The organism is Bacillus sp. SRB_331, assembly GCF_003264175.1.
Taxonomy (GTDB): domain Bacteria; phylum Bacillota; class Bacilli; order Bacillales; family Bacillaceae_G; genus Bacillus_A; species Bacillus_A mycoides.
Genome location: NZ_NADV01000027.1, coordinates 1 through 41,886, shown reverse-complemented (window position 1 = coordinate 41,886; position 41,886 = coordinate 1). Strand labels below are relative to the sequence as shown.

The 41,886-nt window shown below is 33.9% G+C and carries 34 protein-coding genes, 10 tRNA genes and 4 pseudogenes; 37 read left to right on the top strand and 11 right to left on the bottom strand.

The window, feature by feature from the left end; genetic code table 11:
• The first annotated feature begins 25 nt into the window (after positions 1-25).
• The 9 genes from B5P42_RS17895 to B5P42_RS17855 all read left to right on the top strand — a co-directional run bounded on the left by B5P42_RS17895 (position 26) and on the right by B5P42_RS17855 (position 858).
• Positions 26-101 (top strand) — tRNA-Phe (locus tag B5P42_RS17895).
• 14 nt (positions 102-115) lie between these two features.
• Positions 116-191 (top strand) — tRNA-Thr (locus B5P42_RS17890).
• A 10-nt stretch (positions 192-201) separates the two neighbouring features.
• Positions 202-285: transfer RNA gene (locus B5P42_RS17885), tRNA-Tyr, on the top strand.
• Positions 286-293: 8 nt separating this feature from the next.
• Positions 294-367 (top strand) — tRNA-Trp (locus tag B5P42_RS17880).
• A 19-nt stretch (positions 368-386) separates the two neighbouring features.
• A tRNA-His gene (locus tag B5P42_RS17875) sits at positions 387-462 on the top strand.
• Positions 463-527: 65 nt separating this feature from the next.
• Positions 528-602, top strand: a tRNA-Gln gene (locus B5P42_RS17870).
• A 5-nt stretch (positions 603-607) separates the two neighbouring features.
• Positions 608-682, top strand: a tRNA-Gly gene (locus B5P42_RS17865).
• A 14-nt stretch (positions 683-696) separates the two neighbouring features.
• A tRNA-Cys gene (locus tag B5P42_RS17860) sits at positions 697-767 on the top strand.
• Positions 768-776: 9 nt separating this feature from the next.
• A tRNA-Leu gene (locus tag B5P42_RS17855) sits at positions 777-858 on the top strand.
• 239 nt (positions 859-1,097) lie between these two features.
• Here the strand turns inward: B5P42_RS17855 and B5P42_RS17850 are convergent.
• Positions 1,098-1,418, bottom strand: coding sequence for a DUF3884 family protein (locus B5P42_RS17850; RefSeq protein WP_044444398.1), 321 nt, complete (start codon positions 1,416-1,418; stop codon positions 1,098-1,100).
• 660 nt (positions 1,419-2,078) lie between these two features.
• On the opposite strand from B5P42_RS17850, the gene B5P42_RS17845 reads away from it, so the two are divergent.
• From B5P42_RS17845 to yhbH, 11 genes are all read left to right on the top strand, one after another.
• The gene (locus B5P42_RS17845; protein WP_002113875.1) at positions 2,079-2,798 is read left to right on the top strand and encodes a YebC/PmpR family DNA-binding transcriptional regulator; all 720 of its coding nucleotides are present in this window, start codon (positions 2,079-2,081) and stop codon (positions 2,796-2,798) included.
• A 150-nt stretch (positions 2,799-2,948) separates the two neighbouring features.
• On the top strand, positions 2,949-3,410 hold the full coding sequence (locus B5P42_RS17840) for an NUDIX hydrolase (protein ID WP_002010362.1): 462 nt from the start codon (positions 2,949-2,951) through the stop codon (positions 3,408-3,410).
• Positions 3,411-3,939: 529 nt separating this feature from the next.
• Positions 3,940-4,716 (top strand): transglycosylase domain-containing protein, encoded by a 777-nt coding sequence (locus tag B5P42_RS17835; RefSeq protein WP_002113878.1) that lies wholly within the window; start codon positions 3,940-3,942, stop codon positions 4,714-4,716.
• A gap of 186 nt (positions 4,717-4,902) precedes the next feature.
• On the top strand, positions 4,903-5,556 hold the full coding sequence (locus B5P42_RS17830) for a DsbA family protein (protein ID WP_002091101.1): 654 nt from the start codon (positions 4,903-4,905) through the stop codon (positions 5,554-5,556).
• 115 nt (positions 5,557-5,671) lie between these two features.
• Positions 5,672-5,745: transfer RNA gene (locus tag B5P42_RS17825), tRNA-Gly, on the top strand.
• A gap of 200 nt (positions 5,746-5,945) precedes the next feature.
• Positions 5,946-7,088: a tRNA epoxyqueuosine(34) reductase QueG gene (gene queG, locus B5P42_RS17820; RefSeq protein WP_088032443.1), complete on the top strand. Its 1,143-nt coding sequence runs from the start codon at positions 5,946-5,948 to the stop codon at positions 7,086-7,088.
• A 44-nt stretch (positions 7,089-7,132) separates the two neighbouring features.
• Positions 7,133-8,020: an amidase domain-containing protein gene (locus B5P42_RS17815; RefSeq protein WP_002029655.1), complete on the top strand. Its 888-nt coding sequence runs from the start codon at positions 7,133-7,135 to the stop codon at positions 8,018-8,020.
• A gap of 58 nt (positions 8,021-8,078) precedes the next feature.
• Positions 8,079-8,567, top strand: coding sequence for a tRNA (uridine(34)/cytosine(34)/5-carboxymethylaminomethyluridine(34)-2'-O)-methyltransferase TrmL (trmL, locus tag B5P42_RS17810; protein ID WP_000538149.1), 489 nt, complete (start codon positions 8,079-8,081; stop codon positions 8,565-8,567).
• A gap of 124 nt (positions 8,568-8,691) precedes the next feature.
• On the top strand, positions 8,692-10,761 hold the full coding sequence (locus tag B5P42_RS17805) for a sensor domain-containing protein (RefSeq protein ID WP_113734825.1): 2,070 nt from the start codon (positions 8,692-8,694) through the stop codon (positions 10,759-10,761).
• A gap of 403 nt (positions 10,762-11,164) precedes the next feature.
• The gene (locus B5P42_RS17800) at positions 11,165-13,060 is read left to right on the top strand and encodes a PrkA family serine protein kinase (RefSeq protein WP_002125087.1); all 1,896 of its coding nucleotides are present in this window, start codon (positions 11,165-11,167) and stop codon (positions 13,058-13,060) included.
• A 448-nt stretch (positions 13,061-13,508) separates the two neighbouring features.
• On the top strand, positions 13,509-14,666 hold the full coding sequence (yhbH, locus tag B5P42_RS17795; RefSeq protein ID WP_113734824.1) for a sporulation protein YhbH: 1,158 nt from the start codon (positions 13,509-13,511) through the stop codon (positions 14,664-14,666).
• Between the two features lie 181 nt (positions 14,667-14,847).
• Here the strand turns inward: yhbH and B5P42_RS17790 are convergent, their stop codons facing one another.
• The 4 genes and pseudogenes from B5P42_RS17790 to B5P42_RS17775 form a co-directional block, all read right to left on the bottom strand.
• Positions 14,848-15,978: an MFS transporter gene (locus B5P42_RS17790; RefSeq protein ID WP_113734823.1), complete on the bottom strand. Its 1,131-nt coding sequence runs from the start codon at positions 15,976-15,978 to the stop codon at positions 14,848-14,850.
• Between the two features lie 167 nt (positions 15,979-16,145).
• Positions 16,146-16,772 carry an FMN-dependent NADH-azoreductase gene (locus B5P42_RS17785; protein ID WP_113734822.1) on the bottom strand — a complete coding sequence of 209 codons (627 nt, stop codon included), beginning with the start codon at positions 16,770-16,772 and terminating at the stop codon, positions 16,146-16,148.
• A gap of 144 nt (positions 16,773-16,916) precedes the next feature.
• Positions 16,917-17,561 (bottom strand): DsbA family oxidoreductase, encoded by a 645-nt coding sequence (locus B5P42_RS17780; RefSeq protein WP_113734821.1) that lies wholly within the window; start codon positions 17,559-17,561, stop codon positions 16,917-16,919.
• A 241-nt stretch (positions 17,562-17,802) separates the two neighbouring features.
• Positions 17,803-18,072 (bottom strand): annotated as a pseudogene (locus tag B5P42_RS17775) (DUF3238 domain-containing protein); the annotation flags it as partial.
• A gap of 68 nt (positions 18,073-18,140) precedes the next feature.
• Between B5P42_RS17775 and B5P42_RS17770 the strand changes: the two are divergent.
• From B5P42_RS17770 to B5P42_RS32785, 3 genes and pseudogenes are all read left to right on the top strand, one after another.
• Positions 18,141-18,614 (top strand): MarR family winged helix-turn-helix transcriptional regulator, encoded by a 474-nt coding sequence (locus B5P42_RS17770; RefSeq protein WP_113734820.1) that lies wholly within the window; start codon positions 18,141-18,143, stop codon positions 18,612-18,614.
• A 317-nt stretch (positions 18,615-18,931) separates the two neighbouring features.
• On the top strand, positions 18,932-19,675 hold the full coding sequence (locus B5P42_RS17765; protein WP_113734819.1) for an SDR family NAD(P)-dependent oxidoreductase: 744 nt from the start codon (positions 18,932-18,934) through the stop codon (positions 19,673-19,675).
• A 53-nt stretch (positions 19,676-19,728) separates the two neighbouring features.
• Positions 19,729-19,833 (top strand): annotated as a pseudogene (locus tag B5P42_RS32785) (IS6 family transposase); the annotation flags it as partial.
• Positions 19,834-19,911: 78 nt separating this feature from the next.
• Here the strand turns inward: B5P42_RS32785 and B5P42_RS17755 are convergent.
• Positions 19,912-20,511: a DUF3238 domain-containing protein gene (locus tag B5P42_RS17755; RefSeq protein WP_113734818.1), complete on the bottom strand. Its 600-nt coding sequence runs from the start codon at positions 20,509-20,511 to the stop codon at positions 19,912-19,914.
• A 154-nt stretch (positions 20,512-20,665) separates the two neighbouring features.
• Complete coding sequence (locus tag B5P42_RS17750) at positions 20,666-21,250, bottom strand: DUF3238 domain-containing protein (protein ID WP_113734817.1); 585 nt, start codon at positions 21,248-21,250, stop codon at positions 20,666-20,668.
• A 661-nt stretch (positions 21,251-21,911) separates the two neighbouring features.
• Here B5P42_RS17750 and B5P42_RS17745 point away from each other — a divergent pair.
• Both B5P42_RS17745 and B5P42_RS17740 read left to right on the top strand, forming a co-directional pair.
• Positions 21,912-23,630 carry an NAD-dependent malic enzyme gene (locus B5P42_RS17745; RefSeq protein WP_113734816.1) on the top strand — a complete coding sequence of 573 codons (1,719 nt, stop codon included), beginning with the start codon at positions 21,912-21,914 and terminating at the stop codon, positions 23,628-23,630.
• Between the two features lie 124 nt (positions 23,631-23,754).
• Positions 23,755-24,711 (top strand): AEC family transporter, encoded by a 957-nt coding sequence (locus tag B5P42_RS17740; RefSeq protein ID WP_113734815.1) that lies wholly within the window; start codon positions 23,755-23,757, stop codon positions 24,709-24,711.
• Between the two features lie 364 nt (positions 24,712-25,075).
• Here the strand turns inward: B5P42_RS17740 and B5P42_RS17735 are convergent, their stop codons facing one another.
• Positions 25,076-25,711: an FMN-dependent NADH-azoreductase gene (locus tag B5P42_RS17735; RefSeq protein WP_113734814.1), complete on the bottom strand. Its 636-nt coding sequence runs from the start codon at positions 25,709-25,711 to the stop codon at positions 25,076-25,078.
• A gap of 175 nt (positions 25,712-25,886) precedes the next feature.
• Entirely contained in the window at positions 25,887-26,204 is a 318-nt protein-coding gene (locus tag B5P42_RS17730) for a winged helix-turn-helix transcriptional regulator (RefSeq protein WP_113734813.1), read from the bottom strand.
• A gap of 761 nt (positions 26,205-26,965) precedes the next feature.
• Between B5P42_RS17730 and B5P42_RS17725 the strand changes: the two genes are divergently transcribed.
• A complete protein-coding gene (locus tag B5P42_RS17725) occupies positions 26,966-27,439 on the top strand; it encodes a MarR family winged helix-turn-helix transcriptional regulator (protein ID WP_113734812.1) in 474 nt (157 codons plus the stop codon).
• A 355-nt stretch (positions 27,440-27,794) separates the two neighbouring features.
• Here B5P42_RS17725 and B5P42_RS17720 read toward each other — a convergent pair whose 3' ends face one another.
• Positions 27,795-29,342, bottom strand: a complete 1,548-nt coding sequence (locus B5P42_RS17720; RefSeq protein ID WP_113734811.1) for a recombinase family protein — start codon at positions 29,340-29,342, stop codon at positions 27,795-27,797.
• Positions 29,343-29,464: 122 nt separating this feature from the next.
• On the opposite strand from B5P42_RS17720, the gene B5P42_RS32040 reads away from it, so the two are divergent.
• Positions 29,465-29,632: a hypothetical protein gene (locus tag B5P42_RS32040; protein WP_165927694.1), complete on the top strand. Its 168-nt coding sequence runs from the start codon at positions 29,465-29,467 to the stop codon at positions 29,630-29,632.
• Between the two features lie 95 nt (positions 29,633-29,727).
• On the opposite strand, the gene B5P42_RS17715 is transcribed toward B5P42_RS32040, so the two are convergent.
• Entirely contained in the window at positions 29,728-30,105 is a 378-nt protein-coding gene (locus B5P42_RS17715) for a helix-turn-helix domain-containing protein (RefSeq protein ID WP_113734810.1), read from the bottom strand.
• A gap of 40 nt (positions 30,106-30,145) precedes the next feature.
• Between B5P42_RS17715 and B5P42_RS32780 the strand changes: the two genes are divergently transcribed.
• The 10 genes and pseudogenes from B5P42_RS32780 (at position 30,146) to B5P42_RS33545 (ending at position 41,841) form a co-directional block, all read left to right on the top strand.
• Complete coding sequence (locus B5P42_RS32780; protein ID WP_258397507.1) at positions 30,146-30,277, top strand: hypothetical protein; 132 nt, start codon at positions 30,146-30,148, stop codon at positions 30,275-30,277.
• Positions 30,278-30,332: 55 nt separating this feature from the next.
• Entirely contained in the window at positions 30,333-31,787 is a 1,455-nt protein-coding gene (locus tag B5P42_RS17710; protein ID WP_113734809.1) for a recombinase family protein, read from the top strand.
• Positions 31,784-33,352 (top strand): recombinase family protein, encoded by a 1,569-nt coding sequence (locus B5P42_RS17705; protein ID WP_113734808.1) that lies wholly within the window; start codon positions 31,784-31,786, stop codon positions 33,350-33,352. The genes B5P42_RS17710 and B5P42_RS17705 overlap by 4 nt, the downstream gene beginning before the upstream one ends.
• Positions 33,353-34,794: 1,442 nt before the next feature.
• Positions 34,795-34,923 (top strand): annotated as a pseudogene (locus B5P42_RS32775) (recombinase family protein); the annotation flags it as partial.
• Between the two features lie 44 nt (positions 34,924-34,967).
• On the top strand, positions 34,968-35,537 hold the full coding sequence (locus B5P42_RS17690) for a YdeI/OmpD-associated family protein (RefSeq protein WP_113734807.1): 570 nt from the start codon (positions 34,968-34,970) through the stop codon (positions 35,535-35,537).
• A 16-nt stretch (positions 35,538-35,553) separates the two neighbouring features.
• On the top strand, positions 35,554-36,468 hold the full coding sequence (locus B5P42_RS17685; protein WP_113734806.1) for a helix-turn-helix transcriptional regulator: 915 nt from the start codon (positions 35,554-35,556) through the stop codon (positions 36,466-36,468).
• A gap of 78 nt (positions 36,469-36,546) precedes the next feature.
• Positions 36,547-37,047, top strand: a complete 501-nt coding sequence (locus B5P42_RS17680; protein WP_113734805.1) for a DinB family protein — start codon at positions 36,547-36,549, stop codon at positions 37,045-37,047.
• Between the two features lie 469 nt (positions 37,048-37,516).
• Positions 37,517-38,077 (top strand): annotated as a pseudogene (locus B5P42_RS17670) (IS6 family transposase); the annotation flags it as partial.
• A 228-nt stretch (positions 38,078-38,305) separates the two neighbouring features.
• Complete coding sequence (locus B5P42_RS17665) at positions 38,306-39,805, top strand: spore germination protein (RefSeq protein WP_113734803.1); 1,500 nt, start codon at positions 38,306-38,308, stop codon at positions 39,803-39,805.
• 20 nt (positions 39,806-39,825) lie between these two features.
• Positions 39,826-41,841, top strand: coding sequence for a Ger(x)C family spore germination protein (locus B5P42_RS33545; protein ID WP_113734802.1), 2,016 nt, complete (start codon positions 39,826-39,828; stop codon positions 41,839-41,841).
• Positions 41,842-41,886: the final 45 nt, after the last annotated feature.

Here is a 41,886-nt window from a genome sequence, read left to right as displayed (position 1 = left end):
CCGGTCGGGACCGCCATTTTAATAAGGCTCGGTAGCTCAGTCGGTAGAGCAGAGGACTGAAAATCCTCGTGTCGGCGGTTCGATTCCGTCCCGAGCCACCATTTTAATAAAATATGCCGGCTTAGCTCAATTGGTAGAGCAACTGACTTGTAATCAGTAGGTTGGGGGTTCAAGTCCTCTAGCCGGCACCATGTAAGTTTCGGAGGGGTAGCGAAGTGGCTAAACGCGGCGGACTGTAAATCCGCTCCTTCGGGTTCGGCAGTTCGAATCTGCCCCCCTCCACCATTTTACATAGGGGCATAGTTTAAAGGTAGAACTGAGGTCTCCAAAACCTCCAGTGTGGGTTCAATTCCTACTGCCCCTGCCAAATATATAAACACAACATGGCGGTTGTGGCGAAGTGGTTAACGCACCGGATTGTGGCTCCGGCATTCGTGGGTTCAATTCCCATCAGTCGCCCCATTTTTATTTTTTAAAAATTACAAATAAATTAATGGATACTTACATATAATTAAGTAAAACTTCGGTGGGCTATAGCCAAGCGGTAAGGCAACGGACTTTGACTCCGTCATGCGCTGGTTCGAATCCAGCTAGCCCAGCCATTTTTGCGGAAGTAGTTCAGTGGTAGAATACAACCTTGCCAAGGTTGGGGTCGCGGGTTCGAATCCCGTCTTCCGCTCCATTTTAACTTCATATGGCGGCATAGCCAAGTGGTAAGGCAGAGGTCTGCAAAACCTTTACCACCGGTTCAAATCCGGTTGCCGCCTTTCTTTTATGCCGATGTGGCGGAATTGGCAGACGCGCACGACTCAAAATCGTGTTCCTTCGGGAGTGTCGGTTCGACCCCGACCATCGGTATCACGAACGGCGTAACATCAAGGCTCTACACTAATTGTGTAGAGTTTTTTTGTATTTTCTTCACACTACAAAATAAGCACTAATAGTGCGTTGGGGTAGTGTGCGGTGAGTAAGTGACGAACTTTAGATACAGTTGGAAGAAACTATGAAGTATTAAAAGGATAAAACCGAAAGTTCGGTTTTATCCTTTTATAAAATTTCAGTAGTATATTACATATACAAGAATTTTTTCGAGCACTCTAGAGAGAATCTCTCCACCCTGGTGACATGAAGTTAAATCCGATACCACCAGTTGAAATTACCACATTATCAGCTGGTAATTTCGTAATTTCGAAAAACTTCTTTTCAAACTCTTCTCTGTTGTACTTGTACATAGTTGAGTGACACGACCATATTTGCGTTGAAGTACTCAACCAGTCCCCTAATTCCTTTAATTTAGGGAACGACTCAAATTGAATTGGACCATCCAATTTCATGAATCTCACTTGATAGATAGTTGGGTTTAACTTCTCTCCTATTCCTTTAAAACCATGTGATTTTTTCTCATTTGAATGTGTCATAATTCTCTCCCATCTTTTCTTCAAATTTTTCCCTATTTTAATTATACAGCAATAGAAAGTAATTAAGGAAATATTATGGGATTAGTAGAGGAATGAAAAGGAATAACTTTAGTTTGATAATGAATAGTTCATAACATACTACATAACAAATCTTTAAAAGGACATGGCAGCTTTGCCCTGTTTCTTATTGTTTAGCGAGAAATAATAAAATAAATTATCACAGTAATAAATGAAATATGATAAATTTAATCAAGGGAGAGAAATGAAAGTAAAAGGTGTCAGTTATTTAATATGATTCCATTTTGGCTCCGTTTCATTTTAATTTATCATGTTTAAAGAAGCTCAAAATTTTTAAAATGCTTTAAAATAAAGGATTTTAAGGGTAGCACTCTATATAAATGTCACCTAAAAAGACCCTAACAGAAATGTTAGGTTTTTTTTTGTTAAATTATGCTATGTGATTTTAAAATTCGTAATAAACTTAGGAATTCATGTATAATATAACTTGTCGAAAGAACAAAATGATAGTGATTTATATTATGTCTGTAATATGAATCAAAAATGAACTTTTTATATTTCTTTTAAAAATGTGTTGAATACACATTATATTTCATATTAATATTTTTATGTAGATTTAAAATGGGAAAGAGAGTGGAAAGTATGGGCCGTAAATGGAACAATATTAAAGAAAAAAAAGCATCAAAAGATGCAAATACAAGCCGTATATACGCGAAATTTGGACGTGAAATTTATGTGGCAGCAAAACAAGGCGAGCCAGATCCAGAATCAAACCAAACGTTAAGAGTTGTATTAGAACGTGCGAAAACATACAACGTGCCAAGAACAATTATTGACCGTGCGATTGAAAAGGCAAAAGGCGGTTCAGAAGAAAACTATGACGAGCTTCGTTATGAAGGCTTTGGACCAAACGGATCTATGGTAATTGTAGATACACTGACAAATAACGTAAACCGTACTGCAGCAGATGTACGAGCTGCATTTAGCAAAAACAGTGGTAACATGGGTGTAAACGGTTCTGTCGCTTACATGTTTGATGCGACAGCTGTTATCGGTCTTGAAGGTAAAACATCAGATGAAGTTCTTGAAATCTTAATGGAAGCAGATGTAGATGCACGTGACATTCTAGAAGAAGAAGATTCTGTTATCGTTTATGCTGAACCTGATCAGTTCCATTCAGTACAATCTGCACTTAAAGGTGCTGGTGTTGAAGAATTTACAGTTGCAGAATTAACAATGCTTGCACAAAGTGATGTAGAACTTCCTGAAGATGCTCAAGTACAATTTGAAAAAATGGTTGATGCATTAGAAGATTTAGAAGATGTACAGCAAGTTTACCACAACGTAGACTTAGGGGAATAATATAAGACAGAAGACCCTTTCCTTTAACGGATAGGGTCTTTTTTTATGGAGTTAATTAAGGTGGTAAAGTATTAAAGGTATTTTGTAGCTGCTAGGGAATATGGTTATAGGTTTGTATTTTAAATAATCATATTTCTAGGAGGTATTTCTGTGGAGCATAAAACACCAAAGCATATTGTTGCCGTAGCAGGTTATTTAACAAATGAAAAGAATGAGGTGCTTTTAACGAAAGTGCACTGGCGAGCAGATACGTGGGAAATGCCTGGAGGACAGGTAGAAGAAGGGGAAGCGCTCGATCAAGCTGTTTGCAGAGAAATAATGGAGGAAACAGGATTAACTGTGAAGCCTATCGGAGTTACAGGGATTTATTATAATGCTTCTATGCATATTGTAGCTGTTGTTTTTAAAGTAGCATATGTTAGTGGTGAAATAAAAATTCAATCTGAAGAAATACAAGAGGCTAAATTTGTTGCTTTAAACGAAGAGAACATTGATGAGTATATAACGCGTCCTCATATGAAATCAAGGACACTTGATGCGATGAAAGCAATGCATTTTATTCCATACGAAACATGGGAAGTTCAGCCATATAATCTTATAGGAAGGTTGTAAAGAAAAGGTTAGTTATTTGAGGACAGCTCAAATTGCTAACCTTTTCTTTATGTATACTGTTTCAGAAAAAGGTCACAATAATAAAGTGTAGGCTAATAATTGGTGGAGGAAGCAGGACTACCACCTAATTTCCTAGCTTTAGCCAAGTTTTGAGGGAGAATTCTTACTGCACACAAATAGCGAGATAATCCGAAAGCTAGTATTGATTTATAGAACGTTCGTTCTGTATAATGGTGATATATCGTATATAATTAGATTGCTAGATGTTTAAAAGTATAAATGTATAAACTGATATAATAAAAGAATAAAGTGAAATTAAGGAGAGTCCTACTTCCTATAAATAGTGTGATAAATAAATGTATATTCAACATTTCATATGAATAGTAGATAAAAAGGGACTGTGATACAATACATTTTTACACCTTACAATGTTGTAAGGTAGGTGTAAGAGAAATCGATGGGATATTCTTTTATAACAAGGTATTCTTAAATTAAGAGTTATATGCTGTGTGGAAAAGAGGTGTTCGAGATGAAAGAACGAGTATTATCTAGAGTGAATTATCATCAAAAAGTTGCATTAAATCCATTAACTAAATTTCTTTATAAAGCCATTATATTATTATTATTGTTAAGTTTTGCATTATTATTCGTTGGAAATGTAATGATTGAGCGAAGTGATATTAGTAAATTACATGTACCCGCTAAGTTAGAGGTGCCAGAATCATTAACACACGCATTTATTGCGACGGAAGATAAAAGGTTTTATCATCATAACGGTTTAGACTATATAGCGATTATCAGGGCGTCTATTGAAAATATAAAAGCTGGTGGTGTTGTGCAAGGAGGAAGCACGATTACACAGCAGTTATCTAAAAATGCTTTCTTATCTAATGAACGTACATTTTCCCGTAAGTGGAAAGAAATTTTTTATACGAAAAAGATTGAACGTACATTCACAAAGGATGAGATATTAAAATTGTATGTAAGTAATATTTACTACGGAGAAGGCGCATGGGGGATTGAAAAAGCAGCAAACCTTTACTTCGGTAAAAAAGTGGATCAATTAACACTGGCTGAAAGTGCAATGATGGCTGCTGTAGTAAAAGCACCGGCTTATTACTCACCTGCACAAAATTATGATAAAGCAGTTGAGAGACGGAATGTAGTTTTAAGGCTAATGGAGAAAGAAGGGTATATAAATCATGATGAATATGTGCAAGCAGTTAGTGAGAAATTAGTAATTCGCCATGATATAAAAACAGAGCAATCCATGTTAAAAAATGCCCGTGAAAAAGCAGTAAGTTAAAAGAAGTTCCTACATAGGAGCTTCTTTTTTTGATAATTTGTGACAAAAGGTGACACAATATTGTCACAAACGTTGTATTTTTGTAATTTATGTGAGCGTGTTCATTGCGTGACCTATGTAAGTATTGATATTATGTGTATTGTGTACAATGATGTATACAGAATATGAAATTAAAGAGGAATGTATATGAAATCATCAAACAAACTCATGGCTCTTGGTATAGTTTTTTCTATCGCAGTATTGATTGTAATCGGGACGATTGTGTATAGCATCATAAATGACAAGAAAGATAAAGGGAATGAGATGTTTGCTTATTCTACGCAACAATCTTTAGGAAAAGATGATGCTCCAGTTAAGGTAGTTGAATTTGGAGACTTTAAATGTCCAGCTTGTCGTACTTGGGATGTAACAGTATTACCACGATTAAAAGAAGAGTATATTGATAAAGGTAAAGTGCAGTTATATTTTATTAACTTCCCGTTTATCGGAAAAGACTCTGATTTAGGTGCAGCTGCCGGTGAAGCAATTTATAAACAAGATCAAGATTCATTCTGGATTTTCTATGATGAGATTTATCAAAATCAAAAGAAAGATACGGAAGAATGGATTACAGAAGAATTACTTCTTAATATTGTGAAAGAAAAGCTTCCGAAAATTAATGTAGAACAGTTTAAAAAAGATTTACACAGTAAAGAAATGAAAGACAAAGTACGTAAAGATTCAGATCGTGCTCAAAAATTAAAAGTTCAAGGTGCTCCTTCAGTATATATAAATGGGAATCTTGCAAACCCTGATTTCGATAGTATGAAGAAGGCGATTGATAAAGAATTGAAAAAGTGATGAGGTATCTCATCACTTTTTCGACTTTTTTCGATAAATTTCTTGCTTCGATTTTTTTTACATGCTATACTACTTTACATAAGTTATTTCAATATCTTATATTTTTTTCATATTTGCGGGTGTAGTTTAGTGGTAAAACAAGAGCCTTCCAAGCTCTGGTCGAGAGTTCGATTCTCTTCACCCGCTCCAAATTTTATTTAATGTTTTTCTAATAAATTGTGATCAACGCAGTGTTTCGTTTCTAAGATAAACGAAGCATTGCGTTTTTTAATGTTTGAAAATCATAATTGTATGCGAAAATAGAAGTGAGGAATATTATTCCAAAAGTGAATTGATAACCAGTATAGTCGTTACATAAGGGATGGATTCATCGGTGGAGGCGATTGAAAATGGACTTTGAACAATTAAAGCAAGATGTAATTGCGTATAGTAAAACGATTGGTATAGATAAAATAGGTTTTGCCAGTGCTTCACCATTTGAGGAATTAAAGCAGCGCCTAATCCAGCAACAACAATTGGATTATCAGTCTGGATTCGAAGAGCCTGATATAGAGAAGAGAACGAATCCACAGCTATTGTTACCTGGTGCGAAATCAATTATTGCGATTGCTTTAGCATACCCTTCAAAATTAAAAAATGCACCATTAAGTAAACGTGGGGAACGACGTGGGATTTTTTGCCGTGCTTCTTGGGGCCAAGATTATCACTTTGTTCTACGAGATCGTTTGCAAAAGTTAGAGGCGTATTTAATCGAAAAGCTGCCGGATATAGAAGTGAAATCAATGGTTGATACAGGGGAGCTAAGTGATCGAGCTGTTTCAGAGCGTGCCGGTATTGGATGGAGTGGTAAGAACTGCGCTATTATTACGCCGGAATTTGGTTCGTATGTATACTTAGGAGAAATGATTACGAATGTTCCATTCCCTCCTGATCGGCCAATAGAAGATCAATGTGGAAGTTGTACGAAATGTATTGATATTTGTCCTACAGGTGCTTTAGTACAAGGCGGGCAGTTGGACTCGAAGAAATGTATTGCATTTTTAACACAGACAAAAGGGTTTCTGCCTGAAGAATATCGCGATAAAATAGGAAACCGTATATATGGATGTGATACGTGTCAGACTGTTTGTCCGAAAAATAAAGGAATGGATTTTCATAACCATCCTGAAATGGAGCCTGACCCTGAGTTAGTTAAACCGTTATTAACACCACTTTTAACAATTAGTAATCGTGATTTTAAAGAGAAGTATGGAATTATGTCTGGTTCATGGAGAGGTAAAAAACCATTGCAACGAAATGCTATTTTAGCACTTGCGCATTTTAAAGAAACAGCAGCAATTCCTGATTTAATCGGTGTTATGAAAGATGATCCAAGACCAGTCCTTCGTGGAACAGCAGCATGGGCACTTGGGAAAATTGGTGGAGATGGAGTAGGAGAAGCGATTGAAAAAGCGATGGAACGTGAGAAAGATGAAGAGGTTCTTCATGAAATGAATCGTGGACTTGAATTGTTAGCACAGAAAAAAGAGTAGATAATATCTCCCTTTTTCATATTGTAATATGGGAGGGAGACGAAATGGTTGTAAAAGCGAATATTGAAAAGCAAGTGCAACAGTTTTTAGCATATATAACAGAGAAACGAACAGATGTAGATGGTATTGCAGTAGATTTGTTACAAATGGTACAGAGAAAGAAACAATTGTTTCAAAAGCGTAGTGCACATATAGTGAAAGCAACTGCAGATATTTCTTTCGTTAGACAATTAAATAGTAATGAGCATCAAGAAATTGATTATCAAATACACTTGAAATATTTAATTAAGCATAAAGAATTATTTTATATCGAAGAGGAACAATTAAAACGACGAGTTTGTTTAAAAAATAGTTGTATAATAGATGATTATGCTCTTGAAGTGTCAGAAGAAATAGGAATAGGTGAAACGTTAGAACGGGAAGTCACGAAAGAAAAATACGGTTCATATCAATATAATCGTTTAGAGGCAGTGAAATATGCAGAGCGTTGGTGGGATGATCGCAATTCTGCATACCGTAATTTTCCGGATAATTGTACAAATTTTATTTCACAATGTCTGCACACTGGAGAAGTCCCGATGAATGGACATCCTAACATTCGTAAAGGGTGGTGGCAAAGGGGAAACCAGTGGAGTTGGAGCTGGGCTGTAGCACACTCTTTTTATTGGTATTTGTCAGGTGCTACAACAGGGCTTCGAGCAGAAGCAGTAGAAAGGCCAGAAGACCTTATTCTTGGCGATGTAATTGCGTATGATTTTGAGGATGATGGTAGGTGGAATCATACGACAATTGTAGTAGCAAAAGACGCAGATGGTATGCCGCTTGTAAATGCACATTCAGCGAATAGCCGCAGGCGTTATTGGAACTATGAAGATTCTAGTAAATATACACCACAAATGAAATATAAATTTTTTCATATTATTAATGGGTAGAGATTTTTCGTTCAAGTGGTATAATACGTAGTAGATAAAAAATAGAGGTGAATATCGCGTGGGAGTACATGTTGTTTTATATCAACCAGAAATTCCAGCAAATACAGGAAATATTGCACGTACTTGTGCAGCAACTGGAACAGAATTACATTTGATTAGACCGCTTGGATTTTCAACGGATGACAAAATGTTAAAGCGTGCAGGATTAGATTATTGGCAGCACGTAAAAGTTACGTATTATGATTCAATCGAAGAATTTTATGAGAAAAATAAAGATGGTGAATTCTTTTATTTAACAAAGTATGGCGAGAAAGCTCATACAGCATTTGATTATAGCAAACGTGAGAAGGATTACTATTTCGTATTTGGAAGAGAAACAAATGGATTACCAGCTAATGTAATTGAAGAAAACTTCGATCATTGTTTACGTATTCCAATGACGGATAAAGTACGTTCATTAAATTTATCTAATACAGCAGCAATTTTAATTTATGAAGCGTTCCGTCAACAAAATTATCCAGGATTAGATTTAGAAATCGTGTATTAAAAGTCGCCATTTGGCGGCTTTTTTATTTTTTAAAAAAATATGTAATCATACATTTTAAAAAAGGTACATATTCATATAGAATGAGATATATGAATAAAAATAGATAAGACGGGTTGAGATAAATATGAAGGAACAATATAATAATCAAAATACCTTTTTAAGTATGATAGATATGGATTTATTAAGACAGGGATTGTTACATGCTATTCAAGATTTAGTGTTTATTGTGAAAGTTATTGATGATGAAACTTTTAAATATATTTATGTGAATAAAATAGGAATGAATCACGCCAGGCTAGGGAAAGAATGTTATGGGAAAACTTTTGCAGAAGTATTACCAGAAGATACGGCAAGGTTATTGCAAGGACACTATGCAAAAGTAATGAGAGAAGCGAGAGCAATTACATTTTGTGATGTAATTAGTTTGCCAACTGGTGATATACATTATGAATCTTCACTTAATCCAGTATGCGATGTAAATGGAACATGTCAGTTTATTATTTGTATTACTAGAGATATTACAGCACAGGTTAAGAAAAAAGTGGAAATAGAAGAAAAACAAATGTTATTTAAGTCATTACTAGAATATAATAATGATTCCATTATATCTGTAGATTCTATTGGAAGAATTACATATGCAAATCCAGCGACTTATGAAATTTTTGGGTATCGATATGAAGAGTTAAAGGACCAATTTATTTGTCAGTTTATAAATAAAGAATATGAAAAAACTTTTCAAATTATATTTAAAAATGCTTTACAGGGAAGAGCAAAACAAATTGTTGCAAAGAAATATATTCATAAAGAAGGATATGAACTTTATATTTCCGTGAGGACAATCCCTATTATTGTGAATAGTGAAATCGTCGGGGTGTACATTGTTACGAGGGATGTTACGAGGCAAGTATTAAATGAGATGAAAACAGAATATTTAGCTTACTTTGATCAGTTAACGGGGTTAATGAATAGAATATCATGTACAAATAAGCTAAATGAATTTTTAGCTGAGAATAAAGAATTCGCATTGGTTTTTATAGATTTGGATGAATTTCACCTTATTAATGATACATTTGGTCATAAAGAAGGGGATCAAGTCTTAAAAAAAGTTACTGAATGCTTACGAGACCTAAAAATAGAAGATATGCATTTATTTAGAGAACATGATGATCAATTTGTTATGTTAATAGAAAATATAACGAGAGAATACGTAGAGGAAGTTGCACAAACAATATTAAAAAAAATTAGTGGGCATTTTGTAATAGAAGAAGAGGATGTTTATTTGAGTGCATCAATTGGGATTGTAATGGCCCCAGAAGATGGAATGGATGAAAAAATGCTTTTCCAAAGAGTCGACGCAGCTTTGGAAAAAGCAAAGGAAAAAGGAAAAGGGTATTATCATTTTTATTGTAGTGGATTAGATTGTGAACGTGAACAAAGGTTTATAATAGAAAATCAGTTACATCGTGCTATAGAGAAAAATGAATTTTCCCTCTATTATCAACCTCAAATTAATATTGAAACGGAAAAGATAGCCAGTATGGAAGCCTTAATAAGGTGGGAGAATAAGGAGCTAGGTTTTGTCTCGCCCAATCAATTTATCCCACTTGCTGAAAGAACAGGGTTTATTATTAAACTTGATGAATGGGTAGTACATCAAGTTTGTGAACAGATACGTGAATGGTTAAATAAAGGATATGAGGTTGTACCAATCGCAGTTAATATTTCAGCTAGACATTTTCGTTCTATTACATTAATAGAGATGATTACACGTGCTTTAAATAAGTACAACGTTCCCCCTCATTTATTAGCAATAGAAGTTACAGAAGGGGCTCTTATACATAAAGATGTATCAAAAAGAGTGTTACTGCAGTTAAAAGAACAAAATTTAAAGATTCATTTAGATGACTTTGGAACGGGATATTCATCTTTAAGTTATTTAAAAACATATCCGATTGATACGTTAAAAATTGATCGTTCTTTTATGGAAGGTATATATAAAGATGAAAGAGATACGAATATTACGGCTGCAATTATTCATTTAGCACATACTCTAGGGTTAAATGTAATCGCAGAAGGAGTAGAAAAGGCGGAACAAATACAGTTCTTAAAGGAAAAGAATGTGAAAATCGTACAAGGTTATTTTTATAATCGCCCTTTATCGATATACGATGTGGAAAATATTTATTTTAAATAGTGTATAAAAAACAAGAAAAAAAGTGATGTGCTGAAAAGCACATCACTTTTTTTGTGTACCTGGTTTATCGTTATAACCAGATGTAAAAATAGCTGTAAGAAATGTGATTGATACACCTAAAATTAATAATAACTTCATACTAATTTCCCCCTTACTTTTTCGGTTTACGAATCCTATTTGTGAATCGAAATGTATGTAAGGTTCCCAGAAGAAAAGAATTTATTTACAATGAATAGCAGCGTGAAAACTTTAATACCTTTATTATACAGAATTTTCTTTGAATTTTGGAGAGAATTTTATAGCGCTATTATATATTTCGTTTTGATTTAAAGAATGTTTAAGGACATCCTAGCATACCTTTTATAATAATCCGATTGAACAAGGAGATGGGGGAGGAGCTATAATGGATATTCTAAAGAAAATTGAACAATATCGGGAAGCAGAAGAACGTTTACAATGGGAAGGTACGTTTGCGGAGTATTTGGAGCTTGTGAAAGAAAGACCATGGGTGGCTCAAACAGCACACTCTCGCATTTACAATATGATAAAAGATGCTGGAATTGAAGAAGTTGATGGTAGAAGAAAATATAACTTCTTTAGTAATCAGCTATTTGGATTAGAGGATGCTTTAGAACGCCTTGTGGAAGAATATTTTCATCCATCTGCAAAACGATTAGATGTTAGGAAACGTATTTTGTTATTAATGGGTCCTGTTAGTGGGGGGAAATCAACATTAGTTACGATGTTGAAACGAGGATTAGAAACATATTCACGAACAGATCGTGGAGCGATTTTTGCAATAAAAGGATGCCCAATGCATGAAGATCCACTTCATTTAATTCCGCAACATTTACGGAATGATTTCTTTGATGAATATGGAGTAAGGATTGAAGGGAATTTATCACCATTAAATGTTATGCGTCTAGAGCAAGAATATGGGGCAAGAATTGAGGATGTAGTTGTAGAGCGTATTTTCTTCTCTGAAGATCGCCGTACAGGAATTGGTACATTTAGTCCTTCTGATCCAAAATCACAAGATATTGCCGATTTAACAGGTAGTCTAGACTTTTCTACAATTGCAGAATACGGTTCGGAATCAGATCCTCGTGCATATCGATTTGATGGAGAATTAAATAAGGCGAACCGCGGCATGATGGAATTCCAAGAGATGTTAAAATGTGATGAGAAATTTTTATGGCATTTACTATCGCTTACACAAGAAGGGAATTTTAAAGCAGGAAGATTTGCGCTTATTTCAGCAGATGAATTAATTGTAGCGCATACAAATGAAACAGAGTATCGTTCCTTCATAGCAAATAAGAAAAATGAAGCATTGCATTCACGAATTATTGTAATGCCAGTTCCATATAATTTACGGGTTAGTGAAGAAGAACATATTTATGAAAAAATGATTCGTGAAAGTGATGTGTCCAATGTTCATATTGCACCGCATACACTTCGCGTTGCAGCAATGTTCACTATTTTAACTCGTTTAAAAGACCCGAAGCGTCCAGATATTGATTTAATTAAAAAGATGCGTTTATATGATGGAGAAACGGTAGAAGGATATAATACGATTGATGTAGAGGAACTGCAACGCGAATATCAAGATGAAGGTATGAAGGGGATTGACCCTCGTTATGTCATTAACCGAATTTCTTCTACAATTATTCGAAAAGAGGTACCATCTATTAATGCACTAGATGTACTGAGATCGTTAAAAGACGGATTGGATCAGCACCCGTCAATTAGTAGTGAGGACCGAGAGCGCTATATGAATTTCATCTCATTAGCGAGAAAAGAATACGATGAAATTGCTAAGAAAGAAGTACAAAAAGCATTTGTTTATTCATACGAAGAATCAGCTAAGACACTTATGGATAATTACTTAGATAACGTCGAAGCATACTGCAATAAATCAAAATTACGTGATCCGTTAACTGGTGAAGAAATGAGCCCAGATGAAAAACTTATGCGTTCGATTGAAGAGCAAATTGGAATTTCAGAAAATGCTAAAAAGGCATTCCGTGAAGAAATTTTAATTCGCATTTCTGCTTATGCACGTAAAGGAAAACGCTTTGATTATAATTCACACGAACGTCTTCGTGAAGCGATTCAGAAAAAACTATTTGCCGATTTAAAAGATATAGTGAAAATTACAACATCAACGAAAACACCAGACGAAAATCAGCTTAAGAAAATCAATGATGTTGTTGCACGCTTAATTGATGAGCATGGCTATAATTCTTCATCTGCGAATGAATTGTTACGATATGTAGGTAGTTTGTTAAATCGATAGTTTGATAACAAAACGCTGTCTCTTATTCTTGGGGCGGCGTTTTGTTATCTATTGATATTTGTAAAAAATGTCATAGCTTGTCCGAATATAATAAATTAAGATACGATTTTATGAATTTCTTGTCAATTATTTTTACAATATGCATATTATAGAGTAACCAACCATTCATACAAAAAAGCCAACACAATACAATATGTTGCAAAACGAAAATGTGTGCAACAATGCATTGTGTTTCTTTCTTATCAACGGCTGAATGTTTCTTTCTATTATGTGAGTGGCAAAATTTTGTTTAGGATGCTCGGAGTATTGTATGAAAAACGCTATATATGTTTATGGGATGATTTTCGATGAACAGTTATTTTTCAAATATTCTAGTTACGCACACTAGAAAACAAAATTATAGATTGCTGTTCATAGGGGAAGACAATTACAGTAAGGAGGGAAAGGAATGAGCGAAGAAAACCAACCAAATTACACGATTTCACAGGAAAACTGGTCCCTCCATCGCAAAGGATATGACGACCAACAACGCCATCAAGAAAAAGTGCAGGAGGCAATCAAAAATAATTTACCAGACCTTGTAACAGAAGAAAGTATAGTTATGTCTAATGGCAAGGATGTTGTGAAAATACCGATTCGTTCTTTAGATGAATATAAGATTAGATACAATTATGATAAAAACAAACACGTTGGGCAAGGAAACGGTGACAGCAAAGTTGGTGATGTTGTTGCAAGAGATGGATCAGGTGGTCAAAAGCAGAAGGGACCAGGAAAAGGGCAAGGGGCAGGAGATGCAGCTGGAGAAGATTATTATGAAGCAGAAGTCTCAATTTTAGAATTGGAGCAAGCGTTTTTCAAAGAGTTAGAGCTGCCTAATTTAAAGAGAAAAGAAATGGATGAAAACCGGATTGAACATATTGAATTTAATGATATTAGAAAAACAGGATTATGGGGAAATATTGATAAGAAACGGACGATGATATCTGCATATAAACGAAATGCAATGCGTGGTAAAGCATCTTTCCATCCAATTCACCAAGAAGATTTAAAGTTCCGTACTTGGAATGAAGTGTTAAAGCCAGATTCAAAAGCTGTTGTATTAGCGATGATGGATACGAGTGGATCGATGGGAATATGGGAGAAGTATATGGCACGTAGCTTCTTTTTCTGGATGACAAGATTTTTACGCACAAAGTATGAAACCGTAGACATTGAGTTTATTGCTCACCATACGGAAGCGAAGGTCGTCACAGAAGAAGAGTTTTTCTCAAAAGGGGAAAGTGGTGGAACAATCTGTTCTTCTGTATACAAAAAAGCACTTGAGTTAATCGATAATAAATATTCACCAGACCGTTATAATATTTATCCATTCCATTTTTCAGACGGTGATAATTTAACTTCGGATAATGCTAGATGCGTAAAGCTTGTGGAAGAGTTGATGAAGAAGTGTAATATGTTTGGGTATGGGGAAGTGAATCAGTATAATCGCTCATCATCTACCCTTTTTTCTGTTTATAAAAACATTGAAGAGGATAAGTTTAGGTATTATATATTGAAAAATAAGGAGGATGTTTTTAAATGCCTTAAAAAGTTCCTTAAGAAATAAATTTGAAAATATATATATAAGGATTTAATATATCTTAGGGTTAGAAATATATCATTTTGAAGGAGAAATAAAAATTTATCATTTTGGGGAACAAAACAAAATTTCCCTCAAATGAAAAAACAGGCTATTCTTTCTGTATATTTCTACAAAAAGAATAGCGCTTTTTTTGTAAATTAAAAAGTTATTTTAGTGTCTTTTTTACAAACAAAATAAAAATTAACAGACTAATAAACCCAGATACAGCACAAACAATAAATATCATTTGATATCCCATGAGCTGTGAAACAAACCCTAAAAGAATAGCGCCTAAACCAATTCCTAAATCAAAAGCAGTAAAAAATGTAGCGTTTGCCACTCCTCTTTTCTCTGGTGGAGCTAATCGTAAAATTGCCACTTGAAGCGCAGGTTGTGCCGATCCAAATCCAATTCCGTACAAAATAGCTGTAATAACTAGTCCGACAAACCCATTTGTCATTGCTAGGACTAATAGTGCGACTATCAGTATAAAAAGCGCAGGAACAATAATGACTCCTTCTCCATATTTATCGGATATCTTTCCCCCAAGTGGTCTAATTACTATAAGTGTAACAGCATAAACTAAGAAAAAAGTACCAGCATTAACTTGAATGTTTGCCGCAAACAGTGGTAAAAATGTTGTAATACCACCAAAAGTAAAGGATAGGAAAAATGTAACAATAGCGGTTGGTAAAACTGTTTTCTCAAAAAATGATATTGGTTGTTTTGATGTATATTGAACTGCTGGGATTTTTGTACCAAATGCAAGTATGAATGCAATAAGTGCTAATGCTGTGCATAGGAGAAATAGATAATGAAATGAAAATGATCTTACTACCCAAAGACCTAATATTGGTCCTAAAGCCATACCTAAAGTCATTGCAAGTCCATACCAGCCCATTCCTTCTCCGCGACGAGATGGTGGAATCACATCAGTCACAGCTGTGGAGATCGAAGTGGTACCAACTGCCCAGCTGATTCCATGAAGGATACGTAATACCACTAAAAATGCAATTCCTGTTACCCAATCATAAAAATACATTGTAATTGCAAAAAATAGTAGTCCACTTATTATAAATACGCGCCTGCCATATCGATCCATTAATCCTCCAACAATAGGACGGAAAATGACTGCCGATATTGTAAACACTCCAATAATAAATCCAACTTGCGATTCACTTCCACCTAATTGTTTAATAAACATAGGTAGTGTTGGCATTAATAAATAAAAACCACTAAATAGTAATAATGATGTAATTGTCAGCATTATATAGTTTTTTGTCCATAAACGTTCCATTGGAATGTAATCCTTCTTTCTATCGTTTGAATAACTTGAGAATGGAAAGTTCGCATCAATTGGGGTCTTAGCACTCAAAAGTAAAGAGATAAGTGAATAAAAAAAGCAGTACCACCGCTATAAAAGTGTTGGTACTGCTATATAGAAGTAACAAATATTTTTGTTAATTAAAACGTACTTGCTACTTTAATCGCTCTTTCAAGCCCTTCAGCAATAATATCTTCTGCTTTATCGGGGAATTGGTTGTGACCTTCAATTACTATTTTTTCTATATCTTTTGCACCGAAGAAGCTCATCATACTTTCTACATATTTAACAGCCATTTCCATTTCAGCTTTTGGTCCTTTAGAATATACACCGCCACTTGCGTTTAATAATGTAATTTTCTTATTTCCAATAAGACCTACTGGCCCTTCTGGCGTATACTTAAATGTTTTACCTGCACGGTTTAAGTAATCAATATATGTGTGTAGTACAGCTGGGATTGTTAAATTCCATAGCGGGAAACCAAATACAACTTTATCAGCTGCAAGAAATTGATCTAAATATTTATCAGCAACAGCTACTGCCTTTGCTTCTTCTGCTGTTAAATCAAATCCTCTACCAGACTTAAATGTACCGTTAATCATATCTACTCCTACATATGGCAATTCCTCATTGTATAAATCAAGCTCTACCACTGTATCATTTGGATGTGATTCTTTATAACTTGCTAAAAAAGCATAATATAATTTCACACTAACTGCTTGATCTGCTGGACGATTGTTTGCTTTTACAAATAAAACTGTTGTCATATTTTTTTCCTCCTGTTACTCACTCTTACGGTGTTATTATTTACTCAATAAAAAGGGGTATCCCATTTCTTTTATAACAAAAACAGTATAGTCAACACGGCTGACTGTATTTTTTGAAATCTATATTTTACTACTAATCTAGCATTAACACTCTCCATCTATACTACATTGCAATCCATCCAACTCATTCTCTTTATTCTTTTCTACTTCTTGATCAATTATCTTTGCTAATTTTTCTTTACTAGTAAAACCTTGAATAACTTCATCACCAATAAAGAACGTTGGAACAGCCATAATTTGTGCTTCTCTATGGGCATGTTTTATCGCTTCTTGATGCATTTCTCGGTACTTTCGTGATACTAATGCTTCCTTAAATACAGCCTGAGAAAGTCCCACTTCCTCCGCCAATTTTGTTAATACTTCGATATCTTCAATATTTTTTTCCTCTTGGAAATGTGCAATAAACACTTTATGGTGAAACTCATTTCCTTTTCCATGTTCCTTTGCAAATTGATAACCTTCAAACGCAAGGTGCGTATACGAACGAAAACGTGGTAACTTTATTTCTAATCCTATTTTTTTAGCAGTAGGATAAATAAATGAATTCCAAGCTTCCATTAAACGAGGTTGTGTCCGTGGATCAATTTTCGGAGATGGACTAGGACGCAATTCAAATGGCATCCATTCTACTTCTACATCTTTTTCCTTTACAACCTTATCCAAGGGACCTGTTGCTAAAAAACAAAATGCGCATACAAAATCAGAATAAACTTTAATTTTCACGGTCATATATACGTTTCCTCACTTTTCTTTTTATCGCACCACTTGTAACTATATAAGTTATAAGTGGTGTAAAAAAATATACACTTTATACGAAGAATTTATTTTATTTACTAATAATGTAACGAGTTGTTCCATTGCCATATTCTCTAATACTTGATCCATCGCTTCTTGTGTATGGGCTAAAATAATTTGTATATTTGCTCCCGTAGGATAAGTGTAATTCGGTTTTTTATGGAAATAAAACAACTTTTCCCGTTCTTTTATTAACTGAACCATCTAGTGTTGTGACTTTTTCTGTTGTTATATCCGTATTTGCATATGAGAAAATTTCTTTTTTATAAAAATCTACAACTACTTTTTGTTCAACTCTTGAACGCATAGTGTTTACAGTATAAGGGGTAAATTCACTTGAATCACCTTCGAATTGAATTGTATTACCCGTTTGAGTATCCTTTATAGGTTCAGTCCAAGAACTTGCTTTAATTTCAAAAACAGTATAGTCAGTTTGATTGACTATGTTGTTTATAGTACAATAAGATTCTAATAAAGTCAACTTAATTTACTTTATTAGAGGGGGTTTTATACATGAATCAACGAGTATTTAGTGAATTAGATCTTACATCACTTTTGTCATTATCCTTTAGTACAGTGATTGAGGAACTACATGACAGATTGAATGAATTGGGGTTTGGAGATATTAGACCTGCACATGGTTTTATGTTTAAATGTATTACCCCTGATGGAGCAACAGGTATAGAACTAGCCGCATACTTAGGGATTACAAAACAAGCTGTAAGTAAAATGGTGGATTATCTTGAGAAAAGTGGTTATGTAATGCGCCGAACTCATCCCACTGATAAAAGAGGGAAGCTTATCGTTTTGACCGAACGAGGTTGGTTAGTATTGAAAGCAAAAGAAGAAATACTGACTGATATTGAGAGGCGCTGGATTGAAAACATAGGTACTGAGCGCATGCAAATGCTCAAAGAAGATTTAACAAAATTAGTTTATGAAACAAATGAAGGTAAATTGTCATTGAGGTCTAGACCTGTTTGGTAAATATAGAGTGTCTCAAAATATTAGATTGATGGGTAAACGTTAAGGAAACTACTATTGAAGAGATATATCAACCAATATTGAATAACAAAATAGCTCCCGACTCATATATGGAGTGATAACAACGGCGGGGAATTAGCACAACGTGGAACTAAATATCTAATTGAAAAAAGTATTAAAATGGATATGGGTGCTATTAAGACGTATTGATATAACATCTAACATAGGGTGATTATATTGAATTTGTAAATATACGCAATAAGAACAAACTACATAGACAGAGAATAAATACTAGATAAAATAAAAGGAGCGACAAATAGATGAATGGAAAAGTAGCAATCATAACAGGAGCAAGCCGAGGAATTGGTGCGGCTACAGCAAAAATATTAGCACAACGTGGAGCAAAAGTAGTAGTGAATTATGTAAGGAATGCGACTGCAGCAAAAGAGGTGGTTACATCAATTCGAGAAAAGGATGGAGAAGCTGTTGCTATACAAGCAGATGCTAGAAATATGGAGCAAATGAGTAATCTTGCAGAAGAAACTATAAAAACATATGGATCCGTAGATATCCTCGTACATAATGCAGGCGTGAGCTTTGTACAGAAATCATTTGAAGATATCACATGGAATGAATTTATTCAAAAAACGAATGATGAACTTCAAGCGGCTTTTGTGTCTACAAAAAGTGTAATACCTTATATGAAGAAACAAAATTACGGGAAACTTATCTATGTATCTAGTATTTTAGGTAACCAACCAGGACCTAATTTTATTTCACACGGCACTTCAAAAGGAGCTTTAAATAGTATGGTAAGATTTATTTCTCAAGAAATGGGGAGTTACGGTATTACAGCAAATGTCGTCTCCCCAGGATTAGTGGAGACAGAAGCGACAAGCATTATACCAGAAGAATTCAAACAACAGAAGGCGAATTTTCTCCCACTTGGTCGAATCGGACAGCCTGATGATATTGCAAAAGCTATTGCTTTTTATGCCAGCGATGATAGTGCTTATATCACAGGAAGTTACCTTCCTGTCAGTGGTGGAAGCGAAATGAAATAATTCGTTGATGAAATTGGGGCACGTATTAAACATTTTGCCAAAACAGGAATATAGGAATCCAAACCGTTCATGCCCTGTATAAACAAAGGCGAAGTCTTCAAGTAGACTTCGCCCTTTCGGTGTATCATAATTTACAGAAATTACTAATAGTCGCATAATATTTCCTCATATATTCAGGCTCTTGTTTCTCTTTTAAGAAACTTTGCATCTTCACTAAAAGGGAAATTATATTGTCTTTACAATATCTTTTTAAAACTATACTCCATGTCTCCCCCTAGAGCTTCAGCTGTATCACCAGTTTCTCTGAAATCATGTGTATGAATTTGTTCAAACGGACCAAAATCTGTTTGTTTATAAAATTCATAGCAAGGAAATCCATCATGTTTACCTTCAATATCAACAGTACCATCTTTTTTGACATGCACAGTTAAAAGATAGTCAACAGCAGGTGCATTTATATTTAATGGATTGCTAGCACTTGCACTCATTTGAAACTTGACGTCATCAGAAGCCCATTCAATATCAGTGCATACAATACGTTCTGTACTAGCTTTTCCTGATTTCTTATTAACAGAACCATCTGGAGTTGTGACTCTTTCTGTTGTTATACCCGTATTCCCATATGTGAAAATTTCTTTTTTGTGAAAATCTACAACTACTTCTTGTTCAACTCTAGAACGCATAGCGTTTACAGCATAAGGGGTAAATTCACGTGCGTCACCTTCGAATTCGATTAAGTTTCCCGTTTGTTTATCTTCCTTAGGTCCATTCCAACCTATTGCAGTCCAAGACGTTGGAATGAATACACTTGCTCTAATTTTAACGATATTAGTCATGAGAAACACCTCTGTAATTTTATTTTTGGTAATATATAACCTTTAATCATTGAGCAAAACAGGTTGCAATTTTTGTCGCATAATCAATTGCTTTTCTTTTCATATTTGCTCTTTCTTGTCTAAATAGTAATACGCTTCTGATTCATATTTATATCTAAATGGTCTTTTTAAAACTGTATTCCATTTCTCCAGCTAGCGCCGCTGGAGTGTCACCAGTTTCTCTGTAATCATGTGTATAGATTAATTCAAATGGACCAAAATCTGTTTGCTTATAAAATTCATAGCAAGGGAACCCATCATGAGAACCTTCAATATGCAAAGCTCCACTTTTGTTAACACGTATAGTTAATAAATAATCAGCCGCAGGTGCTGCTTTATCTAAAGGGTTGCTGGCACTTGCACTCATTTCAAAAGAAACTCCATCAGCGCCCCACACAACATTCGTACATACAATATTTTCTGTACCTGTTTTCCCTTTTTTATGCTCAATAGAACCATCTGGATTTGTAATTTTTACAGTTGTAAGACAAGCATCTGCAAATGTGAAAATTTCTTTTTTATAAAAATCAATAATCACTTCTTGCTCTAATCTTGAACGCATTGTGTTTACGGCGTATGGTGTAAATTCACGTGCATCACCAGTATATTCTAAGATCCTCCCTGTTGCAGAATCCTTAATAGGTTTTAACCAAGCATACGGAGCAAATACACTTCCTCTAATTTTAACGATATTAGCCATGAGAAACCTCCATAATGTATTAATTTTTGTTTCGGTGAATCCTATTCCTTTTCACTCTAAATATAGTCAATCCAATTGACTATATTGCATATATTACAACGGAATTCAGATTTAGTCAACTGTATTGACTTTATTCAAGAAGGTTTTATGTATGAAGCATCAAATACTGAGTGAATTGGATTGTACATCACTTTTGTCATGATTCATTCTCACCTTTCTGCTTTTAATATGATAGATAATAAACCACACATAGGTGTCAATAAAATAACTAAGTTACAAATAGTAACTTATTTGATTAATTTATTTGTTATTTTTTTTGTTGTATTTATATTTTCCTTTCTAAAAAAACGTCTATATAGGTTCTTATTTTTTTAATTATTTCTATTAATTTTTTGATGTAAGTAAAAAACAAAATCCTTATTCCATGTGGTTTTAATTTGTGTTTATATAGAGGAAACTATTTATTTACTAGAGGACAAAAAATAATCAGAAGTAAAGAAAAGGAAAAAAAAAGAAAAATAAAATCGTTGACTATTTTATTTACCTTGGTTACGATTAGTAACGTTAAGTGACACGAGTTACTATTAGTAACCTTTATTGACGCAATCAAATAAGACACTTTACAAATACATTAAGAGTTTAAGAAAGAAGGAATAATCACATGACTACATTTAATCTTTCCAATGAAAGATCTATTCAAACAAATTTGAAAGGGAAAAATCTTCTTGCTCAACCTTTCTTAAATAAAGGATTAGCATTCACAAAACAAGAACGTAAAGATCTTGGCTTAGAAGGGATATTACCTCCAACAGTTTTAACGTTAGAAGAACAAGTTAAGCGTGCTTATCGACAATTTAAAGAACAACCTAATAACTTACGAAAAAATGTTTGGTTAAATGATTTATCTAATCGCAATACCGTATTATTCTATCGATTACTAACAGATCATCTTAGTGAAATGTTACCTATCATTTACACTCCGACTGTTGGACAAGCCATTCAAGAGTATAGTCATGAATATCATCGTCCAGACGGTGTTTATCTTTCTATTAATGATATGGATGGAATTGAAAAAGCATTTGCAAATAGTGGAGTTAAAGCAGAGGATATTGATTTAATTGTAACTACAGATTCTGAAAGTATTCTGGGTATTGGAGATTGGGGAGCAAATGGAATTAATATTTCTGTTGGTAAATTGGCTGTTTACACGGCAGCTGCTGGTATCGATCCCAGTCGTGTGTTACCTGTTGTATTAGATGTAGGGACAAACAACGAAGAGTTGTTACAAGATCCTCTTTATATTGGAAATCGACATGAACGTGTTCGAGGCGAAAAATACGACGAATTTATTGATGCATATGTTGAAAAAGCATTAGAAATGTTCCCAAATGCTTTATTACATTGGGAAGACTTCGGTAATGTCAATGCGCGCAACATTATTGAAAAATACGGAGATAAGATTTTAACATTTAATGATGACATTGAAGGTACTGGAGCTATTACATTAGCAGCCATCCTTTCTGCTGTTCAAGTTACTGGTGTCCCATTACGAGAGCATCGAGTAGTGGTATTTGGACCAGGAGCCGCAGGGATTGGTAATGCTGATCAAATTCATAATGCGATGGTGTTTGATGGTCTTTCGACAGAAGAAGCATATAGTAGATTTTGGGCTGTTGATTACCGAGGACTTTTAACAGACGATATGGATGTTATTTTAAACTTCCAAAAACCTTACTTACAAAAATCGGAAGAAGTAAAAGATTGGGCGCGTGATGAATCCGGTAAAATAACTCTTCTGGAAGTAATTAAACAAGTAAAACCTACTATTCTGATTGGAACATCAGGTGTAACGGGAGCCTTCTCAGAAGAAATTGTAAAAGAAATGGCCAAACATGTGGAACGCCCAGTCATTATGCCAATGTCAAACCCAACGCCATTAGCAGAGGCAACTCCGCAAGATTTACTTACTTGGACAGATGGAAAAGCACTAATTGCAACAGGAAGTCCATTTGATTCCGTTTCTTATAAAGGGACAGTATACGAAATTGGTCAATCTAACAATGCATTTGTATTCCCTGGTTTAGGACTTGGTTCGATTGTCGTAAAAGCTAAAGTGATTACAAGTGGTATGTTTACTGCTGTTGCAAATGCTGTGACTGATATGACTGATAGTCGTAAAGCTGGTGCTTCATTACTTCCAAGTACAAAGGACTTGCGTTCTGTTTCTATAGCAGTAGCAATTCAAGTTGCAAAAGCAGCTATTCAAGATGGCGTGGCTCAACATGTTCCAGAAGATGTTGAACAAGCTGTAAAAGATGCTATGTGGCACCCAACTTATAAATCAATCAAAGCTAGTGAAAATTCGGAGATAACTATGTAGGTTTAAATGAATGCCTATCACCTTGATAGGCATTGGTATTTACTAGAAACTATTCACTTTGAAGTTAAATCGTAATTTAGGGATATATATACCCAGATCAATGTGAAGTATGGAGGATTTTAAAATGGAAACGAGTCAAATCTTTATTATTCTAACACCTATTTTCTTTACCATCCTATTAGGATATTTAGCTGGATATTTTAAAAAATTTGATGCGACGACATCAAAAGGATTAAATACATTAGTAACGAAATTTGCATTACCAGCCCATCTGTTTGTGGGGATTACAACAACCCCTAAGCAAACATTAATTGAAAAATGGCCATTTTTACTTGCCTTAGTTATTGGTATTGTAGGTTTTTATATTGTTTTCCTATTAATTGCTAAATACGTATTTAAGTTTTCATTAACAGAAGCATCCATGTTTTCTTTAAACTCAGCCCAACCAACTTTTGCATTTATGGGAACTCCGGTTTTAGGAAGTTTGTTTGGAGCAAGTGTGGCTGCGCTTCCAATTGCCATTACAGGAATCGTTGTGAATGCCATACTAGATCCATTAGCTACTATTATTGGTGCAGTAGGTCAAAGTAAAAATAAAGAGACCGACGAGAAAGAAAGTCTTTTGAAAGTAACTATTAAATCAATTTTACATGGTCTTTCAGAGCCGTTGGCCTGTGTTCCTTTAATTGGGGTTATTCTTGTGCTATGCGGGTTCCAGGCACCTCATTTATTAGCGAAAAGTTTAGAGCAAATTGGTGGTATTACATCGGGTGCAGCGTTATTTGCTGTTGGGGTTACAATCGGAATTCGTAAAGTTCAATTTAGCTCAACTGCATTTGGGATTTCGCTTCTTAAAGTAATCGTCCAACCACTTCTCATGATTGGAATTGCGCATGCAATCGGATTATCTTCAGGTGACGTAACAAAGTTAGTTTTATTAGTAGCATTCCCAGGATCTGCAGTAGCTGCTATGATTTCAGTGAAATTTGACAGTCTAGCAGGTGAGACAGCCTCTTCTTTCTTTATTAGTGCGCTTATGTCTCTTGTCACTCTTCCCTTTTTGATTTCTTGGTTGATGTAAATAAGTTACTGTCAATCAATTGAGATTGTAAAGAATTGAACTGTACTCTATAAAATGGACAGTTTAATAAAAAGACCATAAAAAATCGAGCACTTAAAAGATGGTTTCGGTATTCTATCGGAGCCATCTTTTTTAGTGTCTACTGATAACGGTTATAATTATAGCCCTAAAATGATCTGAGTAAACGACTGGAAATTTTTTTGGTGGATTAAGTTGATGTACACAATACTATAGAGCGAGATAATACTGTAGGATGAATTAGATACAAGGTAAGCGAAGAAAATCCTAGGAGAGTTTTTATTAAACACAGTATTGCTACTATAATAAATATAATTAGTAATACTGTGTTTTTAGATTGAAATATTTAAAAATATTTAGCAACTTCTTTAGCTCTAATAATAGCTTTTTCCTTAATTTTTTCAGCCTGTTCTGGAAATTTGTTATGTCCTTCGACAAATATTCCTTCAAAGAAAGAGGTTCCAAAGAATTCCATCATAACCTCTAAATACCGATGTCCCATCTCCTTACGCGCTTCTGGTCCTTCAGAATAAATATCGCCACGTGCTTGAATATGCAATGCTTTTTTACCTGTTAATAATCCTACCGCTCCTTCTTTTGTATACTTAAATGTTTTTCCTGATACAGCCACAGCGTCAAGATATGTTTTTAAAATGGCTGGAATAGAGAAATTCCACATTGGAGCGACGAATACATACTTGTCAGCTAATACAAATTGCCCGCCTAATTCAGCTAGACGTCCTACTTTTGATATTTCAATAGGTGTTAATTCATGTAAAGGAATGCCAGATCTAAGTTTCTTCCACCCATTAAATACATCAGCATCAAGATATGGAATATCCGCTTTGTATAAATCAAGATGAACAACTTCATCATAGGGGTTTAATTCTTTATAGGATTTAATAAATTCTTTTCCAACTGCCATACTGTATGATTCGGTATCATCAAATGGATGCGCTGTAATATAAAGAAGATTTGCCATTTGTTTCTTCCTGCCTTTCTAAAATGAGGTCAGTTATTACTTTAATATGAAACAGTGTAATTTTTTTAATATGAATTGTCTACTTATTGAATTGATTGACTATATTTTTTAGGAAATTGCACTTCGTCTTGTCTTAATATGTGTTTGATTTACATATTTGAAAGGGCCTTTTTATTTACTCTTTTATCCAACTTTCAGCCCATTGACTAATCGGTCCAAGAATTCTTCCTAATTCTGTTCCTTTTTTTGTTAGTAAATACTCTATTCGTACAGGGCGTTCCGCGGTCACATGTCGTACTACCATATCGTTATCCTCAAGTTCTTTCATTCTTTCTGTAAGCATACGTTTACTTAAATCTGGAATCATTGAATGAATTTCACTAAACCGTTTAGGACCACTCATAAGTACATAAATAATTAGTCCTGTCCATCTTTTTCCTATTAATTCAAAGCTTTTTTCTATTTTAGGCCCTATGTCTCGTTGTTCATCCATTTCTCATACCTCCATATAGATGATTTGTAATCTTTTATTCTCCGTACATTTATTGTAATCACATAAATTATATCAAATAAATAAAACAATTCCTTTACTTTAGTAGGAATTTATAATTAATTGGATATTTAAAGTAACCTGTATATTTTTATGATGAGTAATTTTTTTGAAAAATCGATATTTTCATCATGTTATTTCTTATTAATATGTAATTTTATTGAGCTTTTATGTGAGTAAATATTTCTTGACGTACAATTACCTTAAGGGTATCGCGGTTACATAAAGCGAGCCAACTTACTAAAGGTTACCTTGTGTAATACTGTTGTTAAGTTTTTGAATATTTGAGTTCTATTACTGTTTATAAAAGAAATTTTATGATATAAGACATAAAGAAAGTTCTTTTAGTTTCTATAGTAGGTTAATTTCATGAATGTTATATTCATTTAAGTTGAAACGTATGTTCATTTCTATGAGTATACGTTTTTTTAGATTGATGAGAGGTTTTTTGTTTGTATATATGTGTACTTATTATGTTAAAAGTTTAGAATTGCAGAATGGAGAAAAGGCTAAAAGATATGGAAGTAAAGGAAACTTTATTGAGAGTTTTATTATTTCCAGTTTAAAAATAATGCGTTGCTTTAAGTGAGTCATATTTCTTTTATAACAAAAACAACATAGTTAATTTGATTCATTATGTTGTTTGTAGTACAATGGAATCAAAAAAGTCAACTTAATTGACTTTTTTTGAGGAGGTTTTATGTATGAATCATCAAGTATTTAGTGAATTAGATCTTACATCACTTTTGTCATTATCCTTTAGTACATCGATTAATGAACTACATGACAGATTGAGTGAATTGGGATTCGGAGATATTAGACCTATACATGGTTTTATGTTTAAATACATCACTCCTAATGGAGCAACAGGTATAGAACTAGCTGAATATTTAGGAATTACAAAGCAAGCTGTGAGTAAAATGGTGGATTATCTTGAAAAAAGTGGTTATGTAATGCGTAAAACTCATCCCACTGATAAGAGAGGGAAAATTATTGTTTTGACTGAACGAGGTTGGTTAGTAGTGCAAGCAAAAGAGAAGATACTAACTGAGATTGAGGGGCGCTGGATTGAAAACATAGGTGCTGAACGAATGCAAATGCTCAAGGAAGATTTAACAAAATTAGTTTATGAAGCAAATGAAGGTAATTTACCATTGAAGTTGAGACCTGTCTGGTAAATTTAGAGTGCCTCAAAATCTTAACTCGATGCATGCCCATCAAGTTAAGATCTTATAATACCCCTATAACAAAAAATTTGTGCATTTTTCTTGTTTTTATTGTTTTGGGGTAACTCGTTCTTTTTAGCCTAATGGCAATGGGGCAGGATTCCAAAATAAAAATTTGATTTCTCCACAGTTTTCTATGAAAATTCAATTCATTTTTTGCTTGGAGGAACAATGATGAATAGGTAATAAAAACGAAATCAATATAAATAGAGAAAAGAAGATACCTGTACGTAGTAGGTAGTTATCTTCTTTCTTCATTAATGGGTATTTTTTAGCGGATGCTGTTATATAGAGATGAGTTTTATACTTATATTTTAGTATGTAATTCCACGACAAATTCATCTTTTCTTTGCCACCTTTTTTTTCTTAAATATGTGACCTTTTCAAGCACTGACTTAAGTAGGCGATTTTTCTTTTCTATATCTTCGGTCGCATAGTATGCTTCTAATACATTTTTAATTTTGGGAACAAACTCATGTATATGTTTTTCTTTTTCTAATACATGTTTAATTTCTTGCTCAAGTCGTCGGATTTCTTCTTGTGTAGTTTTTAAACGTACTACAATGGATTTCTGTCGTTCTAAAAAAGTTTCAATATCGTATATGCCCTTCTCTAACAAATCATGGAGAGTGTTTTTTTGTTTTTGTAAATCATTGATTTGTTGTGTCTTCCTTTCTAAAGCTTTTTGTTGTAGATGAATATTATTTTTTATTTTCTTTTTTTGTACCATGTTCTCTTGTATCTCAAAGCTTTCAATGATTTGTTTTAATCCATCAAGGATACGCTGTTCAACAAGTGTTAAAGAGGCACCTTTTTGAACTCCTTTACACGATGGTTGTACGCAACGTACTTGAGGATTAGGACGATCTTTTCGAGGTTGATAAAGCATGGAATGACCACATAGTTCGCATAATAAGATGCCCGCCAATGGATTGGAAAGTTTTTTTGTTTTGATTGTGGGAGGTCTCCACCGTTTACTGTGGGCCATATTGGCCTTTTGAAATAACTCTTCTGATACAAGTGGAGGATGAGCATTATCGTGTCGTTGCCATCTTTCTTTCGGTACTTTTTTTCGAATATATTTCCCATTTTGTTTGGTATAACGTATTTTCCCCCAAATAATATGCCCAAGATATACTTCATTTTTTGTAATGGAAGAGATAGTTGAAGGATTCCAATACTCACCTTCAGGGGGAGAAATTCCAAGTCTATCTAATTCTTGGGCGATTGCCTGTCTCCCCATTCCATTTGCCATTAATTCGAAAATTTTTGGTATCACCCAACTCTTTTCAGGATCAGGATAAAGTTTTAAGTTATTATCTCGTAAGTATCCATAGGCTGGAACTCGAGAGATGGATTTTCCTTCTTTTGCAGATGCTCTTCTACCACGTTGCATACGTTTAACAATTGTTTTTAATTCTTCTCGGGCAATTAAAGATTTGATACTGAAGGTTAATTCTTGATTTTCATCATTTGGATCAATAATTTCTGTGGGTGTAATAATGAATGTTTCTGAGTAGCGAAACACACGATAAATAGTTCCCTGATCTACCATATCCCCACGGCCAAGACGGTCTAAATCCATTACTAATACAGCATCAGCGATACCTGATTCTACTTCACGAAGAAGTTTTTGCATCATAGGTCTTTCAGATATATATTCACCAGAAACAACTTCTTCAAAAATATCAATGATATTATGATGCTCTTTGTGAGCGAGTTCTAATAACTGAGTACGATGACGTTCAAGTGTATCATAATGTTGTCCATGTTCCATCGCCTTTTTTTCTTCTTCAAGGTCTTTTCGACTTTTACGTAAATAGATGAATACATCAAGTTCTTGTGGACGGTACATTTGTTTCACCTACCAGCTTGTCTATTATTATTGTTATGAATATGTATGACTAGCTTGTCCTATGAAAATGATAGTTCGTCTTTTTTCTTGTCTTGCATACATATAGTGCAAGGGGGGATATGATGAAAGAATTTCAATTTGGTAATACAAAGGTCATTATCCATTCACCACTTGCATCAATGGAAAAAGAAGAACAAAAAGAATGGTTCCAAAAAGAATGGGAAAAGAAAAATCCGATTTTAAAGTCTATAGTTGAAGCAGCAGTGAGTTGCCAGGAAGACGAAAAATAAAAAGAGCATCCTCTTTCCTTAAGAGGTATGCTCTTCTTTTTTTGATTAAATTATTCACTAACATAAATAATTGTTTTTTATTGTGAATAGTCTTTTTAGTTTTGTAAATAATAATTCCAATCATTGTTATCGGAAGGAGGCGATACCTGAGATAGATAAATACCCTTTTCTAAGGTTTCTAATAAGTAGGATCCAAATGCTTCATTCTGTTGTATCAAGCTATGTAAGAGAGTGCTTGCCCGAGCAATTCTATATTTTGTTTCATCTTGTATTAATGAAAAGTTATCTATTGTAATGAGGTGAAGTTCGTCTTGTAGTTTTTGTAGTAGTGAAAGTTGAATGGTATCTGTCTTTCCTGTTTCAAGATTACTTAAGTAAGCTGGTGATACACCAAGCTCTTTTGCAAAGGTGTTTAGTCCAATGCCTTTTTGAGTACGTAGTGTACGAATGTGTTTACCAATTTCATTTATCATAAGATTAACCTCCACGGATTTATTGAAAGGAATACATAAAATGAATAAGCAAAAGAAAATTACAATTACATCAGTAAGATATGTTCATGATCCAGAATCAGCTCAAAAATGGTTTGAAGCGTATATAAAGATTGTTGAAAAAGAATTAGTTAAAGCAATTAATAAGGACTAGCCGCTATTTTTGATACATACAGTGTAAATAGAACATCATGAGAGGAGGTCCTGAATTGAAAACCGTTGCATATTATAGAAGTTCAATTGATTCTCAGGAAAACTCAATCGAGATGCAACAAAATTCAGTTCTTACTTGCTCCATTGATATGGCATTGATTATCGATGAAGAATATATCGATGAAGCGGTATCAGCCCGAAAAGTCAGTTTAAAAAAGCGTCCAGCTCTACAAAAATTACTACAAGATATCAACAATAACTATGTCGGAACCTTATTCTTATTTAAGCGAGATCGAATAGCTCGAAATGTGATGGAGTATTATGAAATTTATCAAATACTAAGAAACAAGAAAATAAATGTTATTTTCACTGCACCGAATGAGCCGCCAGTGTACTACACACCAATTGGTGAATATCTTGAATTAATTATGGCGGGTATGGCTCAACGTGAGGGCGAACAAATTATTGAACGTTTAAAGCAAACATTAAAGTCAAATTTCCAAAGTGGTAAAAACCCAGGACGTCTTCCTTATGGTTTTAAATGGAATAAAGAAACGAAAGAAATTGAATTGGTTGATGAACAAGTACAAATTGTTAAAAGGATTTATCAAGAACTTGTATCGGAAAAATATGAATCCTTGAAAGAACTTTGTAGTGTATTAGGCTTGAAGGAAAACGGGAAATCTTGGACTTCGGCTGATATAAGAAAAATTGCATTAAACCCGACATATATTGGATTGCGTACTATGAATATTTTTGGTGAAGATGTTACTAGTAAATATGAAAGACTTTCCATTATTGATAGGAATACATGGGAAAAAGCATGTAGTATTGTCACCGTTTTATCTCCCCAAAAGACTCATCAAGATTATGTATTCGAACAAGTGTTATTTCCATTGCAAGACTTACTAATTTGTTCGAAATGTAATGAATCATTACAAAAAATAAAGGCTAGAAGAAAAGAAAATTTAAAATATAAATGTTTAAACCATTCTTCAGTTTACGTTTTTAAGAGTACAATCGAACCATTAGTCTTTGAACGCTGCAAAGAATATTTTCATAGCCTACTTACTGCTCATTTCCATGAATTATTTGATCGATATGAACAGAATGCTAAGAAGCAAGTAAAACAGAAAATACAAACCATTGAAGAGAAAGTCCAGCTTATGAATGAAAAGTTAATTACAAAAGTAGATACGTGGTATCACGAAACTGATGCACCTTATAAGGAACAGAAAGAAATCGAAATTATGGCGCTGTATGATGAGCTGGCAAAATATAAAAAACAAAAAGAACAGGTAATACAGGAATTAAGTGATGTAAAGCAATTACGTGAAAAGATAAGTAATTATCAATCCTCTATGTCGTTGTCCTATGACGAGATAAAGGAGAATCGACAGTTAGGTTCCTTTTTTCAAGATTTAATACAACAAGTTAAAACTGATGGAAAGAACTGCGAAATTATTTTTAAACACCCATTCTTACGTACTCAAGAGGTGTTAACATCATGAAGCTTTCTCATATATTACAACCAAATAGGAAGGCTGCTTTTTATGGCCGTCATTCTACGGATAAACAAGATATGGATATGCAATTGAATTCCGTTATGGAAGTGATTCGCAAATATGATTGCATTCATACTCATTCTTTTCTTGATAAGGCTGTTTCCGCTCGTAAAAATAAAATTACAAGTAGGAAAGAACTTGAAAATATGTTCGAAGCGGCAAAAAGAAAAGAATTTGATTTTGTCATTGTTTATAAAAGTGATCGTTTGGCCAGAGATCCTCTTGAGCATCAAACGATACGTATTGTCATGAAGACACTAGATATTCCCATCATTATTAGTTCAACCGAAAGTGTGTACAATGCTGATACTGACTTGATTGTGCAACTTATGGAAGATGGTTTTACTAAATATGAAGTTGACACCATTATCGCCAGAACACGATCAGGTCTAGAAAACAAAGCAAAACAAGGGAAATGGCTTGGTGGTAAGCCACCATTTGGGTACACATATGATAAGAATAGTGAGCAATTTATTGAACACACCGAAGAGCTTTGCTATGTAAAAGAAATCTTCAATTTATATGTAAATGGTCATGGGTTTCAGTATATTGCTAATACACTCCCTAACGGTTCCCGCCGCGGAAAAGATTGGGGGAAAGAGAATGTAAAGGCGATTGTGCTTAATCCTTTTTATTGTGGTTTATTATCATGGCGCCGACAAACAGATGGAAAGCAAAATGCAAGGGATATTTGGATTGAAGCACCAAACCACTATGTGAAGCCAATCATTTCACGAACGACATGGGAATCATGTTGGCGTATTTATTCAGAAAAACGTAATGGCAACATGGTTCCTAAACATTACAAAACAAGTTTTTTGCTGCAAGGATTGCTTTCTTGTGAAAAGTGCCAGGAACTAATGAAAACAAAGAATCAACAGACAATAAGTTCTACAAATAAACAGTATGGAGGGAAAATTTATTTTTGCACTAACTGCAAATTAAGAATAGATGCAGACCTCCTTCATGATAAAGTAGTGAATCAAACACTTACTGATGTGAAAATAAGTGGATTTCACAATGTATATCATGCGATAGAACAAAAAATTCAGTATGAGATACAAGAATTGAATAATAATATTCAAAAGCATCAGCGTCTCTTCGAAAACTACACCATCAAACTTCACAATATTACAGAAGAGCTCAAACAGCGTATGAAAAATAACGATGATAAACGTTTTTTGAAGTCCTTAGCGATTTATCGCTTGGATGTACAGCGAAAGCTAGATGGAGTCACACAACAAATCAATGACTTTAAGCAGCAAATCATCCTCAAAGAAAAAGTCGAGAAGAGCAAAGAAACATGGTTACATACTTTGAATGAAGTATTTCAAGATGGTGTCAAGCTTCAAGAAATAAGCGATATGGATAAAAGACGATTTTTATTACCTCTCATTCAATCTGTATCCATTAAAGAAAATAAAAAGCGTAACGAATATGATATTTCATTACAGTTACGAACCGATTTTTCAAAGCGTGATGTAAAAAATCAAATCAGCTTGATTTTGTAAAACAGCTATCACATTGATGGCTGTTTTTTGTTATTGATGTATCGGTATTTGGATTGAACTGTAGATGAAAATTCTTTTGCTACTCGGTGATTAGGAGGGAGTGGTATACCACTCTACCCTAATCACCGAGTTTGATACTCTTGAGAAAGAGCTTGTATCTTAAGGATAAAGGGTTTGTCTTTATTTATTATTATGGACAGTGATTTAGAGAAATAAACATACTCGGTGATTAGGGGATAAGTAACTATTTAAAACATTTGAGAGCTCGGTAATTGGGTAAATAAAAAATGCCTTATCATTCTCCCTGTAAGGAGGCATGAGGGGTCACCATACATACCCATCAACTTAAAGAAAATAAAGGGCCAAAAAAAGAAAAAATGAGCCGAACTCTTATGAATAACTGTGAAAAGGTAAAATTTTTGTAATGGGAGGTTTCTGAAAATCTTAGCTTGATGGGCATGGGGTATCGCCAGCATTTTGGAAAAACCCCACGCTAAGAGCATGCAAGATTTTATACAGTTTTTTGGCTAATCCAGTAACGAACGAGAACCCGAAAACCCGCGCCAGAATAGGAATGTATAAAAAAATGCATAGATTGATAAAAAGAAAAAAAGGCAAAACCCTTATGAGAGTAAGGGTTTTGCCTTTTTTTTTGCTACCGATAATAGGACGTTATGTAAACCTCACATGAATATGGTATACATATAATCCACGATAAAATAGGCATAAACTCATCTTATTTGATGAAAATAAAAACAAATCAAAATTAAGGTGAAATCAATGAAAAAATAAGGATAATATCTGGAATTGCACTAGTCATAACACTTATTTTATTTTTTGGTCTTTTATTTCTAGGATCCGTTGTTCTTCCTCTATCCGTTATAGGAACAGCATGGCCCACATCAGAATCAGAATAAGAAATGGAGGGTGTATTTCTTGGATAAATTAATTGCTGTATTAACAATAATAAGTCTCTTCGTTTTTTTGTTATCTTTGGTGATCGCAATAAGTGTTCAAAAAAAGAATATTAGAAGGATTAGTATTGTCATTTCAATTGTTTCCATCATGATTTTTATAGGAGGATTTACCTTTGAATATTACAAAATCTAACTTCCGATAACGATAATTATGTAAATGAGCTGTCCAAATGAACGGCTTATTGTATTTTTTGCTTAGCGTAAGTTTTTTCCAAAATGCTGGTGATACCCCATGCCCATCAAGCTAAGATTAAGTAAAAATCAATTCAACTAGACCTTTTTCTGCTTTCTAAAGATTTGATATAAACTATTTAAAAATCTGCATACCAAATAAACCCTAACGGGTTTCATTTTTTTAATTAAGCCACATGATTATGAGACATGGGTGTTTTTGCCCATCCTCAGAAAAGGGGGAATAAGACAAAATGTAATAAAGCTATTCTATCTCTATAGCTTCTTCAATGAATGGACATTATTTTTGAAGAAGAAGTTTCTGGAGCAACAAAGGATTAAGAACAACTCAAAAAAATGCTAGGAAATTTACGAGAAGATGATACCATTTATGTTACCGATCTAACAAATTTATTAAACAGTTATACTTAGGACATATATTCATTTTAGAAAGGATAATTTTAAAAATGGAAATAGAGAATTTACTTAGAGTTACGACAAGGTGGGAATTAAGAGATTGGCTTGAGGAGAATTCAAAAACAGAAAGATTTTGTTGGGTGATAGTAAGTATAACTGAACAATCAGAAGTGATTCAGTATTTAGATGCAGTTGAAGAAGCATTATGTTTTGGTTGGATTGATGGCATAAAGAAGAAAATATCAGATACTGAACTTGCTCAAAGGCTTTCCCCAAGAAAGAAAAACAGTAATTGGACAGAATTAAATAAGGAAAGAGTAAGGAGATTATATCAATTAGGTTTGATGAAAGAAGAAGGACTGAGAGTTCTTCCTGATATGCGACCTGAATCTTTTACTATAGATCCAGATATTGAAACTCGTCTGAAAGAAGATGACCAATTATATCAAAACTTCATTAATTTTCCTGGTCTATACAGAAGGATTAGAATTGATACGATACAAAGTTATAGAAATGAACCTAATATTTTTAATAAAAGATTCGATAAGTTTATCGAAAATACCAGAGAAAATAAAATGTACGGTCAATGGAATGACAATGGTCGCTTAATCAATTATTAAGGGAAGGAAATGAAAATTGAAATTAGAACGTTTGATATCAATCATATTCAAGCTCTTAAATAATGAAATTTTGTCAGCTTCTAGTTTAGCTGATGAATTTCAAGTATCATCACGGACAATTTATAGAGACATCGAAGCTATTTTTGCTGCTGGAATACCAGTTGTTTCTTACCAAGGGACTAACGGGGGATTCGGTATAATAAAGGGATACAAATTTGATAAAAGCTTAATGGGCTCTTTTGACATTCTGAATTTAATTACAGTATTAAGTAGTTTATCGAATATTTTTAAAGATAAAGAAATTGAACATACGATAGATAGACTAAAATTACTGGATACAAACAGTAATAATAAGTCTTTATTGGTTGACTTGGAAAGCCATAGAACAGAACCCAATTCAGTAATGAATCTGCGAAAAGCTATACATGAAAAAAAGGTAATACACTTTAATTATGTAAGCAATAAAAATGAATTTACATCTCGTGAAGTAGAACCTATTCACCTTCATTATAAGTTCCGTAACTGGTATATATATGGTTATTGTAGAGAACGTCAGAATTATAGAGAATTTAGATTATCACGTATGATGGATGTAACTCTGACACAAGAAAAGTTTCTACAAAATCACGGAATTAAAGATGAAGCATTTTATTCAAACCGCAATCTGGTGGGGTTTGAGGATGTAGTAATCTGGGTGAGTCCTAATTCCTTAGCAGAAGTATTAGACCAATTCCAAAATTCTTCAAAAACTATTAACGATGACGGAAGTATGACAATTACAATTTCTGTTTATCAACCTCTACAGGCTGGATGGCTTAAATCGATTCTTTTAAGCTTTGGTAGCGGTGCTAAAATTGTAAAACCGATGGAACTGCAATCAATTTTAATAGATGAGGCAAAAAAAATAATAAAAGTTTATGAAGATATATGACAAGCTGCTGTCATATATCTTTTTTTATAATCTAGATATCAACTTTTAAAAAACCAGAAATAAAGGAGTAGATGTTAAATGAACCATGCAAAAAATATGTATAAGTACCATCTTTGGGCTAATAAGATGGTACTAGAAAGAATAAAAGAATTACCAAGCAATGTCCTATATAAAGAGGTTAATAGCTCATATCCAAATATCGCTCAAACGTTTAGCCATATCTATGTAGTAGATGTTATGTGGTTACAAGTACTTAAAGGAATTGGTATGCAAGAAGCATTGGAAGCTTCTATGTCATTATTAGAAAAGACTAATTTATATTCTGTAGATGAATTTATTAAGTCTTTCGAAGAACTAGCTTCACAGTATGAAGAATGGATGAATAGCCAAAAAGATTTAGAACAAAAAATTAATTTAAATAATCCTTGGTCAGGTGCCAGAGAGACTGCATACGCAGAAATTTTATTTCATGTTGCTAATCACGGTACCTATCATCGAGGTAACATAACAACCATGCTAAGACAACAGGGGCACGCTTCAATAATGAATGACCTCGCTTTATATTGGTATCAGAGTTAGGGCAAATAGTACTTGTAAATTAATGATAGTTCACATGAGAATACAAATAAAATATTCATCTGCTTTCTATATAAATGTCCTTTAATAAAACTAACGGTGGCGTTAGCTTAATAAGCCAAATTAAAAATCGGTTCCTAAACGTAAAGGAATCGATTTTTCTATGCTGTAGTTTTCTTAACGTTGTAAATTCGCATTTTCCTGACGTTATCCCTGGTACAAGAAATCCTATATGATAACCAACACTATTTGGTTCTATTGTTACATAAACCACTTATTCCCACTTTTCGGGGGATGGGCAAGAACACCCTTATATGATTATTTTATCCTGGTTCTCATTTGTCACCTAAACGTTTGTTTACATGACAAGCGAAAATGAAAGCTTAGACGAATAAAGGAGTTTTATAAAAAAACCGATTGGAAATAAAAGTAAGCCTATAACCTATTTTTACACGTATCTCGGCTGTACCCCATTATGCGCTGGGTTCATCAATATGGACCTCAACTAGAAGAGAAAGTACGACATCATCTTAAGCCAACAAATAACTCTTGGAGAGTCGATGAAACATATATCAAAGTAAAAGGTCAATGGATGTATTTATATCGTGCAGTCGATTCAGAAGGGTATACAATTGATTTTTATCTAAGTAAATCAAGAGATAAACAAGCAGTCAAGCGCTTTTTCAAGAAAGCCTTGGCTTTTTCGTACGTTTCTAAACCTTGCGTGATAACAGTAGATAAGAACCCTGCCTATCCTGTAGCGATTCAAGAGTTGAAAGAAGAGAAACATATGCCTGAAGGCATACAACTAAGGCAAGTTAGATATCTCAATAATATAGTGGAACAAGATCACCGTTTTATTAAGAAACGTGTGCGTTCTATGTTGGGATTCAAGTCATTTAAAACAGCAATTTCTATATTGAGTGGTGTTGAAGCCATGCATATGATGAAAAAAGGACAACTTCACCGACAGGTGAAGTCTATCCAATATGAAGTTGAATTTGTACATAACTTGTTTGGACTTGCATCATAATCTGGAATTGAACAGACTGTGTAGGCTCTCTGTCTTTATTAAATGATTCTTGCACCAGAACCCTTTTTCCTTTATATACATTTTTCTAATCGTTTTGGGTTAAGTTATTTCTAGAGGGGACATAGCAATTTCAATGAGTATATTTATATATTACTGTTCGTAAAGTTTGAAATGTAAATTTTTTGAATATATTATATAGTTTATTTCTGAAGGGAAGGGTATTGTCAATTGAAACAGCATGAAAAAATCCCTTGTTATCCTATAAAATCTTTGCATGATCTTATTCAATTGCTAAAGAAATCTGGAGATTTCACTGAATTACAAATCCATTCGGATAATTCTCCTGTAGTGGTCTCATATTTTCGGACATTGATTGATGTAAATATGTTACAAGAAGATGTTTTACCGTACATAAAAGAAAAATCTTTCGATTCACTACAAGATATTCAAGTTGCTTTACCAATTGGAGTTGCAAAAATAACAAAACAAATAGAAGACATTCAGAATGATATTTTAGACGGGTATATACTAATTCAAATAGATAAAGATGTATCAAGTGGTTTGTTAATAAATATATCAAAAAAAGAAGGCCGGGATATTACAAAGGCTGAAATTGAATATAATATTGTAGGCCCACAAATCGCATTTGTTGAAGATCTGGATACAAATTTGAATTTGCTGCGCAGAAGGCTTCCAACGCCGTTTCTCCAAGTAGAAGCATTGAGAGTAGGAGATCTTTCTAATACTTCTGTGGCGGTAGTATTTATTGAAGGAATCGCAAATAATCAGAATGTAGAGGAAATCATAGAACGGGTAAGTAAAATTAAAATAGACCACATTCTTGATAGTACTTACTTAGCCCGACTACTTGTAGATAATCCAAATTCTATTTTTCCACACTTCCTTAATACAGAGCGTCCAGATCGTGTAGCTGCTGTTTTGGCAGAAGGGAAGGTTGCACTATTTGTAGATGGCTCACCATTTGCTATCACACTCCCTACGACATTGATTGAATTTTTTTCTTCAACAGAAGACTATACCATGCCTTGGGTTTTAGCTTCTTTCTTTCGGTTGTTAAGAATTTTTGCTTTTATATTTTCCGTTTTAACTACTCCCTTATATGTTGCGATATTAACATATCATTACGAGCTTATTCCGAAAGAACTTCTTGAAACATTGGTGATTTCTAGAAGTAAGATACCTTTCCCTCCGGTAATTGAAGCATTTTTTTTAGAAATAACTATTGAATTACTGAGAGAAGCAGGGGCGCGCTTACCAACTAAAGTGGGATTAACCGTAGGTATAGTAGGTGGTATTGTAATTGGACAAGCATCGGTAGAAGCCAGTCTTACAAGTAACGTACTTATCATTATTGTTGCTCTTTCAGCACTAACATCTTTTACAACTCCAATTTATAGAATTGGTATTACAATTCGAGTAATCCGCTTTCCATTTATAGTAGCGGCACAACTACTAGGACTACTAGGGATTGTTATAGCAAGTTCTTTTCTTCTAACACATTTATTACGTACAAAATCGTTAAAACGTCCTTATTTATTCCCTTTTTATCCTACAAGACTGGCAGATTGGAAAGACAGCATTATTCGTATGCCAATCTCATCAATGTTTGAGCGACCTTTATTTTCAAGAAGCAAACAGCGCATGCGTTTTAATCCCGAAGACGCAAAGAAAAATGAAATTTTATCACGAAATGATTTTGATGATTGAATCTAACATGGAGGAACGTTATGAAGAACATTCCAACTGAGTATCAAGTCTCCCCATTTGTAGTATTTTTTTTAATTTGTACTATGCAAATGGGAGTGGGTATGCTTGGTTTTGAAAGAGTGAGTGCAAAGTTAGTAGGAAACGATGCGTGGATAAGTACCCTATTTTTTGGATTGTCTGTTAACCTCATGATTTGGATTATATATCAAATTTTGAATCAAGGTAATGGGGACATTATCATAATCCAACAGAATGTCTTTGGAAAATGGATTGGCGGAGTATTCAACCTCATTTTTCTAGGATATGTGTTAATGCTGGGTGCAACAACATTACACAGCTATATTGAGGTAGTACATGTTTGGATGTTTCCTTCTATGCCTACGTGGATTATTTCAGGGGTTTTTTTGATTTTATGTTACTACATTGTAACAGGAGGATTTCGTGTAGTTGCAGGCATTGGTTTTTTTGGAATTGTCATTCCAAGCATACTGTTCTTTACATTTTTTTATCCTTTGCAATACGCAGATTTTCGAAATCTATTTCCAATATGGCAGCATTCATTTCAAGAAATTATTAAGGGAATGAAAGGAACTATGTTCAGCTATCTAGGATTTGAAATGTTATTGATTTATTATCCCTTTATTAAAAATGCGCGAACCTCTCAGAGATATGCGCACTACGGGAATTTAGTAACGACGGTTATATACACATACCTTATGATTTTATCACTTGCATTTTTTAGTGAAAAACAACTTTCTAGTGCTATATGGGCATATTTGAGTATGACCAAAATCATCCAGCTTCCCTTTATAGAGCGATTTGAGTACATAATAATCTCTGTCTGGGCGTTTTTTATATTACCGAATATGTCCATAACATTATGGGGAGTAAGTCGTGGCATAAAAGAGACATTGAGGATAAAACAAAAATATGTTTTGCCGTTTCTTCTTCTATTNNTGAAACAGTGGGTATTTTTTCTGATATTAAGTGTCCTCTTAACAGGGTGTGCTAAAACTAAAATTGTTGATGACATCGATTTAATTCAAGTTGCTTCATATGATTTAGAGGCTGAAGATAAAATAAGAGGAACGTTTGCGATTTCGGCATATACAAGTAGTGGCGGTGGACAAACAAAAATTTATTCAGCATCGGGGAAGAGTAGTAAAGAAATTCTGGCAAGAGCATCTGAACAATCTTCTGGACCTCTAGAGTTAGGTCAATTACGCATGATTATATTTGATAAAAAATTAGCTAAAAAGGGAATGAAAGAAATTTTAGAAACTATGAACCGAATCCCAAGTATCGGAAATGCAATCTATTTAGCGATTGCAAATGAAGGAGGGGAGACACTTTTAAGAGGAACTTACTCTAAAGAAAAAGGGGTTTCTACCTATTTATCTTCCTTAATTGAGCAAAATATTAAGAATGGGGTACAACCAAAAACAAATTTTTATTTATTTTTAAATCAACTTTATGATGATGCGAGAGATTCATATTTGCCCCTAATTTCAAAAAAAGGAAACTTATTAGAGTTAAATGGCGTGGCTTTATTTAAAAGGTATAGGATGGTAGATACGCTCTCATCTAAAGATTTGTTTATATTCAAAGTGTTGACCGATAAATTTAAAAGTGGAACGTACCAATCCCACCTCCCTGGTTTTTCTGATAATTATGCCACGATAGAAAATATTAAATCTGGAACAAAATACAAAATGAAGGGGAATAGCCGGAATCCATTCATAAATGCCCATATTCAAGTGACGGGTGAAATTCAGGAATTGACAAAAACAAAAAACTTGGATAATGCCAAAGAAATACGAAAGCTAGAAAAGATAATGGAAAATGAAATAGAGCAAAAGGCAACCAAATTAATAAAAAGATTTATCAATAAAGGAACAGATCCTATAGGTCTTAGAAAATTTGGTAGGACTCAAACAAAAAAGTGGAACGATAAAGAGTGGGAAAACTCCTATAAGGATTTACGTTTTCATGTAACCGCGGATGTGAAAATTATACAATCTGGTGTGACAGAATAAAAAGTCACATAAGGTAGGGGTAGCACCACACATCCATCAACTTAA

Bases quoted from the DNA above. Each gene is read 5' to 3' on its own strand.
- B5P42_RS17730 (WP_113734813.1), bottom strand. From the start codon at position 26,204: ATGGATGAACAACGAGACATAGGGCCTAAAATAGAAAAAAGCTTTGAA.
- B5P42_RS17765 (WP_113734819.1), top strand. From the start codon at position 18,932: ATGAATGGAAAAGTAGCAATCATAACAGGAGCAAGCCGAGGAATTGGT.
- B5P42_RS17805 (WP_113734825.1), top strand. From the start codon at position 8,692: ATGAAGGAACAATATAATAATCAAAATACCTTTTTAAGTATGATAGAT.
- B5P42_RS17785 (WP_113734822.1), bottom strand. From the start codon at position 16,772: ATGACAACAGTTTTATTTGTAAAAGCAAACAATCGTCCAGCAGATCAA.
- B5P42_RS17770 (WP_113734820.1), top strand. From the start codon at position 18,141: ATGAATCAACGAGTATTTAGTGAATTAGATCTTACATCACTTTTGTCA.
- B5P42_RS17845 (WP_002113875.1), top strand. From the start codon at position 2,079: ATGGGCCGTAAATGGAACAATATTAAAGAAAAAAAAGCATCAAAAGAT.
- B5P42_RS17835 (WP_002113878.1), top strand. From the start codon at position 3,940: ATGAAAGAACGAGTATTATCTAGAGTGAATTATCATCAAAAAGTTGCA.
- B5P42_RS17745 (WP_113734816.1), top strand. From the start codon at position 21,912: ATGACTACATTTAATCTTTCCAATGAAAGATCTATTCAAACAAATTTG.
- B5P42_RS17830 (WP_002091101.1), top strand. From the start codon at position 4,903: ATGAAATCATCAAACAAACTCATGGCTCTTGGTATAGTTTTTTCTATC.
- B5P42_RS17740 (WP_113734815.1), top strand. From the start codon at position 23,755: ATGGAAACGAGTCAAATCTTTATTATTCTAACACCTATTTTCTTTACC.
- B5P42_RS17720 (WP_113734811.1), bottom strand. From the start codon at position 29,342: ATGTACCGTCCACAAGAACTTGATGTATTCATCTATTTACGTAAAAGT.
- B5P42_RS17705 (WP_113734808.1), top strand. From the start codon at position 31,784: ATGAAGCTTTCTCATATATTACAACCAAATAGGAAGGCTGCTTTTTAT.
- B5P42_RS17800 (WP_002125087.1), top strand. From the start codon at position 11,165: ATGGATATTCTAAAGAAAATTGAACAATATCGGGAAGCAGAAGAACGT.
- B5P42_RS17750 (WP_113734817.1), bottom strand. From the start codon at position 21,250: ATGGCTAATATCGTTAAAATTAGAGGAAGTGTATTTGCTCCGTATGCT.
- yhbH (WP_113734824.1), top strand. From the start codon at position 13,509: ATGAGCGAAGAAAACCAACCAAATTACACGATTTCACAGGAAAACTGG.
- B5P42_RS17790 (WP_113734823.1), bottom strand. From the start codon at position 15,978: ATGGAACGTTTATGGACAAAAAACTATATAATGCTGACAATTACATCA.
- B5P42_RS17735 (WP_113734814.1), bottom strand. From the start codon at position 25,711: ATGGCAAATCTTCTTTATATTACAGCGCATCCATTTGATGATACCGAA.
- queG (WP_088032443.1), top strand. From the start codon at position 5,946: ATGGACTTTGAACAATTAAAGCAAGATGTAATTGCGTATAGTAAAACG.
- B5P42_RS17715 (WP_113734810.1), bottom strand. From the start codon at position 30,105: ATGATAAATGAAATTGGTAAACACATTCGTACACTACGTACTCAAAAA.
- B5P42_RS17850 (WP_044444398.1), bottom strand. From the start codon at position 1,418: ATGACACATTCAAATGAGAAAAAATCACATGGTTTTAAAGGAATAGGA.
- B5P42_RS17755 (WP_113734818.1), bottom strand. From the start codon at position 20,511: ATGACTAATATCGTTAAAATTAGAGCAAGTGTATTCATTCCAACGTCT.
- B5P42_RS17725 (WP_113734812.1), top strand. From the start codon at position 26,966: ATGAATCATCAAGTATTTAGTGAATTAGATCTTACATCACTTTTGTCA.
- B5P42_RS32040 (WP_165927694.1), top strand. From the start codon at position 29,465: ATGAAAGAATTTCAATTTGGTAATACAAAGGTCATTATCCATTCACCA.
- B5P42_RS17680 (WP_113734805.1), top strand. From the start codon at position 36,547: ATGAACCATGCAAAAAATATGTATAAGTACCATCTTTGGGCTAATAAG.
- B5P42_RS32780 (WP_258397507.1), top strand. From the start codon at position 30,146: ATGAATAAGCAAAAGAAAATTACAATTACATCAGTAAGATATGTTCAT.
- B5P42_RS17690 (WP_113734807.1), top strand. From the start codon at position 34,968: ATGGAAATAGAGAATTTACTTAGAGTTACGACAAGGTGGGAATTAAGA.
- B5P42_RS17815 (WP_002029655.1), top strand. From the start codon at position 7,133: ATGGTTGTAAAAGCGAATATTGAAAAGCAAGTGCAACAGTTTTTAGCA.
- B5P42_RS17780 (WP_113734821.1), bottom strand. From the start codon at position 17,561: ATGACCGTGAAAATTAAAGTTTATTCTGATTTTGTATGCGCATTTTGT.